Here is a 57392-nt window from a genome sequence, read left to right as displayed (position 1 = left end):
GCCGGCGCGGCCATGCGCCTGCGCGGTGGGGTTGAAGTGGCCGCCGGCACTGCTGGCGTCCACCGCGCTGCAATCGCCCTTCTCGTGCACGTGGAAGGCAGACGGCCGGCCGCGCGGCAGGCCACCCACCACGCCGGTGATATGCACGCCGCCGGCTTCGGGCACCAGGGCCAGGCGGCCGCTGACCAGGCTGGCCGAGGCCGGCGCGAGGTTGGCTTCGGCCATGCGTGCGGTGCTGACCGACGGTGGCGGCGGCGGCGCCTGCGGCCGGGGTGCGGGGCCGGAGCCACAGGCGGCCAGCAGCGCGGTGGCGGCCAGGGCAGTCAGGGGAAGATGGATGCGCATTGGAATCTCCTTGCTACGAACGTTTGCCCGGTGTCGTGCGCTCAGCTACCGCGGCGACGGCCCGGGCCCAGTTTGCGGGTGACGGTGTTACGGCCCAGTCCCAGCCGGGCGGCGGCATCGGCGCGGTGGCCATCGGTGAATGCCAGCGCGGCCTCCAGCAGCACCGTGTCCAGGCGCTCGCGGGCCTCGGCGTGCAGGCCCATGGCACCTTCGGCCAGGCGCTGGCGCGCCCAGGCTTCCAGCGCACGGTCCCAGTGTTCCGGCGACAACGCGGGACCACCGCGCGGGCTGCGTCCGCCGCGGGCCAGCGCGGCGCGGACATCCTCGGCCGACACAGTGTCGGCCACCGCCAGCGCGGCCAGGCGCCAGCACACGTTCTCCAGCTCGCGCACGTTGCCCGGCCAGGCGTGTTCGCGCAGCACCTGCACGGCGGGCGCGGACAGGCGCTTGGGCGGCATGTCCAGCCGTCGTGCGGCATTGGCCAGGAAGGTCTCGGCCAACTGCGGCACATCGGCCAGGCGCTCGCGCAGCGGTGGCAGCAGCAGGCGCACCATGTCCAGACGGTGCAGCAGGTCGGCACGGAAGCGACCCTGCTCGACCAATGCCTCCAGGTCCTGGTGGGTGGCGGCGACCACGCGCACATCGACATGGATCAGCTCGCGCCCGCCGACGCGGAAGAACTCGCCCTCGGCCAGCACGCGCAGCAGGCGGGTCTGCAGCGGCAGCGGCATGTCGCCGATCTCGTCCAGGAACAGCGTGCCGCCATCGGCCTGCTCGAAGCGGCCGATATGGCGCTTGTGCGCGCCGGTGAACGCGCCGGCCTCATGGCCGAACAGTTCGCTTTCCAGCAGTTCGGCCGGGATGGCGGCGGTGTTCAGCGCCACGAACGGCCCCTTCGCGCGCGGCGACTCGCGGTGCAGCGCGTTGGCCACCAGTTCCTTGCCGGTGCCGGTTTCGCCATTGATCAACACCGACAACGGCGCCTGCGCCAGCTTGCCGATGGCGCGGAACAATGCACGCATGGCCGGGGTGTCGCCGATCAGCTGCGGCGCGCCCTGGCCGGCCACGGCGGCCGGCGGTGGCGCCGCCGGCGGGTCTTCCACCAACGGCTCGGGCAGCGCGCGCCGGGCCAGTTCCACCGCATCGTCCAGGTCGAACGGCTTGGACAGGAACTCGTGCGCACCGCCGCGGAACGCTCCGGCGGTGCTGGCCACGTCGGTGTAGGCGCTCATCACGATGACCGGCAGCTGCGGATGCGCGGCCTTGAGTTTCTCCAGCAGTGCCAGGCCGTTGTCGCCGGGCATGCGCACGTCGGTGAACAGCAGGTCGGGCACCGGCCGGGCTTCCAGCGCGGCCAGGGCCGCCGCCGCATGCTCGAAGCCTTCGACGGTGTAACCGGCCTCGCGCAGCGCGGTGGTCAGCACGAAACGTACCGAACGGTCGTCATCGACCACCCAGACGGTGGCGGTGGTGGGGTCAGGCATCACGGGCCTCCTGTGTGCCCAGCGGCAGCAGCACGGTGAACACCGTGTGGCCGGGTCGCGAACGGTAACCGAGGGTGCCGCGGTGTTCGCGCGCCACCTGCTGGGCCAGCGCCAGGCCCAGGCCGGTGCCCTCGGCGCGGCCACTGACCAGCGGCAGGAACAGGTGCTCGGCCATGTCCTCGGGCACGCCGCGGCCGTCGTCGGCCACTTCCAGGCGCAGCGCCAACGGCTGGATCTGGTCGCCGATGCGCAGGCCGTGCTCGACCCGGGTGCGCAGCGTCACCACGGTGGCGCCGGCCTGGATGGCGTTGCGCACCAGGTTCCAGACGGCCTGGGTCAGGCGGTCGGGGTCACCGTCGAACTCGGGGATGCTGGGGTCGTAATCGCGCTGGATACGCACCGACCAGCCCGCTTCGCTCTCGGCCAGGCGCAGCACCCGCTCCAGCGCGGCGTGGATGTTCATGGCCGCGTGCGGTCGTGCCGGGGCCGGTGACAGCAGTTGTTCGAGCAGGCCGTTGAGACGTTCGATCTCCGCGCCGATCAGGTCGATCAACTCACGCTCGCCGGCGTCGCGGCCCTGGGCCCGGCGGGCCAGCAGCTGCGCGGCGCCCTTGAGCCCGGCCAACGGGTTGCGCAGCTCGTGGGCCAGGCCCTTGAGGGCGGCCGACAGTGCGCCGGGCAGCACCTGCGCCGGGTCGGGCGCGACGAACTCGTCCACCGGGTAGGCCTCCAGCAGCCAGCCGCCTTCCTCCAGCCGGCTCAACCAGCCCTCGGCGAAACGCGGGCTCTCGCCCGGCAGGGCCAGGATCAACCGATGCAGGCGCAGCACGTCGCGCTCGTCGCGGGCCAGGAAGTTGGCCAGGGCCTCGCCCTGCGCCTCCAGCGAGACCAGCGGCTGGCCGACCAGGCGGCGCACGCTCACGCCCATCCAGCGCGCGAAGGCCGGGTTGGTGCCAAGGATGCGGCCATCGGCGCTGGCCCAGGCCACGGGGGTACCCAGCACGTCCAGCGCGGGGCGGTCATCAGGCATCGTCATTGCACCAATGTAGTGCAAAGGCGACCGGCTGGGCAGCATCGTCACGGCGGCTTGGCACCGCCAAGGCCACTATCCGCGCCATTGCGGCAAGTGACACTTCAGGGGATGACATGCCAACGCTTCACGCTCGAACCACGCTTTCCGGCCTCTGGCGCGCCGGTGGCGCCGGCATCGCCGGCCTGCTGCTGGCCATGACCGCGTTCCAGGCGGCCGCGCAGAACGTGCTGTGGGAGGATTACCGAGGCACCACCAGCATCGCATCCGATGCCAATTACATCGGTCCGCAAGGCGCCCCGCGGTTCGTCAACAACCCCGCCACCATCGCCAACCTGTCCGCGTTGGCCAACAACCCGGCCAATGCGGTCCGCACCGGCACCTCGGCGCTGGTGGACTACGGCAGCAATCCGTTCGCGTTGTGCGACAGCCGCACCGCCGCCAACCTGCAGACCGATCCCTGCCGCTACCAGGCCATGGGCCGGGTGATGTACACGCTGGTGCGGTTCCCGGTTGCCGGCACCTACACGCTTTCCGTGGCGCATGACGACTCGGTGCAGGTCAGCATGTCCTCCAGTTACACCAGCACCGCCTACCGCACCGCCAACTACGACATCCCGGTCGGCGCACTGAGCAGTTACACCAACGGCGAAACCGACTTCCGGGCCATCGGCAGCTTCAACGCCGACGTCGCCAACAGTTGTGCCCTGATGCGCATCTACTGGGTGAACGCCGGCGGCCTGAACTTCAACCGGCTGCGCTGGCAGCATCCCGCGATCAACGGCGGCGCGGCGCAGATCATTCCCGCCAGCCAGTTCAGCGACCCCTCGCAGGCGAGCAGTTCCAGCGGCTGCGCCGGCAGCATCGTCTACCCGGTGCCGGCGATCATGGTCAACAAGGTGGTGAACCTGGGCCGCATCGCGCCCAACGACCAGTTCACCGTCTCCATCCGCCAGGGCAGCAACACGTTGCGCGCGGCCTCCACCAGCGGCGCCGGGACGGGGCAGCAGGCCAGCACCGGCGCGCTGCAGGTCAGCACCGGCAACCACGTCGTGCGCGATGACATGGCGGCCAACAGCGTCCAGGCCATCGGTGACTACGACAAGAGCATCAGCTGCACGTCCTACCAGCTCAACGGCCAGCAGCAGGCCTACACGCCCAGCGGGACCGGCCCCGACTGGACCATCGCGGTGGCGGCCAACACGCAGTACACCTGCACCATCACCAACACGCCCCGGCCGGTGGTGACCGCGCGCAAGATCAGCGAACGCGCGGTGGGCGCCTTCACCTTCACCGGCACCAATGGCCTGCCCTCGCAGACGCTGACCACGACCAGCGCCGGCCAGGCCGTGGCCGGCAGCGCGCGTGCGCTGACGGCGGTGAACACGGCCACCACGCTGACCGAGGCACAGACGCCGGGCTTCGCCCTGAGCGCGATCCAGTGCACCGGCCTGCCTGCCGGCGTGAACGGTACCGTGGACCTGCCCAACCGCAGCGTCACGCTGCCGGCCGCGGCCATCGTCCAGGGCGCGAACATCGTCTGCACCTTCACCAATGCGGCCGGCGTCGACCTCTCCGTGACCAAGACCAATGCCGTGGCCAGCGTGCCGTCCGGGAGCAGCACGACCTACTCGCTGCAGTTCCGCAACGGCGGCCCGGGCGATGCCAGTGGCGCGGTCCTGAAGGACACGCCGACGAACGGGCTGTCCAACTGCCAGGTGCTCTCCTGCACGCCCACCAACAACGCGACCTGCCCGCAGGCGCCGGCGGACCTGCTGACCGCCAACGGGGCGACGGTGACGGCGTTCCCGGCCAACAGCCAGATCAACGTGCAGGTCCAGTGCAGCGTCAACTGAGCACGCGCCCGGCGACCATGCCACCGGGCGCGGTCGCTCACTTCACCTGCTGCAGCAGCGAGTAGAGGATGCGGGCATCTTCGGCATCCAGCTCGGCGGGCAACGTGTCGCTGCCACGGAAGCGCCGGTGGAAGGCGCGCGCGGCCGCGGCACGGTCGTCCATCGGGTAACCCAGCGCCTGCAGCGCCAGCCAGCGGTCGAAGCCTTCCGGGGCCGCGCCGTCGCTGGCCTTGGGCCAGATACCGAAGCCGGCCTCGGCCAGCTGCTGCCAGGGGAAGAAGCGGCTGGGGTCGGCCTTGCGCGACGGGGCCAGGTCGGCATGGCCGATGATCTGGCTGCGCGGGATGTTGTAGCGGGTGCACAGGTCATCGAGCAGGCGCAGCAGCGTGGCGATCTGCGGTGCGCTGAACGGGCTCTCGCCGTCGTTGTCGATCTCGATGCCGATCGAGGTGGAGTTGAGGTCGGTGATCGATCCCCAGCGCCCGCCACCGGCATGCCAGGCACGTTCGCTGTCGGCGACCAGCTGGTACAGGTCACCCTTGCGCCCGACCAGGTAGTGCGAGCTCACCTTGCCGCCGCTGTTGGCGCTGCGCAGCGTGTCCAGGCTCTGCTGCACCGAATCCTGGTCGGTGTGGTGCAGCACGATGATCACCGGCTGACGTGCGTTGTGGTTCGCCGAGGGAACCCATTGCGCCAGGGGATTGCGCTGCGGCGTGGTGGTGCAAGCGGCGAGTGCGGCGACCAGCGCCAGCGGCAACAGGAGTTTGTGGTTCATGCCGGGCATTGCACGTTGCCACGGGTGGGAAAGCAAGTGACCTACGGCAGGATGCTGGCGCGGCCCTCACCTCAACCCCTCTCCCGCTGGCGGGAGAGGGGCTTTTGAAGCGGCGCTCAGGCCTCGTAGGCGGATTCGCCGTGGGTGGTGACGTCCAGGCCGGTGCGTTCGGCTTCCTCGCTCACGCGCAGGCCGACCAGCGCGCGCACCACCAGCAGGATCACCGCGGTGACCACCGCGCTCCACAGCACCGTGAAGCCGACGCTGACCACCTGCACCCAGAGCTGGTGGCCGATATCCAGGTCGGCCTTGGTGCCGCCCAGCGATTGTGCGCTGAACACGCCGGTGAGGATCGCACCGACGATGCCACCCACGCCGTGCACGCCGAACACGTCGGCGGTGTCATCGGCCTTCAACAGGCGCTTGAGCCCGGTCACGCCCCACACGCAGATCATGCCGGTGACGAAGCCAATCACGATCGCACCGAGCGGGCCCACCGTGCCGCAGGCCGGGGTCACGCCCACCAGGCCGGCGACCGCGCCGGAAGCCGCGCCCAGCGCCGAGGGATGGCCCTTGGTCACCGCCTCCACCAGCGTCCAGCCCAGCACCGCGGCAGCGGTGGCCAGCACGGTGTTGATGAAGGCCAGCGAGGCGACCGTGTCGGCGGCCGCGGCCGAGCCGGCGTTGAAGCCGAACCAGCCCACCCACAACAGCATCGCGCCGATCCAGGTCAGCGGCAGGTTGTGTGGCTTCAATGCGGTCTGGCCATAGCCCAGGCGCTTGCCGACGAACCACGCCGCCACCAGGCCGGCGACACCGGCGTTGATGTGCACCACCGTGCCGCCGGCAAAGTCGATCGCGCCCATCTCACCGAGATAGCCGCCGCCCCAGACGATGTGCGCCATCGGGATGTAGCTCAGGGTGAACCACAACGCCGAGAACAACAGCACCGCGCGGAACTTGATGCGCTCGGCGAACGCGCCGACGATCAGCGCGGTGGTGATGCCGGCGAAGGTGGACTGGAAGGCCACGAACAGGAAGTCCGGCAACCCGGTGATCGGCGTGTTGCCCACCGATTCGGGGGTGAAGCCCTTGAGGAAGGCGAATTGGGTGAAGGAACCGAAGAACTGGTTGCCCGCACTGAACACCGCGCTGTAGCCATAGGCCACCCACAGCATCAGCACCAGCGAGAACACCACCAGCACCTGGCTCAGCACCGAGAGCACGTTCTTGGCACGCACCAGGCCGCCATAGAACAGCGCCAGGCCCGGCACCACCATCATCAGCACCAGCAAGGTGGCGGTGAGCATCCACGCCACGTCCCCGCGATCGAAGCTGGGTGCCGCCTCGGCGGCGGCTTCGGCGGCAACCGCCGGTGCCGCGCCTTGCGTTGCCTCCGGCTGCGGCGGCGTGGCCTGCTGGGCCAACGCGTGTGAGGGAAGCATGCCCACCGCCATGACGGCGAGCATGAACGACAGGCACAGGCCACCGAACCGGGCCTTGAGCCCGGTGAAAAATTCCGTTCGCATTGTCGACTCCGGCTGTGGGGGTTAGAGCGCGTCAGCGCCTGTTTCACCGGTGCGGATACGCACCACCTGCTCGAGCGGGGTGACGAAGATCTTGCCGTCACCGATCTTGCCGGTGCCGGCCGCGCCCTGCAGGGTTTCGATCACCGCATCCACGCGGTCGTCGGTGACGGCGGTCTCGATGCGGATCTTGGGAAGGAAGTCGACGACGTACTCGGCACCGCGATACAGCTCGGTGTGCCCCTTCTGGCGGCCAAAGCCCTTGACCTCGGTGACGGTGATGCCCGAAACGCCGACGGCGCCCAGTGCCTCGCGTACCTCGTCAAGCTTGAATGGCCGGATGATGGCGGAGATCAATTTCATGCGCATGTCCCGTAGTGGAGGAGACCGGCTCGCGCCTGCGGGCCGGTTTCGTGTCTTCCACCGGCCGCGATGCGGCCGCTGGCTGTTGCGCCGAACGTGTCATGGGCCTCGCTGACGGCAGCACTTTTCCAGCCGCTGACGGCAGTGACGCGGGAGGGAGGAATGGCCCATGGCGCGCGTCCGGATTCTCTTGCCCCTGGTGCTTCCGTGCGTCCTGCTTCAGACCGCCTGCAAGGCTCCCCAGCCTTGAAGGCGGCGGCGATGACGAAGGTGGGAGGGGTGCCCTTCGTCATCGCCACCTGAAAGGATCAGCTTGCGTAGTACAGCTGGTATTCCAGCGGATGGGTGGCCGCACGGAACGCGGTCACTTCCTTCATCTTCAGCGCGATGTAGGCATCGATGAAGTCGTCGCTCATCACGCCACCGGCCTTGAGGAACTCGCGGTCCTTGTCCAGCGCTTCCAGTGCCTGGTCCAGCGAGGAGCAGACCTGCGGGATCAGCTTCTCTTCTTCCGGCGGCAGGTCGTACAGGTCCTTGTCGCTCGGCGCGCCCGGGTCGATCTGGTTCTTGATGCCGTCCAGGCCGGCCATCATCAGCGCGGTGAAGGTCAGGTAGCCGGACTGGATCGGGTCCGGGAAGCGCATTTCGATGCGGCGTGCCTTCGGGTTGGACACCCACGGGATGCGGCACGAGGCCGAGCGGTTGCGGGCCGAGTAGGCCAGCATCACCGGTGCTTCGAAGCCCGGGACCAGGCGCTTGTAGCTGTTGGTGCCGGAGTTGGCGAAGGCGTTGATGGCGCGGGCGTGCTTGAAGATGCCGCCGATGTACCACAGCGCCATCTGGCTCAGGCCACCGTAGCCGTCACCGGAGAACAGGTTCTTGCCTTCCTTGGCCAGCGACTGGTGCACGTGCATGCCGCTGCCGTTGTCGCCGACCAGCGGCTTGGGCATGAAGGTGACGGTCTTGCCGTTACGATGGGCCACGTTCTTGATGACGTGCTTCATGCGCTGCAGTTCGTCGGCCTTGGTGACCAGGGTGTTGAACTTGGCGCCGATCTCGCACTGGCCGGCATTGGCCACTTCGTGGTGGTGCACTTCGACTTCGATGCCGACCTTTTCCAGCACCTTGCACATCTCGGCGCGGATATCGTGCAGCGAGTCGGTCGGCGGCACCGGGAAGTAGCCGCCCTTCACGGCCGGGCGGTAGCCGCTGTTGGTGCCTTCGTAGCTCTTGCCGGTGTTCCAGGAACCTTCCTCGGAGTTGATCTTGAAGAAGGTGTGGCCCATGTCATTGGCGAACTGGACCGAGTCGAAGATGAAGAACTCCGGCTCCGGGCCGAAGAAGGCCAGGTCGGCGATGCCGGAGGACTTCAGGTAGGCCTCGGCGCGCTTGGCGATGCCGCGCGGGCAGCGGCCGTAGCCCTGCATGGTGGCCGGGTCGAGCACGTCGCAGGTCAGCACCAGGGTCGGATCGGCGTAGAACGGGTCCAGGTAGGCGCTGTCCGGGTCCGGCAGCAGCACCATGTCCGATTCGGCGATGCCCTTCCAGCCGGCGATCGAGCTGCCATCGAACATCTTGCCTTCCTCGAACAGCGACGGCTCGATGATCGAGACCGGGAAGGTCACGTGCTGCTCGATACCGCGCATGTCGACGAAACGCAGGTCGACGAACTCGACCTGGTTGTCCTTGATCAGCTTCTCAACGTTTTCCAGGGACATCGGGTGCAACCTCGGATGGGTGATGACGTATGGGGGTGAAGGAGCAAGTAGCGTGCCAACCCCGAAATCATCGCAAGTAATTGTTTTTGTTTGGTGAAAGTTGCAATTGCATCGACTGGCTTGCACCACGGAGGTGCAAACGGCGTGCACGGCACCATGCAGGTGCAACACATCACTTGGACTATGCTGTACCGGCCTTTTTCCCCACCGATCTCCATGTCCGACCTGCTCTCCGCCCTCCTGCTGGGCATTCTCGAAGGCCTCACCGAATTCCTCCCCATCTCCAGCACCGGCCACCTGCTGATTGCCCAGCACTGGCTGGGTAGCCGCTCGGACTTCTTCAACATCGTGATCCAGGCCGGTGCCATCCTGGCGGTGACGCTGGCGTTGCGGCAGCGGCTGTGGACACTGGCCACCGGCCTGGGCCAGCGCGAGAACCGCGACTACGTCATGAAGCTGGGCGTGGCCTTCCTGGTCACCGCCGTGGTCGGCCTGCCGGTACGCCTGGCCGGCTGGGAGCTGCCGGAAACGGTGACCCCGGTGGCGTGGGCGCTGGTCATCGGTGGCGTCTGGATGCTGGCCGCCGAACGCTTCGCCGCACGCCTGCCCGACCGCGAGACGGTCACCTGGACGGTGGCCATCGGCGTCGGCCTGGCACAGGTGGTGGCCGGCGTGTTCCCCGGCACCTCGCGCTCGGCGGCGGCCATCTTCCTGGCCATGCTGCTGGGCCTGACGCGCCGCGCCGCCGCGGCCGAGTTCGTCTTCCTGGTGGGTATTCCCACCATGTTCGCCGCCAGTGGCTACGCGTTTCTGGAACTTGCCAAGGACGGGCAGCTCGGCAGCGAGAACTGGACCGACGTCGGCGTGGCCTTCACCGCCGCCGTCATCACCGGCTTCGTGGTGGTGAAGTGGCTGCTGGACTACATCAAGCGCCGGCCCTTCACGGGCTTCGCGCTATACCGCATCGCACTGGGCATTGGCTTGCTGCTGTTCTTGCCTGCTGGAAACTGAACGCGCCCCGGCGCCCTCAACCCCGGCCGGCAGCTTCATCCGTTTGTCGTCCCGAATCCTTTCCAAAACCCAAGGAGTTGTCCATGAAGCGCATCCTCATGCTGGCCCTGCCGCTGGCCCTGATGGCCGCCTGCAGCAACCCGTCGCAGACGACCACCAAGAGTGAAGCCACCCCCGCCGCCAGCACCGCCACCCCGGCCGCGGCGGCCTCGATCGACGCCACCCAGCTGGGCGCCAACCACTGGCTGCTCGACACCGCCGTGGATTCGGCCGGCAAGCGCGTGGACGCGCTGTTCGTGCGCGCCGACAAGCCGGTCACGCTGGACTTCAAGGACGGCCGCCTGAGCGTGAGCAATGCCTGCAACGGCATGGGCGGTGGCTACACGCTGGAAGGCGACGCACTCAGCGTCGGCAACATGATGTCCACCAACATGGCCTGCGGCGAGCCGGGCGTGATGGCGCTGGACGGCCTGGTCAGCGAGCGCCTGCAGGGCAAGCTGACGATCCGTTCGCTGGATGCGTCGCAGCTGGTGTTGGCCGCCGCCAATGGCGACGTGCTGACCTTCCGCGCCGAGCCGACCGCCGAAGCCCGCTACGGCGGCGAGGGCGAGCGCGTGTTCCTGGAAGTCGATGCACAGACCAAGCCCTGCACCCACGGCGTGATGCGTGATGCGCAGTGCCTGCAGGTGCGCGAGGTGAAGTACAACGAGCAGGGCCTGGAGCAGGGCAAGCGCGGTGAGTGGGAGAACTTCTACGGCAACATCGAGGGTTACACCCACCAGCCGGGCGTGCGCAACGTGCTGCGCCTGAAGCGTTTCCAGGTGAAGAACCCGCCGGCCGACGCGTCTTCGCTGGCCTACGTGCTGGACATGGTGGTCAGCTCGGAGCAGGTGGGCAAGTAAGCCACCGCTGCGAAGCAGACGACGAGGGCGCCGCAAGGCGCCCTCGTCATTTCGGTTCCCTGCCGCCGTGTGGCGGCACCGCGCCCGGTCAGAGGTGCGGGTTCAACGTGTAGGTGCCGTGCAACGCGGCTTCGGCCAGCACGTGGCACTGCATCGCGCTGAACACATCGGCGGCGGTGAAGGCGCCTTCCACCGGCAGCGACGCCACGTCCAGCGCGAACACGCGGAAGAAGTAGCGGTGCGGGCGCTCGTCGTTGAACGGCGGGTACGGGCCGTCATAGCCGAAATAGGTTCCCGCCATGTCGAGGTCACCGGCGAACCAGCCGGTGTAGTCGTTGATGCCCTGGCGCGCGCCGGCCGGGCCTGCCGGTTGCTGCTTGCCATGCGCAGTGAAGCCGTCACTGCAGCTGCCGGCGGCGATCTCCCGCACGTCGGCGGGGATATCCACCATCACCCAGTGCACGAAATCAGCGCGTGGCTGGTCCAGCGGGATGCCGACATCGTCGCGACCGACCAGCTCGGCCACGGTCGGCGCGTCCGGGTCCACGCACAGCAGGGCGAACGAGCGCGTGCCTTCGGGCACGTCGTGCCAGGACAGCTGCGGGTTGCGGTTGCCGGCAACGCCGGACGGCTGGCCGGCGGCGAACTCGGCCGGGATCGGCTGGCCGTTGCTGAAACTCTGGCTGTCCAGTTTCATCGGGGGTCCTCGGGTCAGGCTTCGGGGTAGCCCAGTCGCACCGCGACCGGGGTGAGATACAGGAATTCCGCCGCCAGCACCTGGGCGTAGCGGCGCCAGTGGCCGGCCTCGACGGTGCCCGGGCCGAGGCTGCGCACCTGCGGGAAGCGCACGCCGAAGGCCTGCTCCAGCAGCGCGCCCATCGCCGCCGGGTCGTTCACTGCCTCGTCGGTGCGGAGGATCAGGTGCGGGTACAGGTCGCCCTCGTGCAGCTCGGCCACCTGCTCCACGGAGCGTGCCAGCCACTGCGCCGCGTCCATCGACGAGGTCAGCGCCAGCGGCGCCGGTGCGCCCAGCGCCAGCCATTCGATGAACATGTCGCGCGGGTCGCGCACCGCCACCACCAGGCGGCCTTCCGGCAGCTGCGGGCGCAGCGCCCACAACAGCGCGTTGTCCCACCACAGCAGCCAGTCGATGACGTTGCCGTCGGCGATGCCGCGCGCCGGCAGCTGCTCGCGCCACTGCTGCACCAGCTGCTCGGGCGTCAGCGCATCGGTGGCCAGCCGCTGCAGGGTCAGGTAGTTCTGGAAACCGTCGGTCGGCGGGGTGGCACCGAAACGGTCGGCGCGCAGCACCCGGCTGCCGGCCGCCATCACCGTCACCACGCGCTCCACGCCCGAGCCCGGCGCGCCCCAGACGAACAGCGGGCGCATCGCGTTGTCGTCGGCCACCTCACCCAGCGCCGGCCATTCCACCGGGGCCTTGGCCTGCGGCGGCAGCGGCAGGCGCGTGGCGGCCTGCTCGGCATGCAGCTGCAGCCAGGTGGCCACCGCGCCGGCCGGGTTGCCGCCACGGTCCTGCACGGTGCCCAGCCAGCTGCGCAGGTTCGGCCGAGCGGCTTCCGGGGCACTGTCGATCAGTGCCTGGACATGCGCCGCGGCTGCGGGCGCATCGCGCAGCAGCAGGGCTTCGACGATGCGCTGCTCGGCGCTGACGCGGCCCGGCTCCAGCGCGGCGATGCGGCGGGCGATGGCCTCGGCCGCGTCGCTTTCCTCGTTCATGTCATGCAGCCGCATGCGGGCTTCCAGCGCCGGCACATGGTCGGGCATGGCCGCCAGCCAGCGCTCGACCACGGCCACCGCTTCCGGGCTGCCCACCGCCGGGATCGCCAGGCGGGCCAGCCACAGGTCGTGCAGCTGCGGGTGGGCTTCCAGTGCCGCATCCAGCGCGGCGCTGGCTTCCTCCTCGCGCCCCAGTCGCTGCCAGGCCACCAGCAGCATCTGCAGCGTGCCGCGGTCACCGGGCAGCTGCGACAGCAGCGGGCGCAGGTGTTCCAGCGCCTGCAGCGGCTGGCCGGAGGCCAGCTCCAGTTCACCGGCCAGGCGTCGCAGGCCGGGGGTGTCGCCCCCCTTGCTGGCCAGCACCTCGCGCATCACTTCGGCCGCGTTGTCGACATGGCCCTGGCGCAGCGCCAGCTGCACCAGCAGGCCGCGCAGCGCCTGGTTGTCCGGGACCAGTTCGAGCACGCGGCGGAAGGCCTGCTCGGCGAACGCCGGCATGTCCTTGCCCAGATAGGCGAAGCCCAGTGCGTAGAGCAGGCGCGGATCGCGCGGCAGGCGCTCGACCGCGGCCGACAGCACGCCCAGCGCGCGGTCCAGCTCGCCGCGGCGCAACGCGACCATGCCCTGCACCGCGCCCAGCTCCGGGCTGTCCGGGTCCACGCGTTCGGCCAGGCGGATCAGGCGGTCGGCTTCGTCGATGTCCTCGCGGCCCAGCGCCAGGTGCGCCTGCATCAGGTAGGCGGAGAATTCATTGGGGTTGAGCGCGGTGCTGCGGTCCAGCGCCTGGTCGGCGGCCTCGAGCTGGCGCAGGGCCAGCAGCAGGCCGGCGTGCTGCAGGTGCAGGGCGGCCTCTTCCGGCGCCAGCGCCAGTGCCTGGTCCAGGCTGGCCTGGGCCTGTTCCAGCTGGTTGTCCTGCTGCAGGGCCAGCGCCAGCCAGCGATGGGCCTGCGCCTGCTGCGGTTCGGCCGCCACCCATTCGCGGGCCAGGGACACCGCGTCGTCGTTGGCGTTGCGGCGCAGGGCTTCGATGATCTTGTCTTGCATGGCGGTCCAGCGTGAGCGCAAAAAACCCATTGTAGCGGGCGCGCCCGCCGCGCCACGGTTCAGCCTGGCAACGCCGCCAGCAGTTGCCGGGTGACCCAGCGCTCGGAGAAGCCATCGCCGCGCAGGTTCTCGATGAACCCGCAATGCCCGCCCCAGCGCGCGATCTGCAGGCGTGCGTGGTTCGGCAGCTGCCAATGGTCGAAGGTGGCGAAGGGGATGACCGGGTCGTCCTGCGCCATCAGGATCTCGGCCGGCACCTGCAGCCCGGCCAGCTTGTGGCCGGCGATCGAGTAGCCCTCGAAGTAGTCCTGCAGCGTGGGGAAGTCGGTATGCCGGTTCACCAGCCAGCCGGTCAGCGCGCGGATGTCCAGCTTGAGCACGTCGTCGTCGCAGTCGGCCAGCTCGGGGAACAGCGCGCGCTTGCGCCGCAGCGAGCCGGTCCACTTGCGGCGGAAGTACCAGTCGTACATCGCCGGCCCGTGCTCGATGCTCTCCATCGTCACCGCCGGGTCCAGCACCGGGCAGACCGAGGCCACGTGCCGCAGGGGCACGCCCGCGGCCGGTGCATGCAGGGCCAGGCGCAGCACGAAGTTGCCGCCCAGCGAGTAGCCGGCGGCCACCATCGGCAGGTCCGGGAAACGGCGCGCCACGTCGCCGGCGGCCTGCACCACTTCATCGATGCGGCAGGAGTGGAAGATGCCCGGGTTCAGGTGGTGGGTGTTGCCGTGGTCGCGGAAGTTCAGCCGCACCACGTCGAAGCCGGCCTCCAGCATGCGCGCGGCGGTCATGCGCATGTAGCTCGACTCGGTGCTGCCTTCCCAGCCATGCAGCAGCAGCGCCAGCCCGACCGGGGCACGGCCCGGCACGCTGCTGTGCCAGGCCTGCAGGCGCACGCCGTCACCGCCGTCCAGGATCAGTTCGCGGTTGACCGCGCCGGTGGCGGCCAGCAGCTGCAGGCCGCGGCGCAGGCGCAGCCGGCTCGAAGCCAGCATCGATTGCAGGTGGGGATTGCGCAACCAGCGCGGCGGCAGGTAATCGGCGGCGTTCAGCGCGTCTGGCTGGCGGCTTTCCGACGACGGCAGGCGCACGACCGACATCGCCTCACGGCCCTTCCATCACCGCCACGATGCGCGCACGCGAGGTTTCGGCGATGCGGCGGCGACCTTCCAGGTCCTGGCTGCCGATCGGCGCGAGGAAGTGCACCTGCGCCGCACGCGCCGGCTCGCCGAGCAGGCGCAGGAAGTTGCCGAAGAAGCTCTCGCCCGGCCCGAACGCCACCATGGTCTGCGCGTCACCGCGCACGCCGTAGCGCAAGGCCACCGGCTGCACCGGCACGTTGGCCTCCACCGCCGCCTGGAAGATGCGGGCGTGGAACGGGCCCACTTCGTGGCCACCGCGGGTGCGGCCTTCGGGGAACACCGCCACCGGCCGCTGTTCGTTCAGACGCTTGACCATTTCCTCCATCACCCCGCCCAGCGACTCGGTGTTGCCGCGCTGGTGGTAGATGGTATGCCCACGGCTGGCCAGCCAGCCGACCAGCGGCCAGCCGGCGATCTCGCGCTTGGCGACAAAACCGACCATCTTCTGGCTGTGGATCATGCAGATGTCGACCCAGCCCACGTGGTTGGCCACGAACAGCACCGGCCCCGGCAGCGGCTGGCCGAAGCGCTTGAGCCGGAAGCCGAAGATCCACATCAGCACGCCCGACCACCAGCGCACCACGCGGTGCTCCAGGGGATCGGCAGGCCCGCCGATGCGGCCGAATGGCGGGGCCATCAGCAACAGGATCAGCGGCAGGAACAGGACGATGTGCACCAGCAGCAGCGGGACGCGGTACAGGTAACGGAACACGCGAGCCACACCGCCCTGGCGGGCGGGACGGGGGGAGATCATCCGCGCACGATACCGGATGCGGTCCGGCTTGTGCCAGCGACTGTTACGGCGGCAGGGTATTGCTGCTAGGACACGGAAAGGTGCGTTGCGGCACAGTATCCAGACATCACGCGGGCCAAGGGGCCCGGCTGGACCTTCAGCGTTACCCTTCCCGCGCCGTAAGTGTGTAAAACGGTTCCAACGTTCAGGGGAGCGTGGTGATGCACCGGCAGCTGCTGTCATCGACAGAGGACATGCTGCACTTCTTTTCTGCCGCGCTGGAGCGCATTGGCAGCGGCGTGATCCTGTTCGACGAACAGAACACCATCCTGTACCTCAACCGCGCCATGGAGACCATCTCCGGCTGGCCGCGCGAGGAAATGCTGGGCAGGAACCTGGGCCAGCTGGCCCCGCCCTCCATGCGCGAGCGCTATGACACCCGCCTGTACCCGGGGGCCAGCAACCGCGTGCAGGAACTGGCCCTGGCGCCGCATGACATCCAGCTGGTGCGCAAGGACGGCAGCCACTGCTGGATCAGCGTGACCCTGTCGCACGTGTCCAGCGGCGGCCGCGACATCCACATGGCACTGATCAGCGACGTCACCGCGCGGCGCCAGGCGCAGGAGCGCGAGCGGCTGCTGTCGCTGGGGTTCGACGAGACCCAGAGCGCGGTGCTGATCACCGATGCCCAGGCCCACGTGGTCTACCCGAACAAGGGTTTCCGTCGCCTGTTCGGCTTCCTGGACAGCGAGCTGCTCGGCCGCTACGTCCCCACCCTGCTGGCGCCGGACGATCATTCCGGCGAACAGATGGCCGCCTACATGACGCGACTGATGTCCGGGCAGTCGATCCGCGCCGACGAGCGCCTGTACCGCAAGGACGGCCAGCCGCTGTGGTGTTCGGTCACCATCAACCCGATCTTCGACGACTACGGCAAGCTGGTGAACATGGTCGTGGTGCTGACCGACATCACCCGCACCAAGGTGCATGAGGTCCTGCAGCACCGCATGCTCGATGCGATGGTGCGCGAGGTACCCACCGCCGAGATCATGCAGATGATGTGCGAGGAGGTGGAGAAGATCGCCCCGCAGGTCACCTGCTCGGTGCTGCGCGTGGAGGACGGCCGGCTGCGCACGCTGGCCGCGCCCAGCCTGCCGGAGGCCTACAGCAAGCTGGTCGATGGCACGCCGGTCGGCCCGCATTCGGGCAGCTGCGGCACCGCGGCCCATTGCGGCGAAACCGTGGTCGCGCGCGACATCGCCAGCGACCCTAACTGGGAGGGCGTCAGCCACCTGGCCCTGCAGTACGGCCTGGCGGCGTGCTGGTCCACGCCGATCAAGTCCAGCGACGGCCGCGTGCTGGGCACCTTCGCGTTCTATTACCGGCAGCCGATGGAGCCGGACAGCTTCCACCGGCGCCTGGTCGAGGTGATCGTGCATCTGTGCGCGCTGGCGCTGGAACGCGAGGAAGCGCGCAACCGCATCCGCCGGCTGGCCTTCTACGACGACCTCACCGGCTTGCCCAACCGCAGCCTGCTGCATGCCCGCGCCGACCAGGCGATCAGCGCCGCCGGCCACACCCACCAGTCGCTGGCGGTGCTGTTCATCGACCTGGACCGCTTCAAGCAGGTCAACGATTCCTTCGGCCACCCCGGCGGCGATGAACTGCTGCGGGTGGTCGCGCGCCGACTGCAGGAGCAGACCGGGCCGATGGACATCGTCGGCCGCCTGTCCGGCGACGAGTTCGTGGTGGTGCTCAACGGCTGCGACGCGCAGGGCGCCGACGAACACAGCGAACGCCTGCTGCGCGCGTTGGGCGAGCCGTTGCAGCTGGGAGAGATGGAGATCCGGCCCTCGGCCAGCATCGGCATCAGCGTGTTCCCGCACGACGGCACGAGCATGGAAACCCTGCTGCACCGCGCCGACATGGCGATGTACCAGGCCAAGCACAGCGGCCGCAACCTGGCCCGTTTCTACAGCTGCGAGATGGACCAGAGCGCGCAGGAACGGCTGGCGCTGGAGAATGCCCTGCGCGAAGCCCTCGCGCTGGGCCAGCTGCAACTGCACTACCAGCCGCAGATCGACCTGCACGATGGCCGCCTGCACAGCGTCGAGGCCCTGGCCCGCTGGCACCACCCGCGGCTGGGCAACGTGCCGCCGGTCCGCTTCATCCCGCTGGCCGAGGAAACCGGCCTGATCGGCGACCTTGGCCAATGGGCGCTGCACGAGGCCTGCCACCAGCTGGCCGACTGGCGCGAGGATGGGCTGGAGGTGCCCTCGGTCTCGGTCAACCTGTCACCGACCAACTTCCACAGCCCGGCGCTGGCCGAGATGATCAGCCGGATCCTGCACGAGCACGGCCTTTCGGCGTCGGACCTGATCCTGGAGATCACCGAGGACGTGCTGCTCGACGCCGACCCGGTCACCCTGCAGACCCTGCGCAAAGTGCATGCGCTGGGCGTGCGCCTGTCGATGGACGACTTCGGCACCGGCTATTCCAGCCTGAGTTACCTGCGCCAGCTGCCGATCAGCGAGCTCAAGCTGGACCGCAGCTTCGTCAACGGGATCGAGCGTGACAGCGTGGCCAGCGCGCTGACCCAGGCCATCGCCCACATCGGCCAGAGCCTGCACCTGAAGGTGGTGGCCGAAGGCGTGGAAAGCAGCGAGCAGCTGCGCCTGCTCGGCGAGCAGGGCTATCACATCGCGCAGGGCTTCCACTTCACCCCTGCCCTGCCCGCGCCGGCATTGGCGCAATGGGTGCGCGAGCATCTGCCGGCGATGGTCGAGGGCTGAGCGACAGGTACGGCGGTGTGGCAGTAACCCCTCCCCCGCCCTCCCCTGGGCTTCGCCAAAGGGGGGAGTGGTTCGGCGGGGTCGAACCGATCACGGTAGAGCCGCATTGCCCCCTCCCTTGCACAGCAGGGGAAGGTTGGGGAGGGTTAAGCCGCAGGTATCGCGCGTCGATGCCCGCTCAGCGGGCCACCACCGCCAGCGTCAGCCGCGAAATGCACACCGGCTTGCCGTCTTCGTTCTCGATGCGGATCTCCCACACCTGGGTGGTGCGGCCCACGTGCAGCGCCCGCGCGGTGCCGGTGACCACGCCGGTGCGCGCCGCGCGCAGGTGGTTGGCGTTGATCTCCAGCCCCACGCAGACCTGCTCGGCCGGGTCCACGCACAGGTTGCCGGCGCTGCTGCCCAGGGTTTCGGCCAGCACCACCGAGGCGCCGCCGTGCAGCAGGCCATACGGCTGGCGGGTACGTTCGTCGACCGGCATGGTGGCCTGCAGCCAATCCTCGCCGGCGGCGGTGAACACGATGCCGAGGTGGTCGATCAGGGTGTTGCGGCTCAGGGCATTGACCTGTTCCAGGTCGACGGGGGCGCGGAATACTCGGGACATGGCTTGAACCTTTGCGGGGACGCAGTCAGAGGATGGGCACCAACCCGGCGCCGAAGGCAGTAAGCATGCGCACCAGCAGCCACTTCGGGCCGACGTCCACTTCCGGGAAATCGCCGATGGCGGTGTAGCAGGCGCGGAAGCCGGGGTCCTGCCGCGGCAGCGGTCGCGGGCAGTCCGGGCCGGGCTTGAACTCATAGATGGTGGCGTAGCGCCATGGCCAAAAATCGAGCACCGGCAGCGCTTCGGACGCCTTGCCGATGCTGTAGTTCAGGCCGGAGAACACCGGTGCCTTCTCGCGCGGCGCCACCACCCAGGAGTTGTCCGGGGCGATGTCGCGCTCGATGCTGCGCGCCAACTGCTCGGCGAAGGCGGCATCCTCGATGATCACCGCGCCCTCGGTGTTGTAGTTCTCGCTGCGCGGGTCGAAGTTGTGGGTGCCGATCACGCCGATGCGGCGGTCCACCACCAGCGACTTGGCATGCAGGCCCATGCGCGCGCCGCTGCGGGTCACCGGCAGCGGCCGGTTGGCCGCGCGCCGGCTCAGGAACGAGGGGCGCGTCTCGGTGCGCAGCACCTCGCGTTCGACGTCGCTGCCTCCGGGCGTGTTGCGCCGGCCCGAGCCGCTGCCGCGCACGTTGCTGCCGGCCGCGCTGCCGCCGATCACCCGGTTGCGGCCGGACGGCACCGATTCGACGTCCACCGGCTCGGGCAGCAGCCCGGGGTAGTTGACCGGCGCATCGAGCGGGAACGGCTTGTATTCGTAGATGTTGAAGCCCAGTTCGCGCAGGTTGCGGCGCTTGTACTTGTACGACAGCGCGTAGACGATCGGGTTGTCGGTGGCGGCCAGGCTGTTGGTCGAGACCACCACCCGCGGCGCGGCCTCGCGCTTGCGCAGGTCGCGGAACAGCTGCTGGGCCGGCTTGGACAACACCAGGTACGGCGTCTGCAGCAGCACTTCGGTCCTGGCCGAGGCGATCAGGGCATCCAGCCGCGGCTCGGTGACATGCTGGCCATCGTCCGGATCATCGTCCTCGCGGCGATGCTTGCGCGGCAGGTCGGCCACGTAGGCCACCGACCGCACCGGCAGCGCGGTCTGCACGAAGGCCTCGTCGATGAACGAAGGGTCGGTTGCCTCCTCGCCCACCCGCTCGATCCGCTCGGGGTGGCGGAAGTTGGCCTGCGGCATCGCCGGCACCCCCTGCTTGAGCAGGGCCCGGCCCACGTCGTTGAGCCGTTCGGCCGGCACGCTGCGCTGCGCGACCCAGAACGACTCAAAGTTGGCGGCCATTTCCCGCGCCTCCGGACCGGCGACGATCACGTCACGATCGCGGAAGTTGTACTCGTTGTCCCAGTCGTAGTAATCGTCCTGGTAGTTGCGGCCACCGACCACGCCCAGCACGTCGTCGATCACCAGCAGCTTGTTGTGCATGCGCTGGTTGAAGCGGCGGAAGCAGCACAGCACGCTGCCGGCGTAGTCCAGGTAGTTCAGCTTGGCCTTGCCGAAGGCAGGGTTGTAGACGCGCAGCTCGAAGTTGGCATGCGCCCCGGACAGGGCGGCCAGCATCTGCACGTCGGAGATCGCCGAGAGCTGGTCGATCAGCACCCGCACCTTGACCCCGCGCCGGGCGGCGGCCAGCAGTTCGTCGATCACCAGCCGCGCACTGTCGTCGGTGTCGAAGATATAGGTCTGCAGGTCGATGCTGCGGGTGGCGCTGCGGATCAGGTTCAGGCGCGCCACCAGCGCCAGTTCGCCCTCGTCCACGATGGTGGCGTAGTGGCGCGGCAGCCCGGGCGCCGATTCGGTGATGGCCTGCCCGCCGAGCGCGCGCAGCGGCGAATCCAGCGCGCAGCGGTCCGGCCGGTCGCAGTCCACCACGGTCGAGCGCGCGGCGATGGCAATGCCCTGGGCACGGTCGCGCTGCTGCGGCGACAGCGAGGCGCAACCGCCGGCCAGCAGCGCCGCCAGCAGCAGGAAAAGTCGTACGAAAGGGTTCACTTTGGGGGGGCGCTGCTCAGGCGCGTACGCAATATGAAGGTCACTCGATCACCCAGGGCCATCTGCCAGCTGTCCATGCCGTACCGCCCGCGCTGGACGGTGCCCCGGCTGACGAGGTCGCAATCATAGCCGGGACGTGCGCATTCAGGCTTTGCCAGGTGCAGCGTCTCCCGGCGGCTGATGCCGCGGATGGTCAACCAGCCATTGACGTCGCCGCCCTGGTGGATCAGCTCCGGCGAGTACGGATCGGAGCGGAACTCGATCACCGGGTAACGCGCCACGTCGAAGAAATCCTCGCCGCGCATCCAGCCGGTGTAGCGCGGCTTGTCCGGGATCTCGACGTATTGGGTGTACATGCGCAGCACCACCTGGTGCTGCCCGTTGGGCAGCGCGGTGGCCTGTGCATCAAAACGGCGGAACACCCCTTCGATCTTCTGGCCGAAGCGGGTGCGGATCTCGAAGCCGAACTGTGAATGAGCCGGGTCGAACTGGGGCGGTTCCGCCGCGAAGGACGAAACCGGCCCGATCAGCAAGCCCAGCAGCAGCCCGCCACGGAACAAACCCATGGACTTACGGCCACCAGAACGCCGCCAGACGGGCTATGCCCGGTTCTATCGATGCCTCCATCGGCAGCGACAGCACCGCCACCGAGGCCGGCGGCATGCCGCGGTAATCCCCGGACTGGCCGCTGTGCATCAGCGCCACCAGCTGTTCCAGGCCCGGGTTGTGGCCCACCACCAGCAGCCGCTCGACCTCGCGGTGCTCATCCACCAGCGCCGCCAAGGTGCCGGGCATGGCGTCGTAGATGCGCTCCTCCAGCCGCTGCTCGACGTAGCCGGTCAGTGCCAGCACCGCCTCCAGCGTCTCGCGGGTCCGTCGCGCCGGCGAACACAGCACCCGGTCCGGGGTGAGCTTCTGCTCCAGCAGCCAGCGCCCGGCGGCCTCGGCCTCGGCCAGCCCGTGCGGGGAAAGGGGACGATCGATGTCGGCCAGGCCGTTGTTGGCCGGTTCGGCATGGGCATGTCGCAGCAGGATCAGTTCACGCATGGCCGGGGAGTACTCCTGTCAGACCTTGTTCAACCATTTGAGTAGCGGCTCCCAGTCCTGCTGGTGCTCGCGTACCTGGGCGGAGTGATAGTCGAACAGGCTGCGGCCCAGCCCGACCATCACCACGTAGCTTTGGCTGTCGCGCAGCTGCGCGACCACCTCATACGGCCATTGGCCCAGCATCTGCCGGGCCTGTTGCGATGTCTGCGTCCACGGTTTGGTGCGGTTGAGCACCAGCCCCACCGGCAGCGCGCGCGAATGCACGCGCTTGAGCTTGGACAGGCTATTGAGGAAGCCGACGATGGCCTCGATGTCCAAGGCCGAGGGCAGGACCGGCACCACCACCGCGTCGGCGATGTCGGTGAAGCGCTCCAGGTCCTCGCCGTAGGCGCCGGCGGGGGCATCGATGATGACCTGCTCGGTGCCGTCGGGGATCAGCTTTTCCCAGTTCTTCTTGCGGTGCACGTCGACCGGCAGCACGGCGCTGTCCAGCATGGCCCGGCGCTCGGCCCAGCGGCTGCTGGAGCCTTGCGGATCGGCATCGGCAATCACCGTGGCATGGCCTGCCAGGGCCGAATGCGCGGCCAGGTGGGTGGCGATGGTGGTCTTGCCGACACCGCCCTTGGAGCCGGCTACCAGGATCGTCTTCATGCACGCCTCGTTTCCGCGGAACGTCCCCGCAGCGTACACCGCGTTGCATGACCAAAGGTAGTCACCGGGTGAGGGTCGGCCCCGGGGCCCGGCTTTGCTATCGTGTCGCCCCCGGGATGGAACCACCATGAGCGAACTGCAGGACCTGACCGCGCTGATCCGCGCCAACACGCCGTTGATCGTCATCCAGACCCAGGATGAGTCGCGGGTCGTGGAGCTGTTCCGGCAGGCGCTGATGCACGTCTGGCGGGCGTTGTACCGCTGGTCGATCACCGAGGGCCTGCGCCGGATCGACATGGACCGCGAGGACGAGGCGTTCGGCCCGCCCGACGCCAGCTCGGTGCTGCGGATGATCCAGGAGGCCGAGCAGCGCGGCATCTACCTGCTGCTCGATTTCCACCCCTACCTGGGCTACGCCAGCCACCAGCGGCTGCTGCGCGACATCGTCCAGCGCCGCCACAGCCAGCCACACGTGCTGGTGCTGGTCGGGGCCAAGGTCGAGCTGCCGCCGGAGCTGGAGGCCCTGGCCACCCGCTTCAACCCGCGCCTGCCCGACGCCAACGCGCTGCTGAAGATGCTGCGCGAGGAGGCGGCCAGCTACGCCAGGGACAACGGCGGGCGCCGGGTCGAGGCCGACCAGGACGCGGTGCAGCAGATCCTGCGCAACCTGCGCGGGCTGAGCATGACCGACGCCCGCCGCATCGCCCGCCAGCTGATCTACGAGGACGGCGCACTGCAGGCCGACGACCTGCCACAGCTGGCCAAGCTCAAGTTCGAGCTGCTCAACCGCAGCGGCAACCTGCATTACGAGTACGACTCGGCGCGCTTCAACGAGGTGGCCGGCGCGCGCCGGCTCAAGCGCTGGATCGAGCAGCGCCGGGCGGTGTTCGTCTCCGGCAACGCCCCGCCGGGGCTGGACCCGCCCAAGGGCATGCTGCTGCTGGGCGTGCAGGGCTGCGGCAAGTCGATGCTGGCCAAGGCCACCGCCGCCGGCTTCGGCGTGCCGTTGCTGCGGCTGGATTTCGGCACGCTGTACAACAAGTACCACGGCGAGACCGAGAAGAACCTGCGCGAGGCGCTGACCTCGGCCGAGCAGCTGGCCCCGTGCGTGCTGTGGATCGACGAGATCGAGAAAGGCCTGGCCAGCAACGGCGAGGACGGCGGCGTGTCGCGCCGGGTGCTGGGCTACCTGCTGACCTGGCTGGCCGAGCGCAAGGCGCCGGTGTTCATCGTCGCCACCGCCAACCAGGTGCACGAGCTGCCGGCCGAACTGCTGCGCAAGGGCCGCTTCGACGAGATCTTCTTCGTCGACCTGCCGGCCCCGGACGTGCGCGTGGAGCTGCTGCAACTGCACCTGCAACGCCGCCAGCTGGACCCGGAAGCCTTCGCCCTGCCCGCCCTGGCGGCGGCCAGCGAGGGCTTCTCCGGTGCCGAGATCGAACAGGCGGTGGTGGCCGGGCTGTATGCCGCGCACGCCGAGCAGCGCCCGCTGGACACCGAGCTGCTGATGGCCGAGATCCGCAACACCCGGCCGCTGTCGGTGCTGATGGCCGAACAGGTGCAGTCGCTGCGCGACTGGGCGCGCGAGCGCACCGTGCCGGCCGATTGAGCCGCGGCATGCATCACCTGGCCCGGGTGAGCACGGCACGCCCGGGAAACGTTCGCCCACCCATCACCAACTGCCCGCGAACCTGACCGCCTCCGGCTTTGCCGATGCCACAGGCGGGCTTCGGCTCACCGTGGCGTGGACGGCGGTTGCCAGTCCGCCGGCGGCTCGGCGGCGATGCCATGCACGGCCAGCAGGCGGCGCATGGCCGGCAGTTCCCCGTCATCACCGATCCAGCGCATGTAGTCGGCGGGGCTCACCTTGGGCGCGGTGCCCTCTTCCGATCCGAGCACGCCGCTGGCACGGACGCTGATCCACGCCAGCAGGCGCCGGCGCGCCTCCCACCGTGACTGCGCGGGCGTGCCCGCGCTGGCTTCGAACATCCATCGGGCACCGGCCTGGGCCACCGCGTTCGAGGTGCTGTCGGCCATCAGCGAGAACACGCGTTCGCACGCCTGCCTCCTCGCGGGCTCACCGATGTCCTTCGGGCACGCGTCGAAGGCCGTTTTCAGCTCCGGCATCCACACCGTCGCGGCGATGCCGAACAACGTGATCGCGCGCTCCTGGTCGGCATAGCTGCCGCCATTGCGCTGCTCCCATTCGGCCGCGCGCGCGGCATCGGAGACCGGCCACGGCACGTCGCGCGTGGCTTCATCCAGCAAGCCCACCAGCTGTGCCAGCGAGTCACCGTAACGCGTGGCATGCGTCGCCCGCTGCCACGCCTGCGCGGCCTGGGCAGCGTCCTTGCGGTGTTCGGCCAGCCGCTTCAGCAGCAGTTGCGAACCGGCATCGGCGGCACCGTCCCCTTGCAAGGTCTGCACCGCGGCATCGATGGCACAGGCGTCCTTCCCGATGCAACGCCGCACGGCTTCCATCGCGATCAGCGGCTGCGTGCTGCCGGACGCAATGGCCTGCGCGAGCCAGGCGTCGGCTTCGGGCTCGCGCTTGAGGCCTTTGCTCGCCAGGTCCATGCGCATTGGCACCAGCAGGGAGGCGGCATACAGTTTGCGCGGCTCGCCGGTGGCCGCCAGCCCGCGGGCCAGTTGCAGGCGTGCGGCATTCTGCGCCTCGATCCGCGCCAGCAGCTGCTCCGGTGCGATCTCCTCCGCCGGCGGTGTTTCGGCGCGGCCCGTGAACGAGGCCACCATCAGCAGCACTGCAAAAATTCCGCGTATGGGCATGTTCTTTCCTATTGCCTATTGCAGGTCAACCATCAACATAAGAATCGGCGGAATCCCCCATCGAAGAAGGATTGCCAGGTTCAGATATCACTGCCCTCCGGCAGTTGCCATTCCTTCGGCGGCTGATCAGGCAACCCCGTGCTGATCAACAAGCGACGCATCGCCTCCCATTCGCCTTCATCGGCCACCCACGTCCAGTACTCCGATGCCTTCACCGGAAGTGGGGCAGATGCCGTCCCGGAACCTTGCGCGGCCAGCTGCTCGATGACCCAGAAGATCTGCCTGTGTTTCGCTTCCCAGCGCCGCTTCTCCTGAGCAGTCCGGCTGTACGCCGGCAACCTCGAATACACGAACATCAACTCCTGGAGAGAGGTACTGGCGGTCATGGCCATGAGCATGTCCCGGCACTTCCCGAGTATGTGGACATCGTCCTCGCCATCAGCCGGGCATTCCTCTTGCAGCAACGGCCACAGGGAAGTCAGCGACATCCAGCCAGCCATCATCTGCGCCGCCGCGACGTTCGCAACCGGACCGAGATCAGCTTCGATATCGGTTTCGGGAAGGAAGCCGGTGGACAACACCGACAGGGGGAGCACGGGGGTAACGCCCTGCATTGCCCCGGCCAGCACCGCCTGCTCCTGCCGGGCATAGTCCACATAGCGCGTGGCCGCCATAAAGCGACGGAGTGCCTTGTCCTCCGCATCCCCCTTGTTGGACATGTGGAGCAGAACCAGGTTTTGAACGAACATGTCGTCCGCAGCCTGGGTTTCAGCGGTACGGAGCGCGCGCTCGACATCGCAGCGTGATTTCGGCTCACCGAGGCAGAGTACGAGGGCGATCTTCGCGAGCCAGACATCCTCGCTACCCTCGATCGCCGCCTGCCGGATCCATTGCATCGCCTGCCGGCTCCGTCCGCTGTTGTCCCGGTCACCACGCCCATCGTCAGGCCGCTGGTCCGCAAACACGTGCCAGTAACCCGCAGCCCACAGATCCTTCGGATCGCCACTTGCAACCAGAGCCTGAACGCGCGCCTCGATCGCCTCCGCGTTCACACGGATATCCTTGGGCATGGCGGGCTGGGCCAGCAGGGTGCCGGGCTTCACTGCCAGCCAGGCCCCCGCCACGGCGACCATTGCGCTCATCCGCAGGCGCATGGTCCACGCCCGGAACTCCCTTGCGAACACACTTCCATTCCTGCCGTTGTCTCTCATTCGATCATCCTTGGTCCAGACATTCATCGACGCCGGGGAGCAGGTCAGCCCACCCTTGCCAGCACCCACACCCACGCCGGCAGGGTCACCAGCGACAGCACGATGCCATACCCCACCATCGCCGCGGCCAGGCGCGGCGCCAGCCGGTGCGAGATGGCCAGCGCGGCGGCGGTGATCATGGTCGGCATGGCCGTCTCCAGCACGTTGACCTGCAGCATCTCACCACGCAGGCCAAAGGCCAGTGACAGCGGCAGGGCCACCGCCGGCAACACCAGCAGCTTGAGCAACAGACCCACCGCCAGGGGCGCCAGCTCGGCACGCGACAGGCGCAACTGGATGGTGAGGCCGACCGCCAGCATCACCAGCGGCAACATCGCGTCGGCCAGGCTCTTCAAGGCCGAGGCGACCCACGACGGCGGCTCGGCCGGCATCAGCGTCACCGCGAACAGCAGTGCCCATAGCGGCGGGAAGCGGAGGATGCGCAGCAGGATCTCGCCGGCGGTGGGCGGCGCATCGCCGCTGTAGCGGGCCAGCACGTACAGGCCGAAGGTCGAGAGCAGCACGAAGGTGCCGAACTGGTCGTAGACCACGGCGTACGGCAAGGCATGGTCGCCCAGCAGTGCACGCACCATCGGATAGCCGATGAAGCTGGAATTGCACAACGCCACGCACAGCAGCAGCACCGCATGCACCTGCCGCTCGAAGCCGAACAGGCGCGTGGCCAGGCTGACCAGGCCCACGCTCAACAGCATCAACAGCCAGGGAGTGGCGATGATGCCGGCCAGCGACAGGTCCAGCTGCAGGCGCGGCACGTAGGTGAGCACTGCGGCGGGAAGGCACAGGTACAGCACCACGCGGTTGAGCGTGTCGGCAGCGTTGTCCGGGAAGGTACGCCGTCGTGCGAATACCATGCCCAGCGCGAGCATGGCCAAGATCAGTGCGAATGCATCGAAAGCCATGCCGCAAGCATGCCCTGCCGGGCCGCGCCATTGGAATCGGCAATCGTCCGGATGTGGTCAAGCGCCGCCCGGCCAGCGGGCGAAGCGGTGGTCAGGGCCAGGCCGGCGGATTGGCCGCCCAGGCCTGCTGCACCTCGGCCAGCTCCGCGCGCTCGGCATCGGTCCAGGCCGGCAACAGGCGCGCGAACTCGCCGCTACTGCCCCATTGGGTGGGCTCGGTACGCACGGCGGCGGCATACCAGGCCAGCGCATCGGCCTTGTTGCCCTGCTTCCACAGTGCCAGCGCCAGGGTCGGCGGCAGCCAGCCGGGGTTGCCTCGCGCACTCTCGGCCGCGCGCGTCCACAGGCCCAGGGCGGCGTCGACCTCGCCCCGGCGATACAGGTCCCAGCCCTGGTTCCAGCGCAGGCCGCGCATCTGCACCGAGGACTCGCTCACCGTCGCATAGGCTTCCTGGTACAGCTTGGCCCCCAGTTCATCGCGGCCCTCGGCATAGGCGATGCTGGCCAGCTGCACGGTCGCTTCCAGCCCCTTGCGGCCGCGCTCGCGCAGCTTCATCAGCTGGTCCACCACGTCGGCCTGCTCCGGCGGCACCGCCTGGATCGGCTTGGCCGCCGTGTCCTCGTCGAAATAGAACTCGTTGATCTTCGGAAGGCCTTCGGCCCATGCATTGGAAAACAACAGCCCGGCCAGCACGGTGCCGGCGACCAGACGCCTGATCATCCCCATCACAGCAATCCCCGTATCCCGATTTTCACATCCAGCCCCCGATCCTAACCCGCAAGGCGGCCCGTGTGCGATTGCAGCAGGGGGGGCTGAAACGGCCACTGCTACAATCGCCGGCTGCCACGCGCGCCGCCAGCGGCGCCAGCCGCCAGCCGTTTTTTGCAATGGGCCAGCCATGACCAGCACTGCCGAACTTACCTCGCCCGCGTCCGCCAATGACCCGCTGATCGGGGTCCGCGACCGCGACTACACGCTGGACCACAAGTACACGCGCACCGACGGCCGCATCTACCTGAGCGGGGTACAGGCACTGGTACGGCTGCCGCTGATGCAGCAGCAGCGTGACCTGGCGGCGGGGCTGAACACCGGCGGCTTCATCAGCGGCTACCGTGGCTCGCCGCTGGGCGGCTTCGACCTGGAGCTGTGGCGCGCGCGCAAGCACCTGGAAGCAGCCAAGGTGAAGTTCGTGCCCGGCCTCAACGAGGACCTCGGCGCGACCATGGTCTGGGGCACCCAGCAGACCAACCTGTTCCCCGGCGCCAACGTCGATGGCGTGTTCGGCATGTGGTACGGCAAGGGCCCGGGCGTGGACCGCTGCGGCGACGTGTTCAAGCACGGCAATGCCGCCGGCACCTCGAAGCACGGCGGCGTGCTGGCGCTGGCCGCCGACGACCATGCCTGCCGCAGCTCGACCCTGCCGCATGGCAGCGAGGAAGAATTCGTCAGCGCGATGATGCCGGTGCTGAACCCGGCCGGGGTGCAGGACATCCTGGACATGGGCCTGGTCGGCTGGGCGATGAGCCGCTACACCGGCCGCTGGATCGGCTTCAAGACCATCGCCGAGACGGTGGAATCCTCCGCCTCGGTGGACGTGGACCCGTTCGCACGCCGCATCGTGCTGCCGGAAGACTTCGAGATGCCGCCGGCCGGGCTCAACATCCGCTGGCCGGACCCGCCGATGGAGCAGGAGATGCGCCTGCACCGCTATGCGGTGAAGGCCGCGCAGGCCTTCGCCCGCGCCAACGGCATCGACAAGGTGGTGATGGACGCGCCGAACGCGCGGCTGGGCATCGTCACCACCGGCAAGAGCTACCTGGACGTGCTGCAGGCGCTGGAGTACCTGGGCCTGGACGAGAAGGCCTGCGCGCAGATCGGCATCCGCGTGTACAAGGTCGGCATGACCTGGCCGCTGGAACCGCAGGGCATCGCCGCGTTCGCGCGCGGCCTGCAGGACATCGTCGTGGTGGAGGAGAAGAAGGCCTTCATCGAGCGGCAGATGAAGGAGTACTTCTACAACTGGCCGGCCAGCTGGGGCGCGCGCCCGTCCATCGTCGGCAAGTACGACGAGCAGGGCGAATGGATCCTGCCGTCCACCGGCGAACTCACCCCGGCCACCATCGCCGGTGTCATCGGCCGCCGCATCCAGCAGTTCTTCAACACCGAATCGATCGAGCAGCGCCTGCGCTGGATGGACGAGAAGGAAGCGGAGATGGCACTGCCGCGCGCGCAGTTCCCGCGCGTGCCGCATTACTGCTCCGGTTGCCCGCACAACACATCCACCAACGTGCCGGAAGGCTCGCGTGCGATGGCCGGCATCGGCTGCCATTACATGGTGACGTGGATGGACCGCGACACCGACACCTTCACCCACATGGGTGGCGAAGGCGTCACGTGGGCCGGGCAGGCCGCCTTCACCGACACCGAGCACGTGTTCCAGAACCTCGGTGACGGCACCTACTTCCACAGCGGCTCGCTGGCGATCCGCCAGGCGATCGCCGCCGGCGTCAACATCACCTACAAGATCCTCTACAACGATGCGGTGGCGATGACCGGCGGGCAGCCGGTGGACGGCACCCTGACCGTTCCGCAGATCGCGCACCAGATGCGCGCCGAGGGCGTGTACACCATCGTGCTGCTGTCCGACGACATCGACAAATGGAAGTCGCGTCGCCACGAGTTCCCGTCCGACGTGGAGTTCCACGACCGCGCCGAGCTGGACGCCGTCCAGAAGCAGCTGCGCACGGTGAAGGGCACCAGCATCCTGATCTACGAACAGACCTGCGCCACCGAGAAGCGCCGCCGCCGCAAGCGCGGCAAGCTGGTCGACCCGCCCAAGCGCACGATGATCAACTCGCTGGTCTGCGAAGGCTGCGGCGATTGCGGCGAGAAGAGCTTCTGCGTGTCGGTGCTGCCGAAGGAAACCGAGTTCGGGCGCAAGCGCGACATCGACCAGTCCAACTGCAACAAGGATTTCTCCTGCACCACCGGCTTCTGCCCGAGCTTCGTCACCGTGCACGGCGGCCAGCTGCGCAAGGGCAAGAAGAGTGATGCGGCCAGCCTGCTCGACAACCTGCCGACCCCGGCGTTCCGCACTGACCTGTCCCAGCCCTGGAACATCCTGATCACCGGCGTCGGCGGCACCGGCGTGGTCACCATCGGCGCGCTGCTGGGCATGGCCGGCCACCTGGAAGGCAAGGGCGCCAGCGTGCTCGACCAGACCGGCCTGGCGCAGAAGGGCGGCGCGGTCACCACCCACATCCGCATCGCCAACACCCCGGCCGACATCCACGCCGTGCGCATCGCCGCCGGCGAGGCCGACCTGGTGCTGGGCTGCGACATGGTGGTGGTCAACGACTACTGGGCGCTGTCCAAGGTGCGCGCCGAGCGCTCGCAGGTGGTGCTCAACACCTACGAAGCCATGCCCGGCACGTTCACCACGCACCCGGACATGCAGTTCCCGGCCGCCGACATCATCGCCGGCGTGAAGGTTGCCTTGGGCGGGCGCGACCCGATCCTGCTCGACGCCACCCAGCTGGCTACCGCCCTGCTCGGCGACGCGATTGCCGCCAACCTGTTCATCCTCGGCTTTGCCTGGCAACAGGGCCTGGTGCCGCTGTCGCTGGAATCGCTGATGCGCGCGGTGGAACTCAATGGCGCGGCCATCGAGATGAACCAGAAGGCGTTTGCCTGGGGCCGGCTGGCGGCGATTGATCCGCAGGCCGTGCAGCAGGCCGGCGGGCTGGTGCGCAACGCGCCGACCCAGGCCGAACGCACGCCGGGTGCTTTGCATGAACTGCCGCCGGGCGAATGGGAAGGCAGCGAGGCCGGCGCGCCGTCGGCACCGCGCAACCCCGGCAACGAACCGGAGGTGCGCGGCCTGCCCGCCGCCGGCCCGGCCAATGGCGAAGCCACCTTCGCCGCGCTGGACGACGGCCGCCTGTCGCGCTCGCTCGACGAGCTGGTCGCGCGCCGCAGCGCCTTCCTCACCGACTACCAGGATGCGGCCTACGCCAAGCGCTACCGCACGCTGGTCGATGCGGTGCGCAGCGCCGAGCAGCAGGCCGTGCCGGGCAGCACCGCGCTGACCGAGGCGGTGTCGCGCTACTTCTTCAAGCTGATGGCCTACAAGGACGAATACGAAGTGGCCCGCCTGTACACCAGCGGCGACTTCATCAAGCGCGTGCAGCAGCAGTTCGAGGGCGACTACCAGGTGCGTTTCCACCTGGCACCGCCGCTGTTCGCCAAGCGCGACGAGCAGGGCCAGCTGCAGAAGAAGGAATACGGCCCGTGGATGTTCAAGGCCTTCGGCCTGCTGGCCAAGCTCAAGGGCCTGCGCGGCGGCCGCTTCGACGTGTTCGGCTACACCGAGGAGCGCCGTGGCGAGCGCCAGCTGATCGCCGACTACGAGAAGACCCTGCAGGAACTGCTGGGCGGGCTGGACGCGCGCCGGCTGGCGCTGGCGGTGGACATCGCCAGCATCCCCGAGCACATCCGCGGCTACGGCCACGTCAAGGAAGCGCACCTGCACGAAGCCAAGGCCCGCGAAGCGGCGCTGCTGGCGACGTGGCGCAACCCGAAGGCACTGCATATCGTGCAGATGGCGTAAGCCGATGATGCGCCGCCTGCCTTGCCTCGGTGAGGCGATGCAGGTGGCGCACGATCACCGTAGCGGGCGAGCCAACGCCGGTGACGACGCGTTTCCCGCTCAGGCTGCATGGGGCATGCACAACCTGTTCGCATAGCCGCCCGGCCGTTCGCCGGGAAGCTGCGGGTCGCCTGTCAGCGCGTCCGGAAATCCATGGAGACCAGCGACGGCCGCGCCTGCCCACCCACCTGCGCCGGCGTCCATTGGACGGACAGCACCATCTGCTTCTCCTGCTCGGTCAACGCGAACCGGGACGGATAGGAAACGACGGCATCCTGCGGTGTTCCAGCGGCATCCAGCGCCACCACGACGCAGGTCAGGCTGCTGCCGGAGCGCATCCAGATACCACGGGGAAACGTCGGCAGCGTCCCCACCGGCGCAGGCTTCACGTCGGCCGATTCACCGATGACGTGGTCGGGGACACGTTTCTGGATTTCCGCCAGAAGCGGCGCCTTCTCGCATGATTGGATCGGGCGGTCACGCGCCAGTGCGCTGTTGGCGGTCAACAGGAATGCTGCAACAACCACGATCTTGAACATGTGACCCGACCTTCCGTTGGTTGAGATCTGAAGAATCCACTGCATGATGCATGTGCAGCCCGTTAGTGGGTGAACCGTGTACTTGCTGCCGCTTGATTCTGGAAGCGTTGGGGTTGGACAGCAATGCGGCGCTGGTCATACCCGGTGCTCAACGTGACGCTGGTCTGGATTTGATCTTCCAAGGCCGCTTCCGGCCAGAAGCGGCCGTTCAACTCTGGAGTTAAGCCGCGACGCGACGCGGCGTCGGCTTGTATGAATTGTTAGAACTCAACTACCTCAACAGGGCCGCTGCCGACGCCCTCGGATAGCTGCTCAGCTAGGAACACAGCATCCGCGAGCGTCTCATCTGGACCATGAGAGGCAGTGAGCATGAAGTGAGGAGAAGAGCCGTCCCCTATGCACAGCTGATCAATGACATCCTCAAGGCAAGAGGCGTCTACGCCAACGACCCCGACATACCTGATGTCCTCCTGAATCCAGCCCGCTACGAGGGTGTCTAGTTCGGGCCTGTAGCCCGCCTGGGAGTGCAGAACAATCTTGCGGGGATCGGGCATTGAGTTCTAACTCTAGATTTAAGCCGACCCGCGACGCGGTTTCGGCTTGAATGAACTGTTAGGCGCTATCGGCCTCGGGGCCTTTCCAAAGAGCGTATATTTCCCAATTCCATGCACCATCCGAGTGGAGCTGTTCGCTGATGATAGCCATAAGTTCGTCGCTATTCCGCAGAATTGGCAAGTTCTGAAAGTCGTCGCCCCAGAACAGGCAGAAATTCCTTCCGAGCTCAATCTGCTCCAGTAGAAGTTGGCCTAGGAGAGTGTCCTGAAGTTCCACGCCTGCAGCTATTGCGTCCTTTGCCGCATCTGACATTGAATCGATGCTGTCTGATTCGTCGGTCAAGCTCCAAACGAAAGGTGTTCCGAAATTGTGGAAGGCTGCCCTCAGTAGTAGCTCGTCTGATAGCGCATGAAAGCTGACGCCGGCAACGTCGGTAGATGGTTCCGCGCTTTCTACCAACAAGAACTGGGACATGTCTGTAGCGTCCAACCCTGGAATTAAGCCGACTCGCGAAGCGAGTTCGGCTTGAATGAACTGTTAGGCCGCCGCGCCATTGCTAGCAATCTCTAGTGCTCTTGCCACGGTAAGAGGCCCGTTGACTTCCGGGTCTGTGCACTCTGCCAGGTCACTGGCGATATCAGGACCTGAAAACTCAACGCGATCGGCCATTTGTAAGGCATCAGCAGTGTAGGCAAGCTCAGCGGCAGTTAGCTTCCCCGATGCGAATAGGCGGCACAAGACACCGAGCCCAGCGCGATCCAAGGTGAGATTAGTGTCCTCCGTGAGCGCGACCGAGGCAGTGCCGCCCGCCGTCGCAAGGCCTTGGGTGTGCAGAGCCAACTCCGCGGAGATCTCTGCAGAGTAGTCGTCGACCGGCATTGCCCCGGACAGAAGGTTGGCTAGCGAGCGAAGTCTCATGCGGCCTAACTACCCAATAGACGGACCCGTGGGTCCAGTTAAATGGCTCATCCACAAAGCACTGAGTTGCGCGCTTTCCCTTGATACGGCTCGATCCTAGGGCGGCAGGGTCCGGCTGGCAAGCCAGCATCCAATCGGACTCAGCGACAGGCTGGGCAGCCGCATCAATGGCCGCTATGGGTCGAAAGCAGCCACCCATTCGTCCAAGGCATCGATCAGTATTCTGTTCGTCTACAACTCTTTTCCGTCAGTAATTTCACGGAGGCACGAACTGCATTACCCGAGCAGGTGATGCGGATTCTCCTTGAACGATCATCAGCAACCGGAATGTCTTCGCGGCGAACCCGTTCACTAGCTTCGCGACTGAAGCCGCTCCTACCGGGTAAGTTTCCCCGCCGGGCTTACTTCAGCTGCGAGGGCGATACGCCGTACTGGCGTTTGAAGGCGGCGCTGAAGCTGCTGGTGTGCGCATAGCCGGCGATGGCGGCGGCGACGTCCACCGGTACGCGTTGACGCTGCAGCGCCTGGCGGGCGCGTTCCAGCCGCAATTGGCGCTGGTGGTGGGCGATGCTCTGGCCGTGGCAGTGCTGGAAGCCGCGCTGCAGGTCGACCGCGTTGGTGCCGAGCTGGCGCGCCATCTGGGTGATGCTCAGTGCGTCGGCCTCGCCACTTTCCAGCCATTGCTGCAGGCGTGACACGCAGCGCTGCAGGTGCGCGCTCAGCGGACGCGCTTCGTCCTCCTGCGACAGGGCCTGCAGCACGTCGGCGGCCAGCTCCAGCGCGAAACTCTCCTGCTGCAGGCGGCGCACCAACGGCAAGGCCTGCGGCGCGTCCTGCAGCAACCGTGTCGCCCGCTGCAGCAAGGGCGCACCCGGGCGCCAGGCGTGGTTGTCGGCATGGCTGCGGCAGACCCGCGACAACCGCGCGCTACCGGTTGCATCGCCATCCAACTGACGGCGCAGCCAGTCATCGCCCAGGTGCAGGCTGACCTTGCCCTCCTGGCGACCGGCCTGCCAATGGCGCCGGAAGCTGTCTTCCTCGCGCAGGTGCACCAGCATCGTCGGCATGCGCCGCTGGGCGCCTTCCAGGCGCAGCCGATGCCTGCCGATGGCCACGTCGGCCTCGCCATCGACCAGGAAGCCGGCGGTGATGCCCGGCGCCAGCCGGTTATGGCTGCTGCCGCCGACCATGTCGCGGCTGCGGCTCAGGTACAGCACCACCCCGTCATCGACCGCGTGCACCTGCTGCCAGCCGGCCAACACCGGCGTGGCGTCGGCCATGCCGGCATCGAAATCGACCTGCCCACCCAGCGCGTGGGCGGCGGTCATCAGTTCGGCGCAGGTGAAAACCTGCATGCAGGGCATCCCGGGAATGTGGTCGTGCCTAAATTTTCCGTCGCCCCGCCTAAACTTGCAATGGAATTGGTAACTATTCTCATTTGAGGCCCGGCACCTGTCGCTGGGCGTTCTTTCCTGAACAGGCAGCAGTGATGGGTTTGACGATCAACGAGGCGGTGCTGGTACGCGCCGTGTTCCACGGCCAGGTGGATGCGGACGAGATCCGCCGCTGGCTGGCCGGCGTGGAACGCCTGATCGTGGCCCGTACACCGTTTTTCTTCATCGCCGCCACCCTGCCCGGCGCCGGCTTCTGCGAGGACTACCGGGCCATCCAGGCGGTCTGGTACAAGCAGCACAAGGCCGCGTTCCGCCGGTATTGCCACGGGCTGGTGCGCATCGCCGTCTCGGCCGAGGACCAGCAGCGGCTGGACACCCCGGCCCTGCACGCGGCCTGGGGCGTGCCCTACTTCGTCACCACCGACGAGCACGCCGGCCTGCAATGGATCACCACCCAGTGGGAGGCCGGCGATGCGCGTTGAGCGTTCGGTCGCCGCGCCGCTGGGCTTGACCGTGATCGTGGCGCTGTACATGGCGCATGCGCTGCCGCTGTACTTCTACAACGTGGCGGTGCCGGCCATCCTGCGCAGCCAGGGCGTGGACCTGCGCTGGATCGGCATGTTGTCGCTGCTGTACCTGCCGTGGGCGTTCAAGTTCCTGTGGGCGCCCTTGGTCGACCGCTGGCACCTGCCGCGGATCGGGCGCCGCCGCAGCTGGCTGTGGCTGACGCAGCTGCTGTTGCTGGTGGGCATCCTGGCGTTGGCCGCGACCGGGCTGGACCACGGCCTGGGCGTGTTCCTCGCGGTGGGGCTGTGGATTTCCACCATCGCCGCCACCCAGGACATCGCCATCGACGGCTACACCGTCGAAGCGCTGGCACCGGCCGAGCACCGGCTGGGCAGCATGGCGCAGAGCGTGGGCGTGGCGCTGGGCAGCATGGTCGGCGGTGCCGGCGTGCTGTGGCTGTACGAAACCCGTGGCTGGAACGTGGCGCTGCTGACCCTGGCGGCGATGAGCGCGCTGACCCTGCTTGCCGTGCAGGCAGTGCAGGAGCAACCGCGCCCGGCCGAGCAGCAGCATCCGAGCGTGCTGCGCGCCCTGCGCCGGCCGTCGATGCGCTGGGCGCTGCTGCTGATCGTGCTGTACCGGCTGGTCGAGGCACCGGCGATGGCGATGATCAACCCGCTGCTGGTCGACCAGCAGTGGAGCCTGACCGATATCGGCCTGCTGATCTCGGTAACCGGTGCCGGCATCGGCATGCTTGCCGCCGTGGCCGCGGCGTGGCTGCTCAAGCGGCGGAGCGCCGAACAGCTACTGATGCACGCCGGCATCTGGCGCAGCGTGCTGTACGTGCTGCTGGCGGCGTTGTTGTATGGCGGCGTGCTGGCCGATTCACGGTGGGGGCTCGGCGCGCTGGTGGTGGCAATGCTGGCCCTGCGCTACGTGGCCATGACCAGCTTGTATGCGCTGTTCATGCGGGTCAGCTCGCGCGAGCAGGCCGGCACCGATTTCACCCTGCTGGTGTGCTTCGAGCTGCTGCTGTTCTTCATCGGCGGAGCGGCCTCCGGCTTCCTGGCCAAAGGCCTGGGCTATGCCCCGTATTACCTGCTGCTGGCGGCCGTATCGGCCATCGGCCTGCTGTTGTGCAGGCCGGTGATGACGCGCCTGGCAGCGCCCTCCCCTTCCCCCTGACGACATCCCCGAGGACACCATGCGGCATCATGCGGCAACCCTTCCGCTCGCCTTGCTGAGCCTGGCCATCAGCAGCCAGCTGTATGCGCAGAGCACTACTTCCGTGCAGCAACTGGATACGGTCAGCGTCAACGCCACCCGCGCCGCGCGCAGCGTGGCCGAGATCGCCGGCACCGTGTATCGCATCGACCATGAGCAGGTTGCGCAGCAGATCGCCGCCGGTCGCAGTACCGCCGACATCCTCGGCCAGCTGGTGCCGTCGCTGGCCCCGGCCTCGGGCACCACCAGCAACTACGGCACGACCATGCGTGGCCGCAGCGTGCAGGTGATGATCGATGGCGTGCCGCTGACCGGAGCACGCGATGGCTCGCGCCAGCTCAACAGCATCTCGCCGACGATGATCGAGCGCATCGAGGTGATCTCCGGTGCCACCGCGCTGTACGGCGCCGGTGCCAGCGGCGGCATCATCAACATCATCACCCTGCAGCCGGGCGAGCAGCCGCTGGCGCTGGCCACGCAGGTCGGCCTGCGCAGCCCCTCGGACGTGGATGGCGACAACCTGGCCTGGAACCTGGCGCAGACGCTGACCTTCCGCAGCGGCACGCTCAGTGGCGCGGCCGGCATCCACTATGCGCGCCAGGGCGCCTCGCTGGATGCCGATGGCCGGCGCATCGGCCCGGAGATCGCGCAGACCGACCGCCAGGACACCGAGACCAAGGAGTTCAACGGTCGCCTGGATTGGAACCCGGACGAGAAGCAGCAGCTGAGCGTGGGCCTGCGCTGGTACGACGACCAGCAGGACAGCGACTACGGCCCGGATTACGGCCCGCGTCTGGCCGTGCTGTTCAACCCGGCCTACCGCCCCAGCCACCTCGCGGTGAAGGGCCTGCAGCTGGATGAGCAGCCGCGTACCAGGCACCAGGGCATCAACACGCAGTACCGCAACCGCGACATCCTCGGCGGGCATGAGCTGAGCGTGGAAGCGTATTACCGCAACGAGAAAGGCCGTTGGTTCCCATCGGTCTCGGCGGCGATGCATCCGGCATTGCCGGGCGGTTTCGCCTATGTGGCGATGCAGTCCAACACCGACATCGACGTGTGGGGCGTGCGCAGCGCGCTGCACAAGGCGTTCGACGTGGATGGGCGTGCATTGCAGCTTTCCTACGGTGTGGACCATGAGCGTGAGAAGGACCGCCAGATCGGCCAGACCTACGACATCACTGCCTTCATCGCCAGCAATGGCCTGAACTACGTGCCGACCCAGCGCCATGCGATGGGCCCGGACGTGCGCGTGGACACCACCGGCCTGTTCCTGCAGGGCGACTACCCGCTGACCGAACGCGTGACCGTGCAGGCTGGTGTGCGCCACCAGATCCTGCGCAACCGCGTCGCCGATTCGGTGCCCTACACCGAGGCCATCGCGGCCACCGCCAACTCGGCCTATGTGCCGAAGCTGCTGGACGGCGGCAACGTCCGCCATTCGCAGACGCTGTTCAATGCGGGTGTGGTCTACAAGGTGGCCGACGGCCAGCAGCTGTTCGCCAATTTCTCGCAGGGCTTCAGCCTGCCCGATACGCAGCGCATGCTGCGCGACGTGCCGGCCAGCTTCGTGATCGACAGCCGCAACATCGGCCCGATCAAGGTCAACAACTACGAGCTGGGCTGGCGTCGCAGCGATGACGCGGTGCTGCAGGGAGGCTTCACCGCGTTCTACAACAACTCCGACAAGACCGTGCAGTTCAACCGCGACTACAGCGTGTCGGTCGCCGACACCGATGAGCGCGTGTGGGGCGTGGAGGCCAACCTGCGCTACCTGCCCAACGAGCAGTGGGAGTTCGGTGCGAGCGTGGCCAGCACGCGCGGCCAGTACAAGGATGCCAACGGCCAGTGGCGCGAGCTCAACGCGTTCCGCGTGTCGCCGCTGAAGGCTGGCCTGTACGGCCAGTGGCGCTTCGCCACCGACAGCCTGCTGCGGCTGCAGGGGCAGGCGGTGGGTGGCACCGACCATGCCTGGCGCGACGCTCAGGTGGCGGCGGTCAGCCCAACCATTCGTGCCACGCCGTCGGCGAAGATCAGCGGCTATGCGGTGTTCGACCTGCTGGCGGAGATTCCGCTGGGCGTGGGCCGCTTCAGCGCCGGCATCTACAACCTGGCCGACCGCGACTACAAGACGGTGTACGGGCAGCAGGCAGCAGCGACCTATGGCCAGATTTCCAGCGTGGCCGCGCAGGGGCGGACGTTCGGAATCGGGTACCGCTGGGAGTATTGAGGTGAATGCTTGAAGCCCCTCTCCTTGCGGGAGGGGTTGGGGTGAGGGCGAGCGTTCCACGAGCAAGGCAGAAGCGCCCTCATCCGCCCCTTCGGGGCACCTTCTCCCATGCATGGGAGAAGGGAGGTTCCCCGGCATGGTGTGTGCTGGCGGGGCTTCGCTTTGCTCAAGCCCCTCTCCCTGCGGGAGAGGGGTTGGGGTGAGGGCAGGCTCTCCGCGAACAAAGCAGAAGCGCCCTCATCCGCCCCTTCGGGGCACCTTCTCCCATGCATGGGAGAAGGAAGGTTCCCGGGCATGCCGTGTACTGGTGGGGCTTCGCTTTGCTCAAGCCCCTCTCTCGCGTGCGGGAGAGGGGTTGGGGTGAGGGCAGGCTCTCCGCGAACAAAGCAGAAGCGCCCTCATCCGCCCCTTCGGGGCACCTTCTCCCATGCATGGGAGAAGGGAGGTTGTCGCGCACTGGTCAGGCTCCGCTGCCCTTATCGCCGCGGCGCCAGGATCTTCGTCAACAGATCCGCGCTGCCCTCGACACGGCGCAGGTGCGGGTAACGCAGTCCATCGCGGTAGTCGATGCGCACGGTGCGGAAGCTGTCGGCCTGGCGCACGATCAGCTCGATCGGCGTCCCTTCCTTCGCATCGATCACCGCCTGCTTCAGGCGCCCGCCGCTGTACGCCAGGCCGTTGACCGCCACCAGCGTCACGTCCTTGGCCAACCCCGCCTTGAACGCCGGGCTCTCCCAACCGACGAACTGCAGCACGCCATCGCTGCCTACCTTCAGGCCCAACGCGTACTGCAGGTCGGTCACGCCGTCGGCTTCGCCATCGGCCACCACCAGGTTTGGCGCATCGCTGTAGTACAGCTCCCAACCGGCGGCCTTCAGGCCATCCGGAGCGCTGCCGTCACGCGCATCCAGGCGCGTGCCGATGAAGGCATCCCAGTCACCTGGCTGTACCGCTTCCAGTGCCTGCATCACGTCGGCACGGTCGTACAGGCGGATCTCGCCCTGCGTGCCGCCCTGATGGAAGCGCCTGGCGAAATCATCCAGCGTGACCTTTCCCTTCGACAGGCTGCGCAGGCGCGCGTCCACGCCCAGCCACAACAACGTGCTTTCGTTGTAGAACTCGAAGGCACGCTGCCAGTCGGCCCAGGCCTGCGGCTTGGAATTGAAGTCGAGGATGCCCTGGTGCACGGTGTCGTGCAGGTCGCGCCATTGCCGGCCCGGCTGGGTGGCGTAGTTGGCCTGCAACTGGGCCAGCATCGCCATCGCGTAGTCCGGCTTCCACAGCCCCGAGCGGGCGGCCAGTACCACCGCCCAGTACTGGGTCTGGCCTTCGTACATCCACAGCTCGTCGTTGTGCATCGGCCCGTTGTAATGCGGCACCCAGGTCGGGCGCGGGCGCCAGGCCTTGCCCACCCACGCATGCGCGTACTCGTGCGGCAGCAGGTCGTTGTCCATGAATGGCCGCTCGCCGCGCAGGTAGCCGTCGTGCATGCCGTTCTCGCTGGACTGCGCGTGCTCCAGGCCGATGCCGCTGAACACGTCCGACATCGCCAGCAGGAAGTTGTAGCGCGTGTAGGGCCGCGCGCCGAACACCGCGTCGGCCTCGCGTACCAGCGCGCGGTGCGCGTCCAGCACCTTGGCATCGGCCTGCAGTGCCTGCGGGTTCTCGGCGACCACGTCCAGCCACACCGGCTGCCTGGCGGCTTCATCCAGCGCGAAGCGCTTGAAGTGGCGGCCAGCGAACACCGGTGAATCGATCAGCGTCATCAACGGCACCGGCTGGTAGTGCTCGGTGCCGCCCTCGCGACGCGCCACGTCCAGTGCGGTGCCGCTCTGCCAGCCGTCGGGCAGGCGCAATGACGGCTTGACCTGGATGCCGCGCGCATCGACGCCGGCCGGGTACAGCACCACGCGATGCCATTGCAGGTCGAGCAGGTTCGGCGTCATCGCCACGCGCCCCTGGTCCGAAGCCGTGGGCGAGAGGTACTGGAACTCGATGTCGAGCACGTTGACGCCTTCGGGCACCTGCAGCGTGAAGGCATACATGTCGCCGGGATCGCGCAGCCACTGCAGCGGCTGGCCGTTGCCACGAATGACCAGGCCGCCGATCTGGTTGATCGGGCCGGTCGGCGCGTGGTTGCCGGGGATCCATTGCGGATACCACAGCCTCAGCGGGCCGGGGGCCACCGGGATGCGCTCGCGCACGCGCTGGATGCGGCGGTCGACGTCGCTGGCGTCCACCTCCAGCTCGATCACGCCGGGATAGCTGGCCTGCACCTGCAGGGCCGCCTGCCGTGCATCCCCCTGCTGTGCCTGCACCCACCAGGGCGTCACGCCCAGGGCCACCGCCAACAACCACCTACGACCGTGTTTCACCACGCCCTGCCCTCCCGAGAAGTTCCCGCATCCTAGCCGGTCCTCAACCGGGTTGGCGCTGCCAGACCAGCAAGCGGTTGTTGGCCGGCATCGCCACGTCGGCCTGCAGCACCAGCCGCTGCGCGCGCGCCAGCGCGTCGACCGCCTCGAAGTCACGGATGCCGGAGGCGACATCGCGTGCCTTCAACCAGCCATCGAAGGCACGGTTGCTGTCGCTGGTGAACGCACCGCCGTAGTTGAATGGCCCGTACACCAGCAGCAGACCATCGGTGGACAGCACCGCCGGCAGGCCGGCGAACAAGGCCTGCACGTGCGCCCAGCTCATGATGTGCAGGGTGTTGGCGGTGAACACCGCATCGAAGCGGCCACCAGCGGTGGGCACCGGCTGCAGGCCGGCGACGGGTTCGGTGACTGCCTGCAGCGCGATGGGCGCCGGCGTATTGGGCAGCGCCGCCTCGTCCAGCCACTGCCTGATGCCCGGCAGGTGGTCGCGGTGATCACTGGCCTGCCAGCTCAGCCACGGCAGCGCCGCGGCGAAATGCACCGCGTGCTGGCCGGTGCCGCTGCCGATCTCCAGCACGCGCCGGGCGCCGCCGAGGTGTCGCTGCAGCTCGGCCAGGATGGGCGCGCGGTTGCGATCGCAGGATTCGGCATAGGGTTTGTCGGGCATGGCGGCGCTACCGGGAAAGACCACCGTGATTGTGCCGCAAGGCCACTTTCGGCCCACGCATGACCATGGTCACTTGTGCCCGGCGTGGGCTGGCGCCGAGATTCAACGGTCTTGCGCGATGCGTGCATCGCCTGCTCCGGAGCCCCGCCCCCCATGCAACGCCGTCAGTTCCTCACTCTCTCCGGTCTCGGCCTGGCCGGGATGATGCTGCCCAATGCCCGCCTGATCGCCGCCGAGGAGCTGCTCACGCCGTCGGACGTGGCGAAGAAGAAGGCATTGGCCGACACCGTGCTGGCATTGGCCAAACGCGGCGGTGCCAGCTACTGCGACGTGCGCATTGGTCGTTACCTCAACCAGGCCATCGTCACCCGCGAAGACAAGGTGCAGAACGTCACCAACAGCGAATCCGCCGGCGTGGGCATCCGCGTGATCGTCGATGGTGCCTGGGGCTTCGCCGCCAGCAACCAGACCAATGCGCAGGGCGTGGCCGCCGCCGTGGCCCAGGCCATGGCGATCGCGCGTGCCAACGCGAAGATCCAGACCCGTGCCGTGCAGCTGGCACCGACGCCGGGCGTCGGTGAGGTGCAATGGGCGACGCCGATCCGCAGCAACGCGATGGCGGTGCCGGTCAAGGACAAGGTGGAGCTGCTGCTGTCGATCAACGCCGCGGCGATCAACGCCGGCGCCGACTTCATCAACTCGCAGCTGTTCCTGGTCAACGAACAGAAGTACTTCGCCTCCAGCGATGGCTCGTGGATCGACCAGGACGTGCACCGCATCTGGTTGCCGTTCACCGCCACCGCCATCGACAAGGCCAGCGGCAAGTTCCGCACCCGCGCCGGGCTGTCGGCGCCGGCCGGCATGGGCTGGGAGTTCCTCGACGGCAACGCCGCCGACAAGCACGCGCTGCCCGGTGGCGTGGTGGGCTACGGGCATTCCTATGACCCGGTCGAGGACGCCATCGCCGCCGCGAAGCAGGCGCGCGCCAAGCTCACCGCGCCGTCGGTGAAACCGGGCAAGTACGACCTGGTGCTGGACCCGTCCAACCTGTTCCTGACCATCCACGAGAACGTCGGCCACCCGCTGGAGCTGGACCGCGTGCTCGGCTACGAAGCCAACTACGCCGGCACCAGCTTCGCCACGCTGGACAAGCGCGAGAGCGGCTATCGCTGGGGCAGCGAGATCGTCAACTTCACCGCCGACAAGACCGAGCCGTACAGCCTGGGCGCGGTGGGGTACGACGATGAGGGCGTGAAGACCCGGCGCTGGGACCTGGTCAAGGACGGCATCCTGGTCAACTACCAGGCCACCCGCGACGAGGTGCACATCCTCGGCGAGAACGCCTCGCACGGCTGCAGCTACGCCGATTCGTGGAAGAGCGTGCAGTTCCAGCGCATGGCCAACGTGTCGCTGGCCCCGGGCAAGGCGCCGCTGACGCCGGCGCAGATGGTCAAGGACGTGGAGAACGGCATCTACATCCACGGCCGTGGTTCGTATTCGATCGACCAGCAGCGCTACAACGCGCAGTTCGGCGGCCAGCTCTGCTACCAGATCAGGAACGGCGAGATCACCGGGTTGGTCGAGGATGCGGCGTACCAGATCCGCACGCCCGAGTTCTGGAACGCCTGCAGTGCGATCTGCGACGAACGCGACTTCCGCCTGGGCGGTTCGTTCTTCGACGGCAAGGGCCAACCGGGCCAGGTGTCGGCGGTGTCGCACGGTTCGGCGACGACGCGCTTTGACGGGGTCAGCATCATCAATACCGCGCGGTCGTTGGGGTAAACGCGAAACGCTGCCCTCCTCCGCCCTGCGGGCACCTTCTCCCGCTTGCGGGAGAAGGCAGGGAAGCACCGCACACTGCAGCAAACCCCTTCCTTCTCCCGCAAGCGGGAGAAGGTACCCCAACGGGGCGGATGAGGGGCGACGCTGTCAGCGCGTCGTATACCCACCATTGACCAGGATCGTCTGCCCGGTCATCCACCAACCTTCGGACACCAGGAAGCGCACCCACGGCACGATGTCCTGGATGTCGGTCAGGCCGGTGCGCGAGAACGGCGACAGCGCCGCGGCGGTCTTGTGGTACGCCACCGCGTCGGCACCTTCGGCCGGGTAGAAGAACGGCGTGTCCATCGGCCCCGGGCCGATCGCGGTCACCGAGATGCCGCGCTCGCCGAACTCCTTGGCCGCCGCACGGGTGTAGTGCTCCACCGGCGCCTTGGTGCCGGCATAGCTGGAGTAGAACGGGGTGAATGCCCCCAGCAGCGAGGTCACCAGCGTGCACACCTTGCCGTTGTCGGCCAGGTGGCGGCCGGCTTCCTTCAGGAAGAAGAACGCCGCCTTGTTGTTGACCGCGTCCATCTGGTCGAACTCGGCCTCGCTGATCTGGGTCATCGGCTTCTTCAGCACCTTGCCCACCGTGTTGACCGCGATGTCGATGCGGCCCAATGCCTGCCGGGCATCGGCGAACAGCTGCTCCACCGCCGCGGCGTGGGTCAGGTCGGCCTGGAACAGGTGCGCGTCGGCGCCGGCGGCGCGCACCGCCTCGGCGGTGGCCTCGGCCTCGGCACGGGCGGCGTCGCCGTTGTAATGGAGGGCGATGCCGGCCGCGCCCTGGGCGGCCAGGTCACGGGCGAGCAGGCCGCCCAGGTTCTTGGCGCCGCCGGCGATGAGGACGGTCTTGCCGTGGATGCGATGGTCGGTCATGGGGCAACTCCTGTGCGGGTGGATGCCCACAGAGGCTATCGGCTTGGAATTCCGGATAAAGCCCGCCATTCTGACTTCACTTGTCGGCCTTTCCGGACAATCCGCCCATGGACCGCATCGAGCTGTACCGCATCTTCGTCCGCGTGGTCGACTGTGCCGGCTTCACCCGCGCCGCCGACCAGCTGAACCTGCCGCGCTCCACCGTCTCCGAGGCGGTGCGCACGCTGGAACAGCGGCTGGGCACGCGCCTGCTCCACCGCACCACCCGCCAGGTCACGCCCACCCAGGACGGGCTGCTGTTCCATGCCCGCTGCCAGCAGCTGATCGCCGACACGGACGAGGCCGAGCAGTTGTTCCGGCAGGCGCCGCAGGCGCTCAGCGGGCGGCTGAAGGTCGATGTCCCCGGCCGCATCGGGCGCCTGATCGTGGCACCGGCGCTGCCGGCGTTCCTGCAGGCGCATCCGCAGATCGACGTGGAATTGGGCATCACCGACCGCAGCATCGACCTGGTCGAGGACGGCGTGGATTGCGCGTTGCGGGTCGGCCCGCTGCAGGACTCGCGCCTGGTGGCGCGCAGCCTGGGCCAGCTGCCGCTGCTCAACGTGGCCAGTGCCGGCTACCTGGCCACGCACGGCGTGCCTGTTCATCCACGCCGGCTGGAGCAGCATTGGGGTGTGTTGTACGCCTCGCCCGGCAGCGGCCGGGTCGAACCCTGGGAGTGGCGCGAACACGGGGCGCTGCACACCCTGCCGCTGCGCGGGCGCGTCACCGTCAACAGCGCCGAGGCCTACATCGCCTGCTGCATCGCCGGGATGGGGCTGATCCAGATCCCCGCCTATGACGTGCGTGATGAGCTGGCCGATGGGCGCCTGGTGGAGGTGATGCCGGACCACCGCGCCGACCCGATGCCGATGCACCTGCTGTTCCCGCATCGGCGGCATCCCTCGCAGCGGCTGCGGGTGTTCGTGGAATGGCTGCAGGGGGTGATGGGCGACGTGGTCGGGGGCCGCGGGTAACGCATCAACGCCAGCCCTCCCGTTCACTCCTGAACCGCTCCCTCCCTTTGCCGCAGGCAAGGGACGCGTTGCGGAGGGGATGCCGTGCGCTCCGAACCGCACCACCGGCACATCATCCATGCCTAAAGTCACTACCGCTGCCATCGCGCGCCCGCAAGAATCGGGAGGGTTCGCAGAGCATCGCGAAACCATCGTCGTTCGTTGCCCATTGCCCGCATCGCGGGCCGCGCCTCCGGAGAGCAGCCTTGCAAAGACGTGACTTCCTCGCCCTGACCGGGCTCACCGCCGGTGGCCTGATGGTGCCATCGTTCTTCGGCAAGGCGATCGCCGCCGAGCAGCTGCTCACCGTGCTCGACCCCGTCGTCAAGAAACGCCTGGCCGATGACGCACTGAACGCCGCGCGCGCCGCCGGCGCCACCTATTGCGACGTGCGCATCGGCCGCTACCTGCGCCAGTTCGTGATCACCCGCGAGGACAAGGTCCAGAACGTGGTGAACACCGAGTCCACCGGCACCGGCATCCGCGTGATCGTGAATGGCGCCTGGGGCTTCGCCGCCACCAACGACCTGAGCCCGGCCGGCGTGGTCAAGGCCGCGCAGCAGGCCGCCGCCATCGCCAAGGCCAACGCCAAGGTGCAGACCGCGCCGGTGCAGTTCGCCAAGGCACCGGGCTACGGCGAGGTCAGCTGGCGCACGCCGATCAGGAAGAACGCGATGGAAGTGCCGATCAAGGACAAGGCCGACCTGCTGCTGGGCGTCAATGCCGCCGCGACCGCCGCCGGTGCCAGCTTCGTCAACTCGATGCTGTTCCTGGTCAACGAGCAGAAGTATTTCGCCTCCACCGATGGCTCCTACATCGACCAGGACGTGCATCGCATCTGGGCGCCGATGACGGTCACTGCCATCGACAAGGCCAGCGGCAAGTTCCGCACCCGCGACGGCCTGTCCTCGCCGATGGGCCTGGGCTTCGAATACCTGGACGGCGACGCCTCCGGCAAGACCGTGCTGCCCAACGGCGTGACCGTGTACGGCCAGTCCTACGACATGCGCGAGGACGCCATCGCCGCGGCCAAGGACGCGCAGGAGAAGCTCAAGGCGCCGTCGGTGAAGCCGGGCAAGTACGACCTGGTGCTGGACCCCTCGCACACCTGGCTGACCATCCACGAATCGGTCGGCCACCCGCTGGAGCTGGACCGCGTGCTCGGCTACGAGGCCAACTACGCCGGCACCAGCTTCGCCACGCTGGACAAGCGCGAGCAGCATTTCCAGTACGGCAGCGACAAGGTCAACATCTTCGCCGACAAGACCCAGCCCGGCTCGCTCGGCGCGGTGGCCTACGACGACGAGGGCGTGAAGACCAAGCGCTGGCCGCTGATCACCGACGGCAAGCTGGTCGACTACCAGACCATCCGCGACCAGGCCCACATCCTGGGCAAGACCGAGTCCGATGGCTGCTGCTATGCCGACTCGTGGTCCAGCGTGCAGTTCCAGCGCATGGCCAACGTGTCGATGGCACCGGGCAAGACCCCGCTGTCGGTGGCCGACCTGGTCAAGGACGTGGAGAACGGCATCTACATCATCGGCGACGGCTCGTTCTCCATCGACCAGCAGCGTTACAACGCGCAGTTCGGCGGGCAGCTGTTCTACGAGATCAAGAACGGGCAGATCACCCGCATGCTGGAGGACGTGGCCTACCAGATCCGCACGCCGGAATTCTGGAACGCCTGCAGCGCCGTGGCCGACGAGCGCGACTACCGCCTGGGCGGCTCGTTCTTCGACGGCAAGGGCCAGCCGGGCCAGGTCTCGGCCGTGTCGCATGGCTCGTCCACCGCCCGTTTCGACGGCATCAACGTCATCAATACCGCGCGCAGCCTCGGCTGATCGTCAAGGAGCTTCGAGAACCATGAGCATCTTCACCGAACAGGAAGCCAAGGCCATCCTGGACAAGGTCATCGCGCTGTCCAAGGCCGATGAATGCACCGCCACGCTGGCCGGCTCGGTCGATGGCAACATCCGTTTCGCGCTGAACAACGTCTCCACCAGCGGCATCGTCAGCAATGCCGAACTGGCCGTGCAGGTGGCCTTCGGCAAGCGCGTGGGCACCGCCTCGATCAACGAGTTCGATGACGCCTCGCTGGAGCGCGTGGTCCGCCGCGCCGAGGACCTTGCGAAGCTGGCACCGGAAAACCCCGAGTTCGTGCCGGCCATCGGCAAGCAGCAGTACACCGCCAGCCCGACCTTCAGCGCGTCCACCGCCGCGATCGACCCGGAGTTCCGCGCCAAGGTGGCGGCCGACTCGATCGCCCCGTGCCGTGGCCATGGCCTGGTCGCCGCCGGCTTCCTGGAGGACGGCAACGGTTTCGTCGCCATCGCCAACAGCAACGGCAACTTCGGCTACCAGAAGAGCACCAACTTCAACTACACCTGCACCGTGCGCACCGAGGACGGCCGTGGTTCGGGCTGGGTAGGCCGCAACCTGAAGGACGCATCGGACTTCAGGGCCGACCAGGACATCGAGATCGCCAAGCGCAAGGCCACCGAATCGGCCGAGGCCAAGGCGCTGGAGCCGGGCAAGTACACGGTGATCCTGGAGCCGGCCGCCGCCGCGGGCCTGATCAGCTTCATGATGAATTTCTTCAGCGCCCGCTCGGCCGACGAAGGCCGCAGCTTCCTGTCCAGGAAGGGCGGCGGCAACAAGCTGGGCGAGCAGGTCTACGACCCGCAGGTGAACCTGTTCGCCGACCCGTGGCATCCCGATGCACCGGTGCTGCCGTGGGACGGCGAAGGCATGCCGCGCGAGCGCATGGCCATCATCGAGAACGGCAAGGTCGCCAACCTCAGCTATTCGCGCTACTGGGCGCAGAAGCAGGGCAAGACCGCCAACGCGCAGCCGGGCAACCTGCTGATGAGCGGCGGCAGCAAGTCCATCGCCGAGCTGGTGCGCGGCACCGAGAAGGGCATCCTGGTCACCCGCACCTGGTACATCCGCATGGTCGACCCGCAGACCGTGCTGCTGACCGGGCTGACCCGCGACGGCACGTTCTACATCGAGAACGGCCAGATCAAGCACCCGGTGAAGAACTTCCGCTTCAACGAGTCGCCGGTGATCATGCTCAACAACATCGACGAGCTGGGCAAGCCGGTGCGCGTGGCCGGCGACGAGTCCAGCTTTGTGATGATGATCCCGCCGATGAAGCTGCGTGATTTCACGTTCACGTCGTTGTCGGATGCTGTGTAACAGCTGACGGAAATCCAGTTCGCAAAAGATGCCCGACATTCCCGTCGGGCATCCTTATGGTGATCGAGGAGAACATGAAGTTATCGGGACGCTCTTTTGTAGCTGTCGTGGTGTTCTTCGCAGTCCTAGCAGCAGAAGTACTTCTCACCCTTCACTTTCTCCCTGACTACTCGAACAAGCAGATTCACGACTTCATGCTCATATCCATGGGCTTGGCGTTCATTCCACTATTTGCACTTGCCATCGCCGCAATGGCTCTACTCGGCCTTTTCGTGGCGATTGCATTGACTGTTTCGTACCTATTTGTCCCCAAGAAGAAGACCACAATCGGTGAGATCGCTGCGCGCAAGGATAGGGACAGAAGGTACTGAATGAGTGGCACCAAGAAATCGTCACTACAAGCGTATCCTCGTCAGAACCCAACGTTGTGACCCCTCCGCTCTCCACACACTGATTCCACGTTTCCGAATCAGGCGCTTCAAGAGAATTTCCTGCTTTGCTCCAGTCCCGTCTAACGCGAGCGCAATTCCTGCAGCTGCTGCTTGGCGGTGCGGTTGCGGCCGCGTTGCCCGGCCGGGCCAAGGCGCAGGCCGGCCGCTACGACTTCTGGTTCACCCGCCTGAAGTACGACTCCGGCGACTGGGACGTGGACGCGCGCATGCCGTCCAACCTGCTCACCTCGCTGGTGGACTACACCACGCTGCGCGTGGACCCCAACGAGCACGTCGTGGCGCTGTCCGACCCGAAGATGCTGCGCGCGCCGTTCTGCTACCTGGCCGGGCACAAGCTGGTCGAGTTCAACCCCGACGAGCGCCGCAACTTCGAGCGCTACGTGCGCAACGGCGGCTTCGTCTTCGTCGATGACTGCAACCATGACATCGACGGCCTGTTCGCCACCTCGTTCGAGGCGCAGATGCGCGGCATCTTCGGCGCCACCGCATTGAAGAAGCTGCCGAACAACCATGCCGTCTACAACAGCTTCTTCAAGTTCCCCGAAGGTCCGCCGGCCACCGGCTTCGAGCTCAACGGCTGGGGCGATGACCTGGTGCACGACTACCTCAAGGGCATCGAGATCGATGGCCGGCTGGGCGTGCTCTACAGCAACAAGGACTACGGCTGCGAATGGGACTACGACTGGCGCAACAAACGCTTCCTGGCCGAGGACAACACGAAGTTCGGCGTGAACATCGTGATGTACGCACTGACGCACTGACCCCACTGGTGACCGCATGACTGCCACTTCCCCCGACCTCGATTCCCTGCTGCCCCGCCTGGGCGAACTGCGCGGCGCGTTGGCGCAGGCGGTGGTCGGCCAGCAGGCGGTGGTCGAGCAACTCCTGATCGGCCTGCTCGCCGGCGGCCACTGCCTGCTCGAAGGCGCACCGGGCCTGGGCAAGACGCTGCTGGTGCGCTCGCTCGGGCAGGCGCTGGAACTGCAGTTCCGGCGCGTGCAGTTCACGCCCGACCTGATGCCCAGCGACATCCTCGGCACCGAGCTGCTGGAGGAGGACCACGGCACCGGCAAGCGCGCGTTCCGCTTCCAGCAGGGCCCGATCTTCACCAACCTGCTGCTGGCCGACGAGCTCAACCGCACCCCGCCCAAGACCCAGGCCGCCCTGCTCGAAGCCATGCAGGAGCGCACCGTCAGCTATGCCGGTACCACCTACACGCTGCCCTCGCCGTTCTTCGTGCTGGCCACGCAGAACCCGATCGAGCAGGCCGGTACCTACCCGCTGCCCGAAGCGCAGCTGGACCGCTTCCTGCTGCATGTGCGCGTGGACTACCCCGATGAGGCCGAGGAGCGCGACATCCTTGCCCAGACCACCGGCAGCCACAGCGGCACGGTGCCGAAGGTGATGGATGCCGAGGCGGTCAAGGCACTGCAGGCGGCCGTGCGCGACGTGCACGTCAGCCCCGACCTGCTGACCTGGATCACCCGCCTGGTCCGCGCCAGCCGTCCCGGCGACGGCGCGCCGGCCGAGGTCAACAACTGGATCAAGTGGGGCGCCGGCCCGCGCGCCGGCCAGTCGCTGGTGCTGGCGTCGAAAGCATGCGCCCTGCTGCATGGCCGCTTTGCCGCCACCCGCGAGGACGTGCAGGCCCTGGCCGCGCCGGTGATGCGCCACCGCCTGCTGCTGTCCTTCGCCGCCGAGGCCGAGCAGAAGAGCGCCGATGACGTGATCACCGCATTGCTGCGCACGGTGCCGTTCCCGGCCTGATGCCGATCCCGCCATGGTGTCCTCTGCCCCACCGCTGATTCCCGCCGATGTGCGCAGCCGCCTGCGCGCGTTGCGGCTGTTCCCGCAGCGCGCCAGCGGCAGCCGTGGCATCGGCATGCATGCCAGCCGCAGCCGCGGCGCCGGGCTGGAGTTCGCGCAGTACCGGGCCTACGAACCGGGCGATGAACTGCGCCAGATCGACTGGAAGCTGTACGCCCGCTCGGACCGCTTCTTCGTGCGCGAGTCCGAACGCGAAAGCCCACTCACCGTATGGCTGGTCCTCGATGCCACCGCCTCGATGCAACAGGCCGACCAGGCCCGGCGCGACTGGACGCGCCTGCACGCCGCCAAGGCCCTGGCCGGCTGCGTGGTCGAACTCGCCCTGCAGCAGGGCGACGCGTTCGGGTTGATCGCCATCAACGGCGACGGCCTGCAGTTGCTGCCGGCCGGTAATGGCCTGCGCCAGCGCGACCGGCTGCACCTGCAACTGCATGGCCTGCACGCACGCGGACAATGGCCCGGCGCCGAGCAGCTGAAGCCGGTCTGGGAACGCATCGGCACGCATGATCTGGTGGTGATGATCGGCGACGGCTTCGACGAGGCGGCGATTGAGCTGGCCGAACGCCTGGCCAAGGCCGGTCGCGACGTGGTCCACCTGCAGCTGCTCACCGTGGAGGAGCGCGACTTCCCGTTCCGCGACGGACACCGCTTCCGCGACCCGGAAACCGCGCAGGAACTGCTCAGCGATGGCAGCCGCGTGCGCGCCGACTACCTGGCCCGCTTCGCCGAGGCCCGCCGCACGCTGGATGCGCGCCTGCAGGCCGCCGGCATCCGTCACGACACCGCCTTCCTCGATGCGCCCATCGATGCACCGCTGCAGCGCCTGTTTGGCCGGCGCGGAGGCGCGGCGTGAGCCTGCTGTGGCTGTTTCCGGCCGGCCTGGCGGCATTGGCCGCGCTGCTGTTGCCGCTGCTGATTCATCTGGCCCGGCGCGACCAGCAACAGTTGATCGATTTCGCTGCGCTGCGCTGGTTGTCGGCCAAGCCGCGCCCGCGCCACCGCATCCGCTTCGACGAATGGCCGCTGTTGCTGGTGCGCCTGTTGTTGCTGGCGGTACTGGCACTGCTGCTGGCGCGCCCGGCACTGGACGGCCTGCGCGACACCGAGCCACGCATCGCCGTGCTGCCTGGCGTGACTCCGGCACAGGCGCGCGCCGTCGCCGGGACCACGCCGTCGCAATGGCTGTGGTTGGCACCGGGGTTTCCACGCATCGGGCAGGACACGCCCATGCCCGATGCGCGGCAACCCGTGGCCAGCCTGCTGCGTGAACTCGATGCGTCATTGCCGCCGGACGTACCCCTGACCGTGATCGTGCCGTCGGTCAGCCAGGGGTGGGACGCACAGCGCCCGCGCCTGTCGCGCACGGTCCGTTGGCTGCAGGTCGACGTGCCCCCTGCGGGCACGGCCTCGGCGACGCACAAGCCACCGCGGTTGCAGGTCCGCCACGATGCCGATGGCGCGTTGCAGCTGCGCTACCTGCGCGCCGTGAACCAGGCCTGGCATGCGGAGGCCGTGCTGGACAGCGCCGGCGACGACCAGGCCTTCACCGAGGGTGACGCGGTGCGCGTCTGGCTGTCTTCCAAGCCGGTGCCCGCCGGGCTGCTGGCCTGGGCCGGGAACGGCGGCACCTTGCTGGTCGACGCGCGCACCCCGGTGCCACCGCAGGCGCAGCGCACCCCGCTATGGCATGACGACGCCGGCAACCTGCTGCTCGAGCAGGTCAACCAGCCACCGCGCTGGTTGCGCTGGAATGCCAACCTGGCCGCGGCATCGATGCCGGCGTTGCTGGATGCGCGCTTCCCCTCGCAACTGCAGGCACCACTGCAGCCGCCGCCGGCACCTGGCCGTGCCGATGCCACCAGCCTGCGCCCGGACAGCGGCGCCCCTGCGTATCCGCAGCCCGCACGCGAGCTCGCACCGTGGCTGGTGCTCACGGCCGCCCTGCTGTTCCTGCTCGAACGCTGGCTGGCCAGCGCACGGCGTCGCCGGGGGCAGGCATGAAACGGCCTGCGCTGTTGCAACGCGCGCGACGCCGGGTGCAGGCCATCACCCTGCTTGGCGGGCTGCCGATCGCCGCGGCGCTCGCGGTGCTGGGCTGGCGCCTGTACGACATCGATGTGGCGTCGGTGGTCCTCACCCTGGCCCTGCTCGGGGTCGCCGGCGTGGCGATGTGGCGCGCGCGCCGGCGTGATGCACGCTGGCTGATTGCCCGGCTCAACGAGCATTCGCGTTTTGAGGACAGCGCCGACCTGCTGTTCGCCACGCCGGCGACATTGAATCCCCTGCAGCAGCGGCAGCGCCAGCGCATCGGCCAGCGCCTGCAGGCGGACCCGCCCGACCTGCGCCAGCCGTGGCCGGGATTGCGCCTGCTGGCCTGTGTCGCGGTGGCGTTGCTGGTCGCGGCCATCGCCCTGGCATGGCCGCGCGGTGGCGAGCGGCCAACCGCCGCCAATGACACCACCGGCAACGCGGCATCCCCGGCCGCGCAGGCACCGGTGCTGCGTGCCGCGCAACTGCGCGTGACCCCACCTGCCTACACCGGCCAGCCCGCGACCGGCGGCGAGAAACTCGACGCACGTGCCGTGCAGGGCAGTCGCCTGCACTGGCAGCTGCAGTTCCAACCGCAGCCGCGGCAGGCATGGCTGCAGTTCCACGATGGGCGACGGTTGCCATTGCAGCGCGACGGCGAGCGCTGGCAGGCCGGGCAGACGCTGCAGCGCGCGGGCCTGTACCGCATCGTCACCGCGCCGGCGCTGGCCACCGCCAGCCGCGCCTACCGCCTGGACGTGGTGCCGGACCACCCGCCGCAGGTCAAGGTGCTGGAGCCGGCACAGACCCTCAACCAGGCCACCGCCGGGCAGCGGCAATGGCCGCTGCGCTTCGAGGCCAGCGACGATTTCGGCGTCACCGCCAGCGCCACGCTGGAGCTCACCACCGCCAAGGGCAGCGGCGAGAACATCGCCTTCCAACACCAGCGTGTAACGGTGAACGGCAGCGGCCCGGCCACCACGCGCCGCTTCGCCTACACCGCCGACCTCGCCGCGCTGGGCGTCGGCCCCGGTGACGAAGTGGTCGCGCGCCTGACCGTGCGCGACAACCGCGACCCGCAACCGCAGCAGGCGCGCAGTGCCAGCCTGATCCTGCGCCTGCCCAGCGCGCAGGAAGTCCAGACCAGCGAACTGGAAGGCGCGATCAAGAAGGTGATGCCGGCCTACTTCCGCAGCCAGCGGCAGATCATCATCGATGCCGAAGCGTTGCAGAAACAGCGCGGCACGCTGGACGCGGAAACCTTCATCAAGCGCTCGGACGCCATCGGCGTGGATCAACGCATCCTGCGCCTGCGCTATGGTCAGTTCCTCGGCGAGGAAGCAGAGGGCGGCGCCAAGGCACCACCGACCGGCGACATGCCCACCAGCGACGCACCGGCTGCCGATGCCGACAACGACCACGCCGATGAGCACGCGCACGACGACGGCCACGATCACGACAGCAGCACCGCCAGCGAGGGAGCGCCGGTGTTCGGCAGCGCCACCGACGTGCTGTCCGAGTACGGCCATACCCACGATCACGCCGAAGCGGCCACCCTGCTCGATCCGCAGACCCGCGCCATCCTCAAGGCCGCGCTCGATCAGATGTGGCAATCCGAAGGCCATCTGCGCCAGGGCCATCCCGACAAGGCGCTACCGTTCGCATACAAGGCGCTGGGTTTCATCAAGCAGGTGCAGCAGGCCGAGCGCATCTACCTGGCACGCGTTGGCAGCGCGTTGCCGCCGATCGACCTGGCCCGGCGCATGACCGGCAAGCGCGAGGGCCTGGGCAATCGCGCCCTGCAACCGTCCACGCGGCCGCCACCGGAGCGTTTCATCAGCGATGCGTGGCAGGCATTGGCGCAGGCCGATGGCGCGGTCGACCTGGACGCGCTGTCGCGTTGGCTGGATGCACATCCGCAGGCCGTGCCGGACCCGCTCGACGTGCTCGCCGCCATCGACGATGTCCGCCAGCAACCGGATTGCCAGGCATGCCGCCAGCGCCTGCGCGCGCAGCTGTGGCCGGCCCTGCAGCGCCCACCCGGCCCACCCGCGCGCCGCGACGCCGCCGATGCCGGCGGGCGCCGCTACCTGGATGCATTGGCCGCGCCACGGGAGACACGATGACGAGCACCTGGCTGCCATGGGCCATCGTCGCACTGGCGGTACTGCTGGCCAGCATCCGCCTGTGCCAGCGGCCACGCCCGGCGCCGGCCCGCCTGTCCGCATTGCTGCTGTTGCAGGCCGTGGCGGCGGTGTTGCTGTGCCTGGCCTTGTCGCCCCCGCCGCGCAGCGTGCGCGCCGACACCCTGGTCATCGCCACCGCCGGGGCGCGGGAGGCCGCTGTGCTCGCCATTCCCGCCGCTACCCATCTGCGCCTGCCCGAGGCACCGGCGATGTCGCGCGTGGCCGCGGTACCGGACCTGGCCACGGCCATGCGCCAGCATCCGGGCACGCGCGAGCTGGTGATCGTCGGTGATGGATTGATCGCGCGCGACCGCGACGCGCCGTTGCCACCGGCGCTGCGGTTCCTCGCCAACCCCGCGCCGACCGGACTGGTCGAACTGCGCGCACCGCCACTGCTGGCACCGGGAGCCCGCTTCGAGGTGGGCAGCCGCGTGCATGGCCTGCGTGATGTCCGGGTCGAACTGCTCGATCCGGCCGGCCACCGCGTCGCCATCACCACGCCGGGCAGCGATGGCCGCGTGCGCCTGGTGGCCAGCGCGCGCGAGCCCGGTGATGTCAGTTTCGCGCTGCGCCTGCTTGATGCCGACGGCAAGGTACGGGACCAGCTGCCGGTGCCGGTACGGGTGCGCGCGGTGCCGCCGCCGTCGCTGCGGCTGCTGGCCGGAGCTCCGGGGCCCGAGCTGAAGTACCTGCAACGCTGGGCCGCCGACACCGGCGCGTCCCAGCAGACCAGCATCCTGGTCGGCGGTGGCGTGCAGTTGGGCGATGCCCCGGCCGCTCTGGATGCGGCCAGCCTGGCCAAGATCGACCTGCTGGTGCTGGACGAACGCCGGCTGGCCGCGCTGTCCCCGCTGCAACGCAGTGGCGTCAACGCGGCGATGCGGGCCGGCCTCGGCGTGCTGGTGCGCATGGGCGGGCCCCTGGATGCCGGCGCGCGGCGTGCCCTGCGCGAATGGGGGCTCGATACCCGCGGCGGCCAGGAACTGCGCCCGCTGAAGTTCATTGATGGCGCGGCGGGCGATGGCAGCGCGGAGCCGTTCGCGCTGGAGCGTTTCACGCTGGATGTCGTTGGAGACGACGCGGTGCCGCTGCTGCGCGATGCCGAAGGCAACGCGGTCGGCCAGTGGCGTGCACTGGGGCTGGGCCGGGTTGGCGTGTTGCCGGTCAGCGAC

47 protein-coding genes (2 of these 47 running past the window's edge) are annotated in these 57392 nt (G+C 68.2%); 20 read left to right on the top strand and 27 right to left on the bottom strand.

The window, feature by feature from the left end:
- The 3 genes in view from ACIPR8_RS15905 to ACIPR8_RS15895 are tightly spaced (at most 41 nt apart) and all read right to left on the bottom strand, a layout consistent with a single transcriptional unit that may run on beyond the window.
- Nucleotides 1-345, bottom strand: the 5' portion of a protein-coding gene (locus ACIPR8_RS15905) for a superoxide dismutase family protein (RefSeq protein WP_313254977.1). The gene continues 225 nt to the left of window position 1, outside the view; 345 of the gene's 570 nt are visible here — the first part of the coding sequence; its start codon is at nucleotides 343-345; its stop codon lies beyond the left edge, outside the window.
- 41 nt (nucleotides 346-386) lie between these two features.
- The gene (ntrC, locus tag ACIPR8_RS15900; RefSeq protein ID WP_446541637.1) at nucleotides 387-1829 is read right to left on the bottom strand and encodes a nitrogen regulation protein NR(I); all 1443 of its coding nucleotides are present in this window, start codon (nucleotides 1827-1829) and stop codon (nucleotides 387-389) included.
- Nucleotides 1822-2859: a two-component system sensor histidine kinase NtrB gene (locus ACIPR8_RS15895; RefSeq protein ID WP_446541636.1), complete on the bottom strand. Its 1038-nt coding sequence runs from the start codon at nucleotides 2857-2859 to the stop codon at nucleotides 1822-1824. Before ACIPR8_RS15895 ends, ntrC begins: the two co-directional genes overlap by 8 nt.
- A gap of 116 nt (nucleotides 2860-2975) precedes the next feature.
- Between ACIPR8_RS15895 and ACIPR8_RS15890 the strand changes: the two genes are divergently transcribed.
- Nucleotides 2976-4715 carry a prealbumin-like fold domain-containing protein gene (locus ACIPR8_RS15890; protein WP_446541635.1) on the top strand — a complete coding sequence of 580 codons (1740 nt, stop codon included), beginning with the start codon at nucleotides 2976-2978 and terminating at the stop codon, nucleotides 4713-4715.
- 37 nt (nucleotides 4716-4752) lie between these two features.
- Here the strand turns inward: ACIPR8_RS15890 and ACIPR8_RS15885 are convergent, their stop codons facing one another.
- From ACIPR8_RS15885 to glnA, 4 genes are all read right to left on the bottom strand, one after another.
- A complete protein-coding gene (locus ACIPR8_RS15885; protein ID WP_446541634.1) occupies nucleotides 4753-5490 on the bottom strand; it encodes an N-acetylmuramoyl-L-alanine amidase in 738 nt (245 codons plus the stop codon).
- A 116-nt stretch (nucleotides 5491-5606) separates the two neighbouring features.
- Nucleotides 5607-7019 (bottom strand): ammonium transporter, encoded by a 1413-nt coding sequence (locus tag ACIPR8_RS15880; RefSeq protein ID WP_446541633.1) that lies wholly within the window; start codon nucleotides 7017-7019, stop codon nucleotides 5607-5609.
- Between the two features lie 21 nt (nucleotides 7020-7040).
- The gene (locus tag ACIPR8_RS15875; protein ID WP_132862360.1) at nucleotides 7041-7379 is read right to left on the bottom strand and encodes a P-II family nitrogen regulator; all 339 of its coding nucleotides are present in this window, start codon (nucleotides 7377-7379) and stop codon (nucleotides 7041-7043) included.
- 308 nt (nucleotides 7380-7687) lie between these two features.
- Nucleotides 7688-9097 (bottom strand): type I glutamate--ammonia ligase, encoded by a 1410-nt coding sequence (glnA, locus tag ACIPR8_RS15870; protein ID WP_446541632.1) that lies wholly within the window; start codon nucleotides 9095-9097, stop codon nucleotides 7688-7690.
- A gap of 216 nt (nucleotides 9098-9313) precedes the next feature.
- Here glnA and ACIPR8_RS15865 point away from each other — a divergent pair, with 216 nt between their 5' ends.
- Both ACIPR8_RS15865 and ACIPR8_RS15860 read left to right on the top strand, forming a co-directional pair.
- Entirely contained in the window at nucleotides 9314-10108 is a 795-nt protein-coding gene (locus ACIPR8_RS15865; protein WP_132862358.1) for an undecaprenyl-diphosphate phosphatase, read from the top strand.
- Between the two features lie 83 nt (nucleotides 10109-10191).
- Complete coding sequence (locus ACIPR8_RS15860) at nucleotides 10192-11010, top strand: DUF4377 domain-containing protein (RefSeq protein WP_446541631.1); 819 nt, start codon at nucleotides 10192-10194, stop codon at nucleotides 11008-11010.
- 88 nt (nucleotides 11011-11098) lie between these two features.
- Here the strand turns inward: ACIPR8_RS15860 and ACIPR8_RS15855 are convergent, their stop codons facing one another.
- Genes ACIPR8_RS15855 through ACIPR8_RS15840 form a run of 4 tightly spaced genes read right to left on the bottom strand, consistent with a single transcriptional unit; the run spans nucleotide 11099 to nucleotide 15684 of the window.
- A complete protein-coding gene (locus tag ACIPR8_RS15855) occupies nucleotides 11099-11707 on the bottom strand; it encodes a YbhB/YbcL family Raf kinase inhibitor-like protein (protein WP_446541630.1) in 609 nt (202 codons plus the stop codon).
- A gap of 14 nt (nucleotides 11708-11721) precedes the next feature.
- A complete protein-coding gene (locus tag ACIPR8_RS15850; protein ID WP_446541629.1) occupies nucleotides 11722-13791 on the bottom strand; it encodes a tetratricopeptide repeat protein in 2070 nt (689 codons plus the stop codon).
- Between the two features lie 59 nt (nucleotides 13792-13850).
- Nucleotides 13851-14840 carry a YheT family hydrolase gene (locus ACIPR8_RS15845; protein ID WP_192288375.1) on the bottom strand — a complete coding sequence of 330 codons (990 nt, stop codon included), beginning with the start codon at nucleotides 14838-14840 and terminating at the stop codon, nucleotides 13851-13853.
- A 52-nt stretch (nucleotides 14841-14892) separates the two neighbouring features.
- Nucleotides 14893-15684, bottom strand: a complete 792-nt coding sequence (locus tag ACIPR8_RS15840) for a lysophospholipid acyltransferase family protein (protein WP_132862353.1) — start codon at nucleotides 15682-15684, stop codon at nucleotides 14893-14895.
- A gap of 200 nt (nucleotides 15685-15884) precedes the next feature.
- Between ACIPR8_RS15840 and ACIPR8_RS15835 the strand changes: the two genes are divergently transcribed.
- Complete coding sequence (locus ACIPR8_RS15835) at nucleotides 15885-18455, top strand: EAL domain-containing protein (protein ID WP_323437742.1); 2571 nt, start codon at nucleotides 15885-15887, stop codon at nucleotides 18453-18455.
- 178 nt (nucleotides 18456-18633) lie between these two features.
- Here ACIPR8_RS15835 and ACIPR8_RS15830 read toward each other — a convergent pair whose 3' ends face one another.
- Genes ACIPR8_RS15830 through ACIPR8_RS15810 form a run of 5 tightly spaced genes read right to left on the bottom strand, consistent with a single transcriptional unit; the run spans nucleotide 18634 to nucleotide 22753 of the window.
- Entirely contained in the window at nucleotides 18634-19059 is a 426-nt protein-coding gene (locus ACIPR8_RS15830; RefSeq protein ID WP_132862351.1) for a hotdog fold thioesterase, read from the bottom strand.
- A gap of 25 nt (nucleotides 19060-19084) precedes the next feature.
- Nucleotides 19085-21055 (bottom strand): phospholipase D family protein, encoded by a 1971-nt coding sequence (locus ACIPR8_RS15825; RefSeq protein ID WP_446541628.1) that lies wholly within the window; start codon nucleotides 21053-21055, stop codon nucleotides 19085-19087.
- Complete coding sequence (locus ACIPR8_RS15820) at nucleotides 21052-21621, bottom strand: YceI family protein (RefSeq protein ID WP_132862349.1); 570 nt, start codon at nucleotides 21619-21621, stop codon at nucleotides 21052-21054. The genes ACIPR8_RS15825 and ACIPR8_RS15820 overlap by 4 nt, the downstream gene beginning before the upstream one ends.
- Before the next feature lie 4 nt (nucleotides 21622-21625).
- Complete coding sequence (locus ACIPR8_RS15815) at nucleotides 21626-22102, bottom strand: SixA phosphatase family protein (protein ID WP_192288315.1); 477 nt, start codon at nucleotides 22100-22102, stop codon at nucleotides 21626-21628.
- An 18-nt stretch (nucleotides 22103-22120) separates the two neighbouring features.
- Nucleotides 22121-22753, bottom strand: a complete 633-nt coding sequence (locus ACIPR8_RS15810; protein WP_132862347.1) for a ParA family protein — start codon at nucleotides 22751-22753, stop codon at nucleotides 22121-22123.
- Nucleotides 22754-22880: 127 nt separating this feature from the next.
- On the opposite strand from ACIPR8_RS15810, the gene ACIPR8_RS15805 reads away from it, so the two are divergent.
- Nucleotides 22881-24362, top strand: a complete 1482-nt coding sequence (locus ACIPR8_RS15805) for an AAA family ATPase (RefSeq protein WP_132862346.1) — start codon at nucleotides 22881-22883, stop codon at nucleotides 24360-24362.
- A gap of 125 nt (nucleotides 24363-24487) precedes the next feature.
- Here ACIPR8_RS15805 and ACIPR8_RS15800 read toward each other — a convergent pair whose 3' ends face one another.
- From ACIPR8_RS15800 to ACIPR8_RS15785, 4 genes are all read right to left on the bottom strand, one after another.
- The gene (locus tag ACIPR8_RS15800) at nucleotides 24488-25540 is read right to left on the bottom strand and encodes a hypothetical protein (RefSeq protein ID WP_446541627.1); all 1053 of its coding nucleotides are present in this window, start codon (nucleotides 25538-25540) and stop codon (nucleotides 24488-24490) included.
- 80 nt (nucleotides 25541-25620) lie between these two features.
- Nucleotides 25621-26751 carry a hypothetical protein gene (locus ACIPR8_RS15795; RefSeq protein WP_446541626.1) on the bottom strand — a complete coding sequence of 377 codons (1131 nt, stop codon included), beginning with the start codon at nucleotides 26749-26751 and terminating at the stop codon, nucleotides 25621-25623.
- A gap of 44 nt (nucleotides 26752-26795) precedes the next feature.
- Entirely contained in the window at nucleotides 26796-27710 is a 915-nt protein-coding gene (locus ACIPR8_RS15790; RefSeq protein ID WP_446541625.1) for an AEC family transporter, read from the bottom strand.
- 91 nt (nucleotides 27711-27801) lie between these two features.
- On the bottom strand, nucleotides 27802-28437 hold the full coding sequence (locus ACIPR8_RS15785) for a tetratricopeptide repeat protein (protein ID WP_446541624.1): 636 nt from the start codon (nucleotides 28435-28437) through the stop codon (nucleotides 27802-27804).
- Between the two features lie 172 nt (nucleotides 28438-28609).
- On the opposite strand from ACIPR8_RS15785, the gene ACIPR8_RS15780 reads away from it, so the two are divergent.
- Nucleotides 28610-32320 (top strand): indolepyruvate ferredoxin oxidoreductase family protein, encoded by a 3711-nt coding sequence (locus tag ACIPR8_RS15780; protein WP_446541623.1) that lies wholly within the window; start codon nucleotides 28610-28612, stop codon nucleotides 32318-32320.
- A 173-nt stretch (nucleotides 32321-32493) separates the two neighbouring features.
- Here the strand turns inward: ACIPR8_RS15780 and ACIPR8_RS15775 are convergent, their stop codons facing one another.
- From ACIPR8_RS15775 to ACIPR8_RS15760, 4 genes are all read right to left on the bottom strand, one after another.
- Nucleotides 32494-32943 carry a hypothetical protein gene (locus ACIPR8_RS15775; RefSeq protein WP_446541622.1) on the bottom strand — a complete coding sequence of 150 codons (450 nt, stop codon included), beginning with the start codon at nucleotides 32941-32943 and terminating at the stop codon, nucleotides 32494-32496.
- Between the two features lie 215 nt (nucleotides 32944-33158).
- Nucleotides 33159-33452: a hypothetical protein gene (locus ACIPR8_RS15770; protein WP_446541621.1), complete on the bottom strand. Its 294-nt coding sequence runs from the start codon at nucleotides 33450-33452 to the stop codon at nucleotides 33159-33161.
- Nucleotides 33453-33510: 58 nt separating this feature from the next.
- Nucleotides 33511-33927 (bottom strand): hypothetical protein, encoded by a 417-nt coding sequence (locus tag ACIPR8_RS15765; RefSeq protein WP_446541620.1) that lies wholly within the window; start codon nucleotides 33925-33927, stop codon nucleotides 33511-33513.
- Between the two features lie 845 nt (nucleotides 33928-34772).
- The gene (locus ACIPR8_RS15760) at nucleotides 34773-35726 is read right to left on the bottom strand and encodes a helix-turn-helix domain-containing protein (protein WP_446541619.1); all 954 of its coding nucleotides are present in this window, start codon (nucleotides 35724-35726) and stop codon (nucleotides 34773-34775) included.
- A gap of 134 nt (nucleotides 35727-35860) precedes the next feature.
- Here ACIPR8_RS15760 and ACIPR8_RS15755 point away from each other — a divergent pair, with 134 nt between their 5' ends.
- From ACIPR8_RS15755 to ACIPR8_RS15745, 3 genes are read left to right on the top strand one after another with little or no spacing between them, the layout of a single operon-like run.
- A complete protein-coding gene (locus ACIPR8_RS15755; RefSeq protein ID WP_446541618.1) occupies nucleotides 35861-36247 on the top strand; it encodes a hypothetical protein in 387 nt (128 codons plus the stop codon).
- Nucleotides 36237-37457 (top strand): MFS transporter, encoded by a 1221-nt coding sequence (locus tag ACIPR8_RS15750; protein ID WP_446541617.1) that lies wholly within the window; start codon nucleotides 36237-36239, stop codon nucleotides 37455-37457. Before ACIPR8_RS15755 ends, ACIPR8_RS15750 begins: the two co-directional genes overlap by 11 nt.
- A 19-nt stretch (nucleotides 37458-37476) precedes the next feature.
- The gene (locus ACIPR8_RS15745; protein WP_446541616.1) at nucleotides 37477-39726 is read left to right on the top strand and encodes a TonB-dependent receptor; all 2250 of its coding nucleotides are present in this window, start codon (nucleotides 37477-37479) and stop codon (nucleotides 39724-39726) included.
- 476 nt (nucleotides 39727-40202) lie between these two features.
- On the opposite strand, the gene ACIPR8_RS15740 is transcribed toward ACIPR8_RS15745, so the two are convergent.
- The gene (locus ACIPR8_RS15740) at nucleotides 40203-42101 is read right to left on the bottom strand and encodes a M61 family metallopeptidase (RefSeq protein WP_446541615.1); all 1899 of its coding nucleotides are present in this window, start codon (nucleotides 42099-42101) and stop codon (nucleotides 40203-40205) included.
- A gap of 43 nt (nucleotides 42102-42144) precedes the next feature.
- Complete coding sequence (locus ACIPR8_RS15735; protein WP_446541614.1) at nucleotides 42145-42771, bottom strand: DUF938 domain-containing protein; 627 nt, start codon at nucleotides 42769-42771, stop codon at nucleotides 42145-42147.
- A gap of 153 nt (nucleotides 42772-42924) precedes the next feature.
- Between ACIPR8_RS15735 and ACIPR8_RS15730 the strand changes: the two genes are divergently transcribed.
- Nucleotides 42925-44553, top strand: coding sequence for a TldD/PmbA family protein (locus ACIPR8_RS15730; protein WP_446541613.1), 1629 nt, complete (start codon nucleotides 42925-42927; stop codon nucleotides 44551-44553).
- 147 nt (nucleotides 44554-44700) lie between these two features.
- Here the strand turns inward: ACIPR8_RS15730 and ACIPR8_RS15725 are convergent, their stop codons facing one another.
- A complete protein-coding gene (locus ACIPR8_RS15725; protein ID WP_192288326.1) occupies nucleotides 44701-45474 on the bottom strand; it encodes an SDR family oxidoreductase in 774 nt (257 codons plus the stop codon).
- Nucleotides 45475-45581: 107 nt separating this feature from the next.
- Here ACIPR8_RS15725 and ACIPR8_RS15720 point away from each other — a divergent pair, with 107 nt between their 5' ends.
- The 10 genes from ACIPR8_RS15720 to ACIPR8_RS15675 all read left to right on the top strand — a co-directional run.
- Complete coding sequence (locus ACIPR8_RS15720; RefSeq protein WP_132862329.1) at nucleotides 45582-46490, top strand: LysR family transcriptional regulator; 909 nt, start codon at nucleotides 45582-45584, stop codon at nucleotides 46488-46490.
- A gap of 245 nt (nucleotides 46491-46735) precedes the next feature.
- Nucleotides 46736-48370 carry a TldD/PmbA family protein gene (locus ACIPR8_RS15715; RefSeq protein ID WP_446541612.1) on the top strand — a complete coding sequence of 545 codons (1635 nt, stop codon included), beginning with the start codon at nucleotides 46736-46738 and terminating at the stop codon, nucleotides 48368-48370.
- A 22-nt stretch (nucleotides 48371-48392) separates the two neighbouring features.
- Nucleotides 48393-49727: a TldD/PmbA family protein gene (locus ACIPR8_RS15710; protein ID WP_132862328.1), complete on the top strand. Its 1335-nt coding sequence runs from the start codon at nucleotides 48393-48395 to the stop codon at nucleotides 49725-49727.
- Between the two features lie 59 nt (nucleotides 49728-49786).
- Nucleotides 49787-50098 carry a hypothetical protein gene (locus tag ACIPR8_RS15705; protein ID WP_446541611.1) on the top strand — a complete coding sequence of 104 codons (312 nt, stop codon included), beginning with the start codon at nucleotides 49787-49789 and terminating at the stop codon, nucleotides 50096-50098.
- 125 nt (nucleotides 50099-50223) lie between these two features.
- The gene (locus ACIPR8_RS15700; RefSeq protein ID WP_446541610.1) at nucleotides 50224-50940 is read left to right on the top strand and encodes a DUF4159 domain-containing protein; all 717 of its coding nucleotides are present in this window, start codon (nucleotides 50224-50226) and stop codon (nucleotides 50938-50940) included.
- Between the two features lie 16 nt (nucleotides 50941-50956).
- Nucleotides 50957-51946 carry an AAA family ATPase gene (locus tag ACIPR8_RS15695; RefSeq protein WP_446541609.1) on the top strand — a complete coding sequence of 330 codons (990 nt, stop codon included), beginning with the start codon at nucleotides 50957-50959 and terminating at the stop codon, nucleotides 51944-51946.
- Nucleotides 51947-51959: 13 nt separating this feature from the next.
- Nucleotides 51960-52859: a DUF58 domain-containing protein gene (locus ACIPR8_RS15690; RefSeq protein ID WP_446541608.1), complete on the top strand. Its 900-nt coding sequence runs from the start codon at nucleotides 51960-51962 to the stop codon at nucleotides 52857-52859.
- Nucleotides 52856-54007, top strand: a complete 1152-nt coding sequence (locus ACIPR8_RS15685) for a BatA domain-containing protein (protein WP_446541607.1) — start codon at nucleotides 52856-52858, stop codon at nucleotides 54005-54007. Before ACIPR8_RS15690 ends, ACIPR8_RS15685 begins: the two co-directional genes overlap by 4 nt.
- Nucleotides 54004-56160: a hypothetical protein gene (locus ACIPR8_RS15680; RefSeq protein ID WP_446541606.1), complete on the top strand. Its 2157-nt coding sequence runs from the start codon at nucleotides 54004-54006 to the stop codon at nucleotides 56158-56160. Before ACIPR8_RS15685 ends, ACIPR8_RS15680 begins: the two co-directional genes overlap by 4 nt.
- On the top strand, nucleotides 56157-57392 hold the 5' portion of the coding sequence (locus ACIPR8_RS15675) for a carboxypeptidase regulatory-like domain-containing protein (RefSeq protein WP_446541605.1). 498 nt of this gene lie beyond the right edge of the window; only the first 1236 of its 1734 coding nucleotides appear in the window; it begins with the start codon at nucleotides 56157-56159; its stop codon lies off the right edge, out of view. The genes ACIPR8_RS15680 and ACIPR8_RS15675 overlap by 4 nt, the downstream gene beginning before the upstream one ends.

The sequence above is a fragment of the Stenotrophomonas sp. LARHCG68 genome (genome assembly GCF_052871705.1).
The sequence above is the reverse complement of the archived record's forward strand: the minus strand, read 5'-3'. Positions and strand labels throughout refer to the sequence as shown.

What these genes read in the sequence shown, in the direction of transcription:
- ACIPR8_RS15780 (WP_446541623.1), top strand. Translation starts at nt 28,610, where the DNA reads ATGACCAGCACTGCCGAACTTACCTCGCCCGCGTCCGCCAATGACCCG.
- ACIPR8_RS15695 (WP_446541609.1), top strand. Translation starts at nt 50,957, where the DNA reads ATGACTGCCACTTCCCCCGACCTCGATTCCCTGCTGCCCCGCCTGGGC.
- ACIPR8_RS15750 (WP_446541617.1), top strand. Translation starts at nt 36,237, where the DNA reads ATGCGCGTTGAGCGTTCGGTCGCCGCGCCGCTGGGCTTGACCGTGATC.
- ACIPR8_RS15860 (WP_446541631.1), top strand. Translation starts at nt 10,192, where the DNA reads ATGAAGCGCATCCTCATGCTGGCCCTGCCGCTGGCCCTGATGGCCGCC.
- glnA (WP_446541632.1), bottom strand. Translation starts at nt 9,097, where the DNA reads ATGTCCCTGGAAAACGTTGAGAAGCTGATCAAGGACAACCAGGTCGAG.
- ACIPR8_RS15800 (WP_446541627.1), bottom strand. Translation starts at nt 25,540, where the DNA reads ATGCCCATACGCGGAATTTTTGCAGTGCTGCTGATGGTGGCCTCGTTC.
- ACIPR8_RS15880 (WP_446541633.1), bottom strand. Translation starts at nt 7,019, where the DNA reads ATGCGAACGGAATTTTTCACCGGGCTCAAGGCCCGGTTCGGTGGCCTG.
- ACIPR8_RS15785 (WP_446541624.1), bottom strand. Translation starts at nt 28,437, where the DNA reads ATGGGGATGATCAGGCGTCTGGTCGCCGGCACCGTGCTGGCCGGGCTG.
- ACIPR8_RS15840 (WP_132862353.1), bottom strand. Translation starts at nt 15,684, where the DNA reads ATGATCTCCCCCCGTCCCGCCCGCCAGGGCGGTGTGGCTCGCGTGTTC.
- ACIPR8_RS15735 (WP_446541614.1), bottom strand. Translation starts at nt 42,771, where the DNA reads ATGCCCGACAAACCCTATGCCGAATCCTGCGATCGCAACCGCGCGCCC.
- ACIPR8_RS15835 (WP_323437742.1), top strand. Translation starts at nt 15,885, where the DNA reads ATGCACCGGCAGCTGCTGTCATCGACAGAGGACATGCTGCACTTCTTT.
- ACIPR8_RS15720 (WP_132862329.1), top strand. Translation starts at nt 45,582, where the DNA reads ATGGACCGCATCGAGCTGTACCGCATCTTCGTCCGCGTGGTCGACTGT.
- ACIPR8_RS15820 (WP_132862349.1), bottom strand. Translation starts at nt 21,621, where the DNA reads ATGGGTTTGTTCCGTGGCGGGCTGCTGCTGGGCTTGCTGATCGGGCCG.
- ACIPR8_RS15875 (WP_132862360.1), bottom strand. Translation starts at nt 7,379, where the DNA reads ATGAAATTGATCTCCGCCATCATCCGGCCATTCAAGCTTGACGAGGTA.
- ACIPR8_RS15890 (WP_446541635.1), top strand. Translation starts at nt 2,976, where the DNA reads ATGCCAACGCTTCACGCTCGAACCACGCTTTCCGGCCTCTGGCGCGCC.
- ACIPR8_RS15775 (WP_446541622.1), bottom strand. Translation starts at nt 32,943, where the DNA reads ATGCAGTGGATTCTTCAGATCTCAACCAACGGAAGGTCGGGTCACATG.
- ACIPR8_RS15690 (WP_446541608.1), top strand. Translation starts at nt 51,960, where the DNA reads ATGGTGTCCTCTGCCCCACCGCTGATTCCCGCCGATGTGCGCAGCCGC.
- ACIPR8_RS15865 (WP_132862358.1), top strand. Translation starts at nt 9,314, where the DNA reads ATGTCCGACCTGCTCTCCGCCCTCCTGCTGGGCATTCTCGAAGGCCTC.
- ACIPR8_RS15810 (WP_132862347.1), bottom strand. Translation starts at nt 22,753, where the DNA reads ATGAAGACGATCCTGGTAGCCGGCTCCAAGGGCGGTGTCGGCAAGACC.
- ACIPR8_RS15765 (WP_446541620.1), bottom strand. Translation starts at nt 33,927, where the DNA reads ATGTCCCAGTTCTTGTTGGTAGAAAGCGCGGAACCATCTACCGACGTT.
- ACIPR8_RS15770 (WP_446541621.1), bottom strand. Translation starts at nt 33,452, where the DNA reads ATGCCCGATCCCCGCAAGATTGTTCTGCACTCCCAGGCGGGCTACAGG.
- ACIPR8_RS15805 (WP_132862346.1), top strand. Translation starts at nt 22,881, where the DNA reads ATGAGCGAACTGCAGGACCTGACCGCGCTGATCCGCGCCAACACGCCG.
- ACIPR8_RS15855 (WP_446541630.1), bottom strand. Translation starts at nt 11,707, where the DNA reads ATGAAACTGGACAGCCAGAGTTTCAGCAACGGCCAGCCGATCCCGGCC.
- ACIPR8_RS15815 (WP_192288315.1), bottom strand. Translation starts at nt 22,102, where the DNA reads ATGCGTGAACTGATCCTGCTGCGACATGCCCATGCCGAACCGGCCAAC.
- ACIPR8_RS15850 (WP_446541629.1), bottom strand. Translation starts at nt 13,791, where the DNA reads ATGCAAGACAAGATCATCGAAGCCCTGCGCCGCAACGCCAACGACGAC.
- ACIPR8_RS15885 (WP_446541634.1), bottom strand. Translation starts at nt 5,490, where the DNA reads ATGAACCACAAACTCCTGTTGCCGCTGGCGCTGGTCGCCGCACTCGCC.
- ACIPR8_RS15760 (WP_446541619.1), bottom strand. Translation starts at nt 35,726, where the DNA reads ATGCAGGTTTTCACCTGCGCCGAACTGATGACCGCCGCCCACGCGCTG.
- ACIPR8_RS15725 (WP_192288326.1), bottom strand. Translation starts at nt 45,474, where the DNA reads ATGACCGACCATCGCATCCACGGCAAGACCGTCCTCATCGCCGGCGGC.
- ntrC (WP_446541637.1), bottom strand. Translation starts at nt 1,829, where the DNA reads ATGCCTGACCCCACCACCGCCACCGTCTGGGTGGTCGATGACGACCGT.
- ACIPR8_RS15710 (WP_132862328.1), top strand. Translation starts at nt 48,393, where the DNA reads ATGAGCATCTTCACCGAACAGGAAGCCAAGGCCATCCTGGACAAGGTC.
- ACIPR8_RS15830 (WP_132862351.1), bottom strand. Translation starts at nt 19,059, where the DNA reads ATGTCCCGAGTATTCCGCGCCCCCGTCGACCTGGAACAGGTCAATGCC.
- ACIPR8_RS15730 (WP_446541613.1), top strand. Translation starts at nt 42,925, where the DNA reads ATGCAACGCCGTCAGTTCCTCACTCTCTCCGGTCTCGGCCTGGCCGGG.
- ACIPR8_RS15795 (WP_446541626.1), bottom strand. Translation starts at nt 26,751, where the DNA reads ATGAGAGACAACGGCAGGAATGGAAGTGTGTTCGCAAGGGAGTTCCGG.
- ACIPR8_RS15745 (WP_446541616.1), top strand. Translation starts at nt 37,477, where the DNA reads ATGCGGCATCATGCGGCAACCCTTCCGCTCGCCTTGCTGAGCCTGGCC.
- ACIPR8_RS15680 (WP_446541606.1), top strand. Translation starts at nt 54,004, where the DNA reads ATGAAACGGCCTGCGCTGTTGCAACGCGCGCGACGCCGGGTGCAGGCC.
- ACIPR8_RS15790 (WP_446541625.1), bottom strand. Translation starts at nt 27,710, where the DNA reads ATGGCTTTCGATGCATTCGCACTGATCTTGGCCATGCTCGCGCTGGGC.
- ACIPR8_RS15755 (WP_446541618.1), top strand. Translation starts at nt 35,861, where the DNA reads ATGGGTTTGACGATCAACGAGGCGGTGCTGGTACGCGCCGTGTTCCAC.
- ACIPR8_RS15895 (WP_446541636.1), bottom strand. Translation starts at nt 2,859, where the DNA reads ATGCCTGATGACCGCCCCGCGCTGGACGTGCTGGGTACCCCCGTGGCC.